Below are 57,671 nucleotides of genomic sequence, written 5' to 3'. Positions count from 1 at the left end.
GGGTCGGCCGGGTCGTACGGCGTGTAGAAGTACGACCAGTCGGCCGTGGCCAGGATGCGGTCGATGCGGGCGCGTAGCGTCGGTGCCGCGTCGGCGGCTGTCCGCAGGCCCGTCACCAGCCACGCGTTGTCCACCGAGGACAGGAACGGGCGCACCGGGGCCCCGGTTCCGGGCCACTCCGTCAGTACCGAACCGTCGTGTGCGTCATACCAGTTGAGCCAGAAGCCGTGGTGGCGCTCCAGCTTCTCCACTGCTGTGACCGTGCGCGTCAGGGCCCGGAGCATCGCTCCTTCGCCGATCACACCCAGGCCTGCCGCCGCCACCGTCGACCACAGGCCGCAGCCGATGTTGGTGGGGGAGGTCTGGGGGGACTGGGCGGGAGCTCCCGCGCCCCTGAGGTCGATCTTGTCGGTGACCAGGCCGAAGTCGGTCGTCATCGCCTCGATCGAGCGGTACGTGTCGTCGAACCAGTGCTTCAGAAGGCGGGGGTCTGCCGGGGCCGCCGCTGTTGCGGGGGCGGTCACGGCTCCGAGCGACAGGGCCGCGGCCCCGGTCCCTGCGGCGGTGAGAAACGTGCGACGGTCCATCGGTCCGGCTCCTGGTGGCAGAAGGGGGAAGAGGGGAACAGTGCTCGTGCGTGCGGCTCGGGAGCCGGCGGTCGTCAGGTTCCGCCGGCTCCCGGACCGGAGGGAGCCGTCAGGTGGCTCCCCGTATCGAGGCGCGCGAACGCGCGCGGGTGAATCAGGCCTGCGCGCGCGGGAGTTCGCGGGTGCGGCCCAGCGATCCCAGCCACTTCGCCGAGTCGCGCGGGGTGCGCTCGAAGGTCTCCCAGTCGATCGCGATCAGGCCGAACGTGGCCTTGTAGGTGCCCCACTCGTAGTTGTCGAGCGCGCTCCACGCCAGGTAGCCCCGGATGTCGAGGCCGTCCTGAAGCGCCGAGGCGACCTCGTTCAGCGCGCCCGTGTAGTAGTCGACGCGGCGGCTGTCGTCGGCGGTCGCGATGCCGTTCTCCGTGACGATCAGCGGGACGTCCCCGACGACCTCGGCCGTGTGGCGCAGCGCCTCGCCGACCGCGCCCGGGTAGTACTCCCACGTCGTCAGCGTCCGCTCGACGTCGTCGGCCGCCGGGATCGGTCCGTCGGGGCCGATCCGCGTACGGGTGTAGGACTGCACGCCGATCCAGTCGTCGCCGCGCGCCGCCTCGATGAAGACGTCCTCGCGCGGGTGGCGGTAGGCGGCGGTGACGTCCTCCGCGCCGGGGAGGGCCTGGTAGACCTGGTTGGCGATGGTCCAGCCGACCTGGATGCCCGCGTCCAGGGCCCGGACCTCCTTCACCGCCGCGTGGTGGGCGGCGATGACGGCCGCGGTCGTCTCGTCGTCGGGGGTGGGCAGGCCGGCGGGCGGGAAGCTGTTGTCGCCGCGCTTGGCCTGGCCCGCCATCACGGCGATCATGTTCGGCTCGTTGATCGTGCAGACGTGGGAGACCCCCTCGGAGATCACCGGGGCGCAGGCCGCCACGTACCGGGCGAACAGCTCGACCGCCCCCTCGGCCGTCCAGCCGCCGCGCGCCTCGAACCACTGCGGGACCGTGAAGTGGTGCAGGGTCACCATCGGGCGAAGGCCGCGCTCGATCGCGCCCTCCACCATCCGCCGGTAGTGGGCGAGCTGGGCGCGCGAGAAGCGGCCCTCGACCGGCTCGATACGGGCCCACTCGATGGAGAACCGGTAGTCGGTGAAGCCGAGCGAGGCCAGCAGGTCCATGTCCTCGGGCCAGCGGTGGTAGCTGTCGCAGGCGTCCAGGCTCGGCTCCGCGATGTGGGTGCCGGCAGCGTGCTCCTTGACCCACCAGTCGCAGTCGGTGTTGTTGCCCTCGATCTGGTGGGCGGCCGTGGACGCGCCCCAGAGGAAGCCCTCGGGGAACGGGACGGAGGCCGTCGGCCGGGCCGGGACCGGGTTCGGGGCAGGGGTGTTCGTCATCGCGACATGTCTTTCTGGTGGTGGTGTGGGGTGTGGCCGCGCTCGCTACGGAGTGGGATGCGGCCTTGGTGTGAAGTCGGCTGATCCGGGCGCTACTTCATGCCCGCCGTGGCGATGCCCTGCGTGAAGTGCCGTTGGAGCGCGATGAACACGACCAGCACCGGCAGCACGATCAGGAAGGCTCCGGCCATCAGCATCCCGTTGGAGCCGCCCGCCTTGTTGGGGTCGGTGGCGAAGGTCGCCAGGGCGACCGGAAGGGTGTACTTGTCGGGGTCGTTGGTCGCGATCAGCGGCCAGACGAAGTTGTTCCAGGAACCCAGGAACGTGAAGATCGACAGCGTCGCGAGGGCGGGCTTCACCAGCGGCATCACGATCCGCCAGAAGATGTACCACTCGCTCGCGCCGTCCATCCGGGCCGCCTCCAGCAGCTCGTCCGGGATCGACTGCATGAACTGGCGCATCAGGAAGACCCCGAAGGCCCCGGCGGCGAACGGCAGCACCAGACCCGCGTAGCTGTCGATCAGCTGGAGCTTGCTCATCAGCACGAACAGCGGCAGCAGCATCAGGTTGCCGGGCACCATCAGCGCACCGAGCACCAGCCCGAAGATCTTGTTGCGGCCGACGAAGTTCAGCTTCGCCAGGGCGTAGCCGAGCATCGAGCAGAAGACCAGGTTCGAGACGGTCACCAGGACCGCCACGATCACCGAGTTCATGAAGTACAGCGGCAGGTCCAGCTTGTCGAGCAGCTGCCGGAAGTTGGTCAGGGTCCACTCGGTGGGGATCCACACCGGCGGGCTGGCCGACAGCTCGCTCTGCGTCTTGAAGGCGGAGATCCCCATCCAGAGGAAGGGCGCCGACATGACCAGCAGGCCGAACGAGAGCAGGACGTAGATCAGGGGGCGGGCGGTGCTCCGCTTCGGACGGGACCCCTTGCCCGGGCTCTTGACCGGGGCGCCGCCCACGTTCTTGACCGGGGCGCTGCTGGTGGCGCTCATTTCGTGTTGTCCTTCAGCAGTCGGAGCTGGAGCACCGTGATGCCCATGATCACCACGAACAGGACGTACGCCATCGCGCTCGCGTAGCCCATGTGGAAGAAGTTGAACCCTTCGCGGTACATGTTCAGCGAGACCGTGAGGGTCGAGTCGGACGGGCCGCCCTGGGTCATCACGAACGGCTCCTCGAACACGTTGAGGTAGCCGATCGTCGTGATCACCGTGGCGTAGAGGACCGTCGGGCGCAGCAGCGGGATCGTGATGGACCGGAACTCGTGCCAGACGCTCGCGCCGTCCAGCTTCGCCGCCTCCCGCACCTCGGTGGGGATCGCCTGGAGGCCCGCGATGAACAGCACCATCACCGTTCCGACGTTCCGCCAGACCGCCATGACGATCAGCGACGGCATCGCCAGCGTCTCGGAGCCGAGGAAGTCCGGTGCGGGCCGGCCCACTTCGGAGAAGAGACCCGCGATGAGCCCGTCGCTCGGATCGAGCACGAACCGCCAGACCACGGCCACCGCGACGATGGTGGTGACCACCGGGGCGTAGAAGCCGACCCGGAAGAAGGTCCGCGCCCGGTCGATGCCGTTGTTCAGCAGGACGGCGACGACCAGCCCGATCCCGATCGTCAGCGGTACGCCGACGACCACGAAGTACCCCGTGTTGAAGAGGGACTTGAGGAACTTCTCGTCGCCGAAGAGCTCGACGTAGTTCTCGAACCCGATGAACTCCGCCTCCCACGGGCGCGTCACGTTGCGCAGCCCGAAGTCGGTGAAGCTCATCGCCAGCGTGGCGAGGATCGGGAACGCCATGAAGACGGCGAACAGGACGAGGAACGGGGTGGAGAACAGCCAGCCCGCCGCGTTCTGCATGCCCAGCGTCCGCTTGCGGCGGCCGCCGCCGCCCGGGGCGGGGGAGGGGGATGCGCCCGCCCCCGCCTTCGCGGGCCCTGCGGCCTTCTCGTTCGTGGTGGTCGAGGTGCTCATGGCTACTGCTTCACGAGGCCTTCGATCTCGGACTGCGCGGTCTTCAGCGCGTCCTCGGCGGAAGCCTTGCCCTGCGTCACCTTGGCGATGGCCTGGTCCACCTTGTCGGTGATCTCGGTCCAGTTGGCCAGGGAGGGCGAGGACTTGGCGGTGTCCATCTGCTGCTTGAAGGTCTGGAGGTCGGCGTCGTCGGCGAGCGTGCCGGACTCCCACGCGGAGGTGTTGGCGGGCAGGTCCTTCGTCCGCTCGTACCAGTCGGCCTGGCCCTTCGTGTCGGTCAGGTACTGGATGAACTCGGTGGCCGCCGCCTTGTGCTCGCTGTCCTTGGAGACGACGAGCGAGGAGCCGCCGGCCATCGAGGTGGAGGAGGCGTCCGCCGGGACGGGGGCGATGGCCCACTTGCCCTTGATCTGCGGCTGGCCCTCGTTGAGCAGCGTCACGTGCCAGGGGCCGCCGAAGAACATCGGGACCCGGCCGTTGCCGAAGTCCTTCACCACGTCGTAGCCGGGCTGGACGGACTTGTTGGACAGGCCCTTGTCGAAGTAACTGCCGTACTCCTTGAGCGCCTTGACCGCCTCCGGGCTGTCGATGACCGCCTCGCCCTCGGCGTTGACGATCTCGCCGCCCGCCGAGTACAGGAAGGAGTAGAAGTTCTGCACGGTGTCCAGGCCGCTGGGCTGGATGGACAGCCCCCACTTCGTACCGGCCTTCTTCTGGTACGCGCCCGCCAGGTCCTGGAGTTCCTTCCAGTTCGCCGGGGCCTTGCTCACGCCCGCCTTCTCGGCCAGGTCCGTGCGGTAGTAGAGGACCCGGGTGTCGACGTACCAGGGCACGCCGTACGCGGTGCCGTCCACCTCGCCCTGCTCCCAGCCCGCCGGGAAGAAGTCCTTCTTGTCGAAGACCTTGGTGTCCACCGGCTCCAGCACGCCCAGCTCGGCGAACTCGCCCATGTAACTGCCGCCCATCTGCGCCACGTCGGGCAGGGTGCCCGCCGCCGCTGCCGAGACGAGCTTCTGGTGGGCGACGTCCCAGCCGATCGGGGTCACCTTCACCGTGATGTTCGGGTTGGCCTTCTCGTAGACCTCGGCCACGTCCGCGAGCTTCTCGCCCTCGGCACCCATGGCCCACACGGTCAGCGTCTGCTTCTCGTCGGCCGCGACGTCGCCGCCGGAGGAGCCGCAGGCGGAGAGGGTCACGGCGAGGGCGAGCGCTATGCCGGCGGGAGCGGTTCTGGCGATGCGGGACATGGGAGGGCTCCTCCTTGAGCATTCCGGATGCTGCGCTGTGCGCTATGTATGCGCTGCCTGTAAGCGCATACATCACTCTGCGCCAGTCGTTCGTGAATCCGCAAGAGGGTGCTGGGTCACACTCGTGCAACGCGCCCGACATCTCTGCGTCTTGTCGCCCGACTTCTCGGCGTCCTGCTGTTGAACCGTTCGTTGAACCGTAAACGCGGTTTTTGTAGAACAACAGGCGATGTGACCGATTCGTCGCCCCCGGGGGCGGACGTTCCGTCGGTGGTCGGCGTCTACCCTCGCCGCATGGCCTCATCCGTCGCGCTCTCCCACGACTTCCCGTTCGACCCGGCCTACGGGTACGACGCGCCGGACGCGCTGCTCACCGTTCCCGTCCCGCCTGCTCCCGACGACTTCGACGCGTTCTGGCGCGAGCGGTACGCGCGAGCCCGTGCGGTGGACCCGCGGCCGGTCCTCGGTCCGGTGGAGGAGGAGCGCGACGGCGTCCGCGTGCACGGGGTCGCCTTCACCTCGGTGGGCGGAGTGCGGCTCGGCGGCTGGCTCGCCCTTCCCGCCGAGGGCCCCGTGCGGTACGGATTCGTCGTCGGGCACGGGTACGGCGGCCGCCGGGAACCCGGCCGGGACCTGCCGGCGCCGCTGCCCGGGGCCGCGACGATCCTGCCGTGCGTACGGGGCATGGGGGAGCGGGGGCGGGTGGCCGGCATTTCGGACGTGGCCGACGCGCATGTCCTGCACGGCATCGGCTCCCGTGCCTCGTACGTCATCGGGGACTGCGCGGCCGACCTGTGGTGCGCCGCCTCCGCGCTCACAACGCTGGTGCCGGAGCTGGCGTCGGCGGGCCTCCTGGGCGGGCCCCGCCTCGGCTACCTCGGCGAGAGCTTCGGCGGCGGGCTCGGGGCGCTCGCGCTGCCGTGGGACGACCGCTTCGGCGCGGCCCAGCTCACCGTGCCCACCTTCGGGAACCACCCGCTGCGGCTGACCCTGCCCTGCGCGGGCAGCGGCGAGGCGGTCCGGGCGCACCACCGCGGGCACCCCGAGGTCACGGAGGTCCTGCGCTACTTCGACGCGGCGACGGCGGCGACCCGGCTGACGCTGCCCACGCTGGTCGCGGCCGCGCTGTTCGACCCGTCGGTGCCGCCGCCGGGGCAGTTCGCCGTACACAACGCGCTGGCCGGTGAGCGCGAGCTCCAGGTGCTGACGGCGGGGCACTTCGCGTACCGGGGGATGGCGGCCGAGGCGGCGGAGCTGGACGCGCGGCGGACGCGGTTCTTCGGGGAGCGGCTGGGGGCGGCGGCCTGAGGTGCCGGGGCCCGGGAGGGCGGGCCGGGTGCGGCTCAGGTGCCGGGTGCCGCCCGGCGCGGGCTCAGGCCTCCGGTTCGCGGGACGTGCTCCGGGGGCCGCGCCAGTCCAGGCACAGGACGGTGGCGTCGTCCTTGGGCGGGCGGCCGTCGTAGGCGTCGGCGACCGCGGTGACGAGCGTGCGGACGACCTCACGCGGGTGCTCGGCGGCGGTCCGGAGCAGTATGTCGGGCAGATCGACCGAGGCCGATTCCCGTTCCTGCACGCCGTCGGTGTACAGCAGGAGCCGGTCTCCGGGGCGCAGGTCCAGTTCCTGGATCTCGTACGGGCCCTGGGGTGGAAAGCCGAAGGGCATGTCGACCCGCGGGGCGAGCACCCCGACCGAGCCGTCGCGCAGCCGGAGCGGCGCGGGGTGGCCCGCGTTGACGAACTGGGCGCGGCCGCCGTCCAGGGCGATGCGGAGCAACTGTCCGGTGGCGAAAGTGCTGTTCCCGTGGTCGAGGAGGGCCTGGTGCATCTGGCGGGCCTGTTCGGCGAGCTCCTCCCCGGCGCGGCGGGCGCCACGCGAGGCGTTCACCACGAGGGTGGCGATCAGCGAGGCGTTGACGTCGTGGCCCATGGCGTCGGTGACGGACAGGTGGAGGTCGTTGCTGTCGAGGCTGTAGTCGTAGGTGTCCCCGGCGATGTCCGCGGCCGGGACCAGAGCCCCGGCGAGGGCGAACTCCGCCGCGTCGCAGGAGGCGGCGGACGGGAGCAGCTGACGCTGGATCTCCGCCGCCAGGCTGACCGGCGTGGTGCGGTTCCCCCAGTGGTAGAGATCGGTGAAGCGGCGGTCGGTCACGATGATGTACGCCAGTGCGTGCGCCGCGTCCTCGATCTGTGCCAGCACCTCTTCGGTGACGGCGTCGAGGAACAGCTCCAGCACGCCGATGACGTCACCGCGGTTGGTCACCGGGGCGAGGATGCGCTGACCCCGCCCGTTCTGGTCCTCCTGCACCACCTTCTGGGAACGCAGCACCTTGTCGTAGATGCCGCTGCCCTCCAGCGGAACCCTCTCGGTCCGGCCCTCGCGGGAGGTGCCGGACATGTCGTTGACCCGCAGCAGGCGGCTGCCGACCAGGTCCACGAAGAGGAATGACACATACCGCGCACCGAACCGCGCGCGCAGATCGCGTGCCACGACATCGAGCGAGTGCACCGGCGCGGCATTCCGCGCTGCCGTCAGTACAGCGGCCAGTCCCGTTCTGTCGCTCACCACAGCCTCCTCAGCCTCCTGGGGTGGGCAGTGCTTGTGCCCGCGCAGCCCCGGATCAGCGCCCTGTGTGAGAAACGCGGCTTATATGTGCGTACAAAAGCACCCAAAGTACCCGGGTCAGCCGCAGCCGCAGCTCGCCCTCCGGGTCACCGAGACCGGCAGCTCCAGGGAGACCGGGGCGCGGCCCGGGTCGGCCAGGCGTTGGACCAGGAGCTCGACCGCCTCCTCGCCCAGCTGCCGGATCGGCTGGCGGACGGTCGTCAGGGGCGGGCGCACGATCCGGCTCAGCGGGATCCCGTCGAACCCGGTCACGGCGATGTCCTCGGGCACCCGCACCCCGCGCCGCTCCAGTGCCTGGAGTGCCCCGACCGCCATCTGGTCGTTGGCGAACAGCATCGCCTCCGGCCGCTCCACCCCCGTACCCTCCGACCGGTCCAGCAGGGCGTCCGCCGCCAGCGCGCCCTCGGCCTGCGTCATCATCCCGGCGCGCACCTCCGGCCGGGAGGGCACCGGAAGGCCCGCGTCCCGGCACGCCTCCTGGAAGCCCCGGAACCGGGCCTGGGCGTCCGGCGACTCCTCCTCGGCGCCGACGAACGCCAGGCGGCGCAGCCCGTGGTCCTCGATCAGGTGGCGGGTCAGCTCGCGCTCGCCCTCGGTGTTGGCCACCACGATGTGGTCCAGGTGGTCGATCTCGCGGGGCCCGGCGAGCATCACCACCGGCAGCCGGCGCGATATCACCTCCAGGTCCGCGGTCGGCACGGTCCTGGCCAGTACGGCGAAGCCGTCGACCCGCCCGGCGACCTTCGCCACCAGGCTCTCCGGGCCGCCGTCCAGCGAGGCCGCGATCAGCAGGGCGTAGCCGTGCCGCCGGGCCGCCCGCTCCATGCCCCGGATGATCTGGTCGGAGTAGAGCATGACGGCCTGGTCGTCGTCCGCGTCGCTCGCCGCCGCCGCGGACTCGGCGTCCGGGTCCGCGTAGTCGGGGAAGCACAGCCCGAGCACGCCCGTCGTCCGGCTGGCCAGCCCCCGGGCGCTGCCGCTCGGCACGTACCCCAGCTCGCGGGCCGCCTCCATGACCTTCTCGCGGGTCTGGGCGCGTACGGAATCGGGGTTCCGGTAGACCCGGGAGACCGTGGCAATGGAGACGCCCGACCGCTCGGCGACGTCGTACACCGTGGGGGCGCTCAATGGACCCACCGTCCGTCCGCTTCTTCTTCCGCAGCCCCGCGACCGCCGGTCGCGGGTGCGGATGTGCTGGTACCGGCCCGGTGGTCTGCGCGCCGGGCATGCGTCCACGGGGCTCGTGAAAGCGCATTCACCCTAGGTCCTGGGCCGCGCGAGGGGCAAGGTCGCCCGGGTCACGCCGGCTGCCCCTCCGGTGCTGTCGGGGCTGCCTCTCCGGTGCCGGGGCGGGCCGTGCGGGGCTCTGCGGGGCCCTGCGGGGGATGCCCGTCGGCCGGGGCGGACGGAACGTTCCTCCGGCCGGGTGAGCTTGCGGCTCCCGGCCGTCGTGTCTGCGCCCCCTCGCGCGAGGGGGCGTTTTCAGTGGGCGGAAGGAATCAGTGTGATCAACTGCAAATGCCACCACATACGCACTATCCGGTCCATTCCGGTACGGGGTGGTCCGGGCCGGCCCCGGAGGTATCAGCCATGTCCCACGTCGGCGTCCCGCGCGGGACGGTTCGAAAGCGCCGATCGCTCGCGCTCCTCACGGCGGGGGTGCTCACGATCCCCGTGCTGGCGGGGTGCAGCTCCGGCGACGAGGAGACCGCCCGGGGGGTCCCCCAGGACATCGCGCCCGCCGCCCGCGAGGCGGTCGCCGACGGTTCCACGGTGAACTGGGCGGTCGACGCGCTGCCCGCCACCTTCAACGCCTTCCAGGCGGACGCGGACAGCGCCACCACCCGGATCACCGGAGCCCTGCTCCCGACCCTCTTCCCGATGGACCGGACGGGGCAGCCGAAGCTCAACCCGGACTACCTGGAGTCCGCGAAGGTCATCGAGCGCGAGCCCAAGCAGGTCGTGCTCTACAAGCTCAACCAGCAGGCGGTGTGGAGCGACGGCCGGGAGATCGGGGCCCCCGACTTCGTCGCCCAGTGGCGGGCGCTGAGGGGCAAGGACTCCGCGTTCTGGACCGCCCGCAACGCCGGTTACGAGCGCATCGAGAAGATCGAACGGGGCGCCGACGACCTCCAGGTGCGGGTCACGTTCTCCAAGCCGTACGCCGACTGGCGCGCGCTGTTCTCGCCGCTCTACCCGAAGGAGATCACCGGGTCGCCGGACGCCTTCAACGACGGCGCGCGCACCACCCTGAAGAACACCGCCGGACCCTTCGTCCTGCGCAGCGTGAGCAAGTCCAAGGGCACCGTCACGCTGGCCCGCAACCCGCGCTGGTGGGGCGACCGGGCCAAGCTGGACACCCTCGTCTTCCGGGCGGTCGCCGCGAAGGACCGTACGCAGGCGCTCGCCGACGGCACGGTGGACGTCGCCGACATCGACGCGGCCACCGCCGACCGCATCACGCTCGCCCGCCGCGACCGGGGCAACAACGGTCAGCCCCTCAACCACGGCCCGGGCTCCGAGATCACGCCCGCCCAGGCCCTGCGCTCGTGGGCCCAGGCGCACGGTTCCGACGAGGACGCGGCGGAGATCGCGCAGGCCGCCCGGGAGAAGAACCGCAAGGCCGTCGTCGTGTACGCCGCCGAGCAGAAGGCGCTGCGCGACTTCGCCGTCCGCAAGTCCCTGGAGCCCGCCTACACCCAGCTCGCGCTGAACGGCGAGTCCGGCCCGCTCGCCGACGACCGGGTCCGCCGGGCCGTGGCCCGCGCCCTGGACCGCGAGGAGCTGGCCCGGACCGTGCTGGGGCCGCTGGGCCTCCCGGCCAAGCCCCTCGGCAGCCACCTCGCTCTCGCCGGGCAGCCCGGCTACAAGGACGGCAGCGGGGCGCTCGGCGAGCAGAACACCAAGGAGGCCCAGGCCCTGCTGGCGGACGCCGGCTGGACCCGGGGCGGCGCGGCCGAGCCGCCCAAGGACACCAAGGCGGGCAGCGAGGCGGAGAAGAAGGACGGCAAGGACGGCAAGGACGCCGGGGCCGACGCGGAGAAGAAGACCACCGACGACGCCGAGGCGGACAAGGACAGCGAAGAGGAAACCGACAAGGACAGCACCGACAAGGCCGACAAGGACAGCGCCGACAACGAGGCCGCCGCCGAGCGCAAGAAGGCCGACCAGGCCTCCGCCGACCGCGACTCCGAGGACAGCGCCGCCTCCCGCGACGAGGGCCTCTACATCGTCGGCGACGACAACAAGCCCGGCGCCCCCGCTCCCGCCACCGTGGGCAGCGCCTCCGCCGTCCACGTCCTGGCCCCCGCCCGGACCGCCGCCGTGCAGGGCACCGCCCTGCTCCGCCAGGCCGGGCTCCTCGGTGAGGACGGTGCCGTCGCCGCCACGGACAAGCAGCCCGGGGGAGCGGCCGGGGCGTACGCCCCCGTCGGCACCGCCGCCCCGGCACCCGCCGCGGCCAAGGGGCAGCTCGGCAAGGACGGCAAGACGCTGACCCTGCGCTTCGTGCTCCCCTCCGGGCCCGGCTCCCAGTCGCTGCGCAGCGTCGGCGACAAGATCGCCGTGATGCTGGAGAAGATCGGCATCGGCACGGAGATCACCAAGGTCCCCGACGAGAGCTACTTCAAGGACCACATCGCCTCCGGCGCGTACGATCTGGCCCTCTACTCCTGGCCCGCCACCGCCTACCCGGCCACCGACGGACGCCCGATCTACGCCAAGCCGGAGCCCGCCACCGACGGCTCGCTCCTCGTGGAGCAGAACTACACCCGGGTCGGCACCGACCACATCGACCAGCTCTTCGACAAGGCCGCCGCCGAGCTGGACGAGAAGGCCGCCCGGGAGCTGATGAAGCAGGCGGACGCCAGGATCTGGGCCGCGGCCGGATCGATTCCGCTCTTCCAGCGCCCGCAGCTCGTCGCGGTCGACAAGAAGCTCGCGAACGTCGGGGCGTTCGGCTTCGCCGCCCCCCGGTACCAGGACATCGGGTTCAAGAACCGGCAAGCAGCAGGTTCCCCCGCAGACCGCAAGAAGTAGCGGGTAAGTACCACACCCTCCCGCCGCCAAGCTCAGATGCACCTCAAAACCCTTGCCCGCCGGTTCGCCCGGCGGGCAGTGTGGTTTCTGCCCTGACCCGGGCCGTTCGTCGCTTCACCTCTCCTCACCTCCCCCACGTAGCTGCACCGGCTCCACTGCGGCCCGTCGCAGTGACCCTCGCATTTCGGCCACCCACTGGCCCGGCAGTTCCTTGACACCGGCTGAATATCGCCTGAATCACACGGGAAGACCGCCTCGGCGGATCGGCCCGGGAAGCCCGGCGCGCCCGGGGCCCGTACGATGGGACGAGCCGTGGCGTGCCGCCCGGCGGGCGTACGAGGACTCGAAGACCGACTGAGACGCCTGATCCCACGATCCGAGAGAAGCGCAAGCCACCCATGCCCACGCGCCACGACATCCGTAACGTAGCCATCGTCGCCCACGTCGACCACGGCAAGACCACGCTGGTCGACGCCATGCTCAAGCAGGCCGGCTCCTTCGCCGCGCACGCTGCCGAGTCGCTCGACGACCGCATGATGGACTCGAACGACCTGGAGCGTGAGAAGGGCATCACGATCCTCGCCAAGAACACGGCGGTGAAGTATCACCCCAAGGACGGCGGGGACCCGATCACGATCAACATCATCGACACCCCCGGCCACGCCGACTTCGGTGGCGAGGTCGAGCGTGGTCTGTCGATGGTGGACGCCGTCGTGCTGCTCGTCGACGCCTCCGAGGGCCCGCTGCCCCAGACCCGCTTCGTGCTGCGCAAGGCGCTGGCCGCGCGGATGCCGGTCATCCTCTGCATCAACAAGACGGACCGCCCCGACTCCCGGATCGCCGAGGTCGTCGACGAGACGTACGACCTGTTCCTGGACCTGGACGCGGACGAGGACCAGATCGAGTTCCCGATCGTCTACGCCTGCGCCCGTGACGGCGTCGCCTCGCTGACCAAGCCCGAGGACGGCACCGTCCCGCAGGACAGCGACAGCCTGGAGCCGTTCTTCAACACGATCCTGGCGCACGTGCCGGCCCCCGAGTTCGACGAGGCCGCCCCGCTCCAGGCCCACGTCACCAACCTGGACGCCGACAACTTCCTCGGCCGTATCGCGCTCTGCCGCGTCGAGCAGGGCGAGCTGCGCAAGGGCCAGACCGTCACCTGGATCAAGCGTGACGGCACCATGTCCAACGTCCGCATCACCGAGCTGCTGATGACCGAGGCGCTCACCCGCAAGCCCGCCGAGGTCGCCGGCCCCGGTGACATCTGCGCCATCGCGGGCATCCCGGACATCATGATCGGCGAGACCCTGGCCGACCCCGAGAACCCGATCGCGCTGCCGCTGATCACGGTCGACGAGCCCGCCATCTCGATGACCATCGGCACCAACACCTCGCCGCTCGTCGGCAAGGGCGGCAAGGGCCACAAGGTCACCGCCCGCCAGGTGAAGGACCGCCTGGACCGCGAGCTCATCGGTAACGTCTCGCTCCGCGTCCTGGACACCGAGCGCCCCGACGCCTGGGAGGTCCAGGGCCGCGGTGAGCTGGCGCTCGCCATCCTGGTCGAGCAGATGCGCCGCGAGGGCTTCGAGCTGACCGTCGGCAAGCCCGAGGTCGTCACCAAGCAGGTCGACGGCAAGACGTACGAGCCGATCGAGCGCATGACGATCGACTCCCCCGAGGAGCACCTCGGCGCCATCACCCAGCTCATGGCGACCCGCAAGGGCCGCATGGAGACCATGACGAACCACGGCTCCGGCTGGGTCCGCATGGAGTGGATCGTCCCGTCCCGCGGCCTCATCGGCTTCCGTACGGAGTTCCTGACCCAGACCCGCGGCACCGGCATCGCGCACTCCATCTTCGAGGGCCACGAGCCGTGGTTCGGCGAGCTGCGCACCCGCCACAACGGTTCGCTGGTCGCCGACCGCGCGGGCTCGGTCACGCCGTTCGCGATGGTCAACCTCCAGGAGCGCGGTGTCATCTTCACCGAGGCCGGCACCGAGGTGTACGAGGGCATGATCATCGGCGAGAACTCCCGCGCCGACGACATGGACGTGAACATCACCAAGGAGAAGAAGCTCACCAACATGCGTGCGGCCTCCGCGGACACCACCGAGAACGTGGTCCCGGCCCGCAAGCTGTCGCTGGAGCAGTCCCTGGAGTTCTGCCGCGAGGACGAGTGCATCGAGGTGACCCCGGAGACCGTGCGTATCCGCAAGGTCGTCCTGGACCAGCGCGAGCGCAGCCGCGCCGCCTCGCGCGCCAAGCACGGCTGACCCGGGGCCGGTTGCCGCCCTCTGAGCCTCCCCTGAGCCCTTCCGGGGGTCCGGGGGCGGCCGGAGGCATACGCTCCGTATGCGAAGGTCCGTCCGGTGCGGTTCACCCCGTCGGACGGACCGTCAGCACAGGCATTGACAGAGGGCCCGGCCCACCACGGACACTGTGGTGGGCCGGGCCCTTCGTCAATCTCTTTTCCTGACCGTGGTGTCCGGATATCGGGGGTCGCTCTCCGGAACATGTGTTAACAGTCCGTTTCGGGCGTGTCTGTCTGGGATCGCTTTGTCCGGATTTCGGGCACACGAGAGGGTCTGATGTTGTCAAACCGAGACCCTTTAAGTGTGGTTTACAGCCCGGCCGTACTCAATAGTTGGCTGCATTGAGCTCGGGTCAATGGGTCACGCACTGTGGGGAGTGCCGACTCACGAGCACACTCGGGGCACTGAACGATCACCGTCAGGGGTGTCGGTGAATCTCTCCAGTGCCCTTCTTGTAGTCAAAAGTGGACTCATGAGGAGGAAACCCATGCGCGGTGCCAAGAGCGCCAAGTGGGTCGCGGGAGCGGCCGTCATCGCCCTGGCCGCGACTGCCTGTGGCGGCGGCGACAGCAGCGACGAAGGCAAGAAGAACACGTCGGGGCAGCCCGCCGGATACGTCTCGATCGACGTCGGTGAGCCCCAGAAGCCTCTGATGCCGGCCGACACGAACGAGAGCAACGGCTCCTACGTCATCCAGTCGCTGTTCACCCAGCTGCTGGACTTCGACGACAAGGGCGAGATCGTCTACACGAACGCCGAGTCCGTCGAGACCGAGGACTCCAAGCTGTGGACCGTCAAGCTCAAGGCCGGCTGGAAGTTCCACAACGGTGAGGCCGTGACCGCGCAGTCGTACATCGACGCGTGGAACTGGTACGCCAACGTCGACAACAAGCAGCAGAACGCGTTCTGGTTCTCCGACATCAAGGGCTACGAGGACGTCCACCCCGAGAAGGGTGCGCCCAAGGCCAAGGAGATGTCCGGCCTGAAGGCCGTGGACGACACCACGTTCACGATCGAGCTGAGCGACAAGGTCCCGTACTTCAACTACAAGCTCGGTTACGCGACGTTCGCGCCGCTCCCGAAGGTCTTCTACGACGACCCGAAGGCGTTCGGCCAGAAGCCGATCGGCAACGGCCCGTACACGTTCGAGAAGTGGACCCACAAGAAGCTCATCCAGGTCAAGGCCTGGCCCGAGTACCAGGGCCCGAACAAGGCTGCCAACAAGGGCATCCAGTTCAAGAACTACTCGACCGTCGAGGCCGCGTACACCGACCTCGTCTCCGGCAACCTGGACATGATCCGCCAGGTCGGCCCGCGTGACCTGCCGAAGTACAAGACGGACCTCGGCGACGGCGCCATCGACCAGCCGTACGCGGCGATCCAGACCCTGGTCCCGGCGTTCTACTCCAAGACGTTCAAGGACATCGACCCCAAGGTCCTCCAGGGTCTGTCCATGGCGATCGACCGTGACACCATCACGAAGACCGTCCTGAACGGCACGCGCATCCCGGCGACGAGCTTCACGCCTCCGCAGGTCAAGGGCAACCAGACCCTCGACTCGGACATCCTGAAGTACAACCCGGCCAAGGCCAAGGAGCTCATCAAGGCCGGCGGCGGTGTCCCGGAGAACAAGTTCTCCATCCAGTACAACGCCGACGGTGGGCACAAGGAGTGGGTGACCGCTGTCTGCGAGTCCATCCGCAACGCCACCGGGGTCGACTGCGTGGGCGACGCCAAGCCGGACTTCCCGACCGACCTCGAAGCGCGTGACAACAACGAGGTCAAGGGTGCCTACCGCGGTGGCTGGGTGGCCGACTACCCCGTCAACGTGAACTTCCTCAAGGAGCTCTACCACTCCAAGGCGGAGTCGAACAACGGTCGTTTCAACGACAAGGAGATCGACGAGCTGATGGCGAAGGGCGACAAGGCCGACTCCCTGGAGGAGTCCGTCGCCGCCTACCAGGAGGTCGAGAAGGCCCTGGTGGAGAAGATGCCCGCCATCCCGCTCTGGTACTACGCCATCAACGGCGGCCACGGCAAGAACGTCGACAACGTCAAGGTCGACTTCCACGGTGACCTCGAACTGACCGGCGTCACTGTCAAGTAACGCCTGCGGGTCATTCCCCAACTGGCCGTCATCCGCCCACGCCGTCCATCGGCGTGGCCGGAGGCGTGGGGGTCGCCTCTGCGAAGAGGCGGCCCCCACGCCGCAGTTATCCCCACACGGAGGCACCCATGGGGCGCTATGTCGCACGACGACTGCTCCAGATGATCCCGGTCTTCATCGGGTCGACCCTCTTGGTCTTCCTGATGATGTACGCACTGCCCGGCGACCCCGTCAGAGCACTTGCCGGTGAACAGCACGTAGATGCTTCGCAGATCGCGGCACTGAAGGCCGAGTACGGTCTCGACCAGCCGATCTGGCAGCAGTATCTGAACTACCTGGGCAACCTGTTCCAGGGGGACCTCGGCACCCAGATCGGAACGCAGCGTCCGGTCGCCGAAGTCATCGCCGACGCCTACCCGATCACCGTCAGACTGGCGATCTTCGCCTTCGTCTTCACGGTCGTCGCCGGTATCTCGCTCGGCATCATCGCCGGCCTGAAGGCCGAATCGCTCCGGGACCGCGGCCTGCTCGGCCTGACGCTGGTGCTCATCTCCATGCCGTCCTTCGTGCTGGGCTTCCTCGTTCAGTACTTCTTCGCGTTCCAGCTCGGCATCGCCAAGCCCAACGTGAGTATCGAACCCGCGAGCAGCGAGCTGATCATGCCGGCCATCGTGCTGGCGTCGCTGTCACTCGCCTACGTGGCCCGCCTCACCCGTACCTCGGTCGCGGAGAACATCCGCGCCGACTACATCCGTACGGCTGTCGCCAAGGGCCTGCCGCGCCGCCGCATCGTCGGCATCCACCTGATGCGCAACTCGCTCATCCCGGTCGTCACCTTCCTCGGCACCGACATCGGCGCCCTGATGGGCGGCGCGATCGTGACCGAGGGCATCTTCAACATCAAGGGCGTCGGGTCCCTCGTCTTCGAGGCCCTGTCCAAGCGTGAGGGTGCCACGGTCGTCGGGATCGTGACGTTGCTCGTCATCGTCTACCTCGTCTGCAGCCTGCTCGTCGACCTGCTCTACGCGGTCCTGGACCCGAGGATCCGGTATGCCTGACACCACCGCACTCACCAAGAGCACCGACGCATCGGCCGCCGCGGCTCAGACGCCGTCGACGACGGACACCGGCCCCCTGCCCGGCAAGCCGCGCAGCCTCTGGTCGGACGCCTGGCACGACCTGCGCCGCAACCCGCTCTTCCTCGTCTCGATGGTGCTGATCCTGCTCCTCACCGTCATGGCGATCTTCCCGGGCCTGTTCACCAGCGCCTCGCCGCGCGACGCCAACCTGGCCGAGCACTACCTCCAGAAGCCGAACTGGGGACACTTCTTCGCCCCCGACTGGCTCGGTTACGACGTCCAGGGCCGTTCCATCTACGCGCGTCTGATCTACGGAGCCCGCGCGTCCATCATGGTCGGCGTGATCGTGACCATCGCGGTCACCGTCACCGGCCTGGTGATCGGGATGCTCGCCGGATACTTCGGCGGCTGGATCGACACGATCCTCTCCCGGATCACCGACGTCTTCTTCGGCGTTCCCTTCATCGTCGGCGCCATGGTCATCCTGACCACCTTCGAGGAGCGCTCCGTCTGGGTCGTCATCCTCTCGCTGTCCTTCCTCGGCTGGACGTCCATCGCGCGTGTCGCCCGAGGCTCGGTCATCACGATCAAGCAGGCCGACTACGTGGTCGCCGCCAAGGCGCTCGGCGCGTCCACCACCCGGATCATGGCGCGGCACATCCTGCCGAACGCCATCGCTCCGGTGATCGTGGTCGCCACCATCGCGCTCGGCGGCTACATCGCCGCCGAAGCCACCCTGTCGTTCCTCGGTATCGGCCTCGCCGAGCCGACGGTCTCCTGGGGTATCGATGTCTCCGCCGCGAAGGACCAGCTCCGCAACGTTCCGACGGTCCTGATCATCCCCTCGGTGATGGTCTCGATCACGGTGCTGTCCTTCCTGATGTTCGGCGATGCGGTCCGCAACGCCCTCGACCCCAAGATGCGCTGAGGGAGGCGTTCGTGACCACCATCGACAAGACGGCTCACGTCCCCGCACCGCGGGAGTCCGTGAGTGGCGACGGTCCACTGCTCGACGTCCGTGACCTGCACGTGGAGTTCCACACCCGCGACGGTGTGGCCAAGGCGGTCAACGGTGTGAACTACACCGTCAGCGCCGGCGAGACGCTCGCCGTGCTCGGTGAGTCCGGGTCCGGCAAGTCCGTGACCGCGCAGACCATCATGGGCATCCTCGACATGCCGCCCGGGAAGATCACGCAGGGCGAGATCCTCTTCCGCGGTCAGGACATGCTGAAGATGTCCAACGAGGAGCGCCGGAAGATCCGCGGCAGCAAGATCGCGATGATCTTCCAGGACGCGCTGTCCTCGCTGAACCCGGTCCTCACCGTCGGCTACCAGCTCGGCGAGATGTTCCGGGTGCACCAGGGCCTGTCCCGCAAGGACGCCAAGGCCAAGTCCATAGAGCTGATGGACCAGGTCAAGATCCCGGCGGCGGCGGCCCGTATCTCGGACTACCCGCACCAGTTCTCCGGCGGTATGCGCCAGCGCATCATGATCGCCATGGCGCTGGCCCTGGAGCCGGACCTGATCATCGCCGACGAGCCGACCACCGCGCTCGACGTGACGGTGCAGGCCCAGGTCATGGACCTGCTGGCCGAGCTCCAGCGCGAGTACAACATGGGTCTGATCCTGATCACCCACGACCTCGGCGTCGTCGCCGACGTCGCGGACAAGATCGCCGTGATGTACGCGGGCCGGATCGTGGAGACGGCCCCGGTCGGCGAGCTGTACAGCCGCCCGGCCCACCCGTACACCCGGGGTCTGCTCGACTCGATCCCGCGCCTGGACCAGAAGGGCCAGGAGCTCTACGCGATCAAGGGGCTGCCGCCCAACCTGACGCGTATCCCCGCGGGCTGTGCCTTCAGCCCGCGCTGCCCCAAGGCACAGGACATCTGCCGCACGGACGTCCCGCCGCTCGCCCCGGTGACCGAGCAGGACGGTCTTGAGCTGGTCGGCCGCGGCAGCGCGTGCCACTTCTGGAAGGAGACGATCCATGGCTGAGCTCAAGAAGGAGCAGGAGCCCGTGGACGCCACCCCGAACGTCTCCGGCGTGGAGAGCGTGGACGCCGCGACCGAGGCGGAGGCCGTAGCCGCCATCGACGCGCCCGTCAGCCAGGGCGAGCCGATCCTCCAGGTGCGGAACCTGGTCAAGCACTTCCCGCTGACCCAGGGCATCCTCTTCAAGAAGCAGATCGGCGCGGTCAAGGCCGTCGACGGCATCTCCTTCGACCTGTACGCCGGTGAGACCCTGGGCATCGTGGGCGAGTCCGGCTGTGGCAAGTCCACGGTCGCCAAGCTCCTGATGACCCTGGAGCGGGCGACGGCCGGCGAGGTCTTCTACAAGGGCCAGGACATCACCAAGCTGACCGGCCGGGCGCTGAAGGCGGTGCGCCGCAACATCCAGATGGTGTTCCAGGACCCGTACACCTCGCTGAACCCGCGTATGACGGTCGGCGACATCATCGGGGAGCCCTTCGACATCCACCCCGAGGTGGCCCCGAAGGGCGACCGGCGCCGCCGCGTCCAGGAGCTCCTGGACGTCGTGGGTCTGAACCCGGAGTACATCAACCGGTACCCGCACCAGTTCTCCGGCGGCCAGCGCCAGCGCATCGGCATCGCCCGCGGCCTCGCGCTCAACCCGGAGATCATCATCTGCGACGAGCCGGTCTCCGCGCTCGACGTGTCGGTGCAGGCGCAGGTCATCAACCTGATGGAGAAGCTCCAGGACGAGTTCAACCTGTCCTACGTCTTCATCGCGCACGACCTGTCGATCGTCCGGCACATCTCCGACCGGGTCGGCGTGATGTACCTCGGCAAGATGGCCGAGATCGGCACGGACACGCAGATCTACGACCACCCGACGCACCCCTACACCCAGGCGCTGCTCTCGGCGGTCCCGGTCCCCGACCCGTCGGCCCGCGAGGGACGCGAGCGGATCATCCTGACCGGTGACGTTCCGTCACCGGCGAACCCGCCGTCGGGCTGCCGCTTCCGCACCCGCTGCTGGAAGGCGGAGGACCGCTGCGCGACGGAGGAGCCCCTGCTGGCGATCCCCGAGCGCTTCGTCTCGGCCTCCACTCCGGCCGCGCACGAGTCGGCGTGCCACTTCGCCGAGGAGAAGGACGTCGTGCACGCGGCGTAACCGCTCCCGCAGGTCGAAACGACCCAGGCCCGGCCCCTTCCGAGGGGCCGGGCCTTCGTCGTCCCTGCCGCCCTCCTGCCCGTACGGGGCAATCCCGCATGCGATACGTGGCGTTATGCGGTGATATGAGGCATTGAGCTACTCGATGACTCTAGGAGGCACTTCATGCGCGGAGCCACAAAGGTCAGGTGGGCCGCATGTGCGGTGGCCGTCGCCCTGGCAGCGACGGCCTGCGGCGGCGGTGACGGCGACGGTGGCGGCAGCGGCGGCGGCGCCGACGGCATCGTCAGCTCCTCCTGGGGAGACCCGCAGAACCCGCTGGAGCCGGCCAACACCAACGAGGTCCAGGGCGGCAAGGTCCTCGACATGGTCTTCCGCGGACTCATCCGCTACGACCCGAAGACCGGTGAGGCCAAGAACATGATCGCCGAGTCCATCGACTCGACGGACTCCCAGAACTTCACGATCAAGCTCAAGGACGGCTGGACGTTCTCCAACGGCGAGAAGGTCACCGCCAACTCCTTCGTCGACGCCTGGAACTACGGCGCGGCCCTGAAGAACAACCAGAAGAACGCCTACTTCTTCCAGTACATCGAGGGCTACGACGAGGTCCACCCGGAGTCCGGGTCCGCCTCCGCCGAGACCATGTCAGGACTGAAGGTCGTCGACGACCTGACCTTCACCGCCAAGCTCACCCAGAAGTTCTCCCTGTGGCCCGACACCCTCGGCTACTCCGCCTTCGTCCCGCTGCCCAAGGCGTTCTACGACGACCACGACGCCTGGCTCTCCAAGCCCGTCGGGAACGGCCCCTACACCATCGAGTCGTACGCCAAGGGCTCCTCGATGAACCTGCGCCGGTGGGACGACTACCCGGGCGACGACAAGGCGAAGAACGGCGGCGTCGACCTCAAGGTCTTCACCGACAACAACACCGCCTACACCGACCTGACCGCGGGCAACCTCGACCTCGTCGACGACGTGCCCGCCTCCCAGCTCCGCAACGTCGAGGCCGACCTCGGCGACCGGTACATCAACACCCCCGCCGGCATCATCCAGACCCTGGCCTTCCCCTTCTACGAGGAGGAGTGGGACACCGACGACGCGCGCAAGGTCCGCCAGGGCCTCTCGATGGCGATCAACCGCCCGCAGATCACCGACCAGATCTTCCAGAAGACCCGCACCCCCGCCTCCGACTGGACCTCCCCGGTCCTCGGCGAGGAGGGCGGCTTCAAGGAAGGGCTCTGCGGCAAGGAGTGCACGTACAACAAGGACGAGGCCAAGAAGCTGATCGACGAGGGCGGCGGCATCCCCGGCGGCCAGTTGAAGATCTCGTACAACGCGGACACCGGCTCCCACAAGGAATGGGTCGACGCCGTCTGCAACAGCATCAACAACGTCATGGGCAACAACAAGGCCTGCGTCGGCGGCCCCGTCGGCACCTTCGCCGACTTCCGCGCCCAGGTCTCCACCCAGAAGCTCACCAGCGCCTGGCGCGCGGGCTGGCAGATGGACTACCCGCTGATCCAGAACTTCCTCCAGCCGCTCTACTACACCAACGCCCCCTCCAACGACGGCAAGTGGAGCAACCAGCAGTTCGACGACCTGGTCGACAAGGCCAACGCGGAGAGCGACAAGGCCAAGGCGATCACCACCTTCCAGGACGCGGAGAAGATCCTCGTCACGGAGATGCCGGTCATCCCGCTCTGGTACCAGAACGGCAGCGCCGGCTACTCGGACCGGGTGGACAACGTCGCGCTGAACCCGTTCAGCGTCCCGGTCTACGAAGAGATCACCGTCAAGTGACGCGCTGAGCGACGCGGACGGCCGGGACGCCCCGACACACCGGCGCCCGGCCGTCCGCACACTCCGTTCCGCCCGCGCACCCTCTGCCCGGTACTGCTCTCCCCGACCCCCGGAGCCCCTCATGGGACGTTATGTGATCCGGCGGCTGCTGCAGATGATCCCCGTCTTCTTCGGCACCACGCTGTTGATCTTCCTCATGGTGAACGTGATGGGCGACCCCATCGCGGGCCTCTGCGGCGACCGCCAGTGCGACCCGGCCACCGCCGCCCAGCTGCGGGCCGAGTTCGGCCTCGACAAGCCGGTCTGGCAGCAATACCTGACCTACATGGGCAACGTGTTCACCGGCGACTTCGGCACCGCGTTCAACGGGCAGAAGGTCACCGAGCTGATGGCCACCGCCTTCCCCATCACGATCCGGCTCACCATCGTCGCGGTCGTCTTCGAGGTCGTCATCGGCATCAGCCTCGGCGTCGTCACCGGTCTGCGGCGCGGCCGCCCCGTCGACACCACCGTCCTCATCCTGACGCTGATCGTCATCGCCATCCCCACCTTCGTCACCGGCCTGCTGCTCCAGCTCCTCCTGGGTGTCAAGTGGGGCATCATCAAGCCCTCCGTCTCCGCCGATCCCACCTTCGACGAACTCCTCGTCCCCGGCCTCGTCCTCGCCTCGGTCTCGCTCGCCTACGTCACCCGGCTCACCCGGACCTCGATCGCCGAGAACGCCCGCGCCGACTACGTACGCACCGCCGTCGCCAAGGGCCTGCCCCGCCGCCGGGTCGTCGTACGGCACCTGCTGCGCAACTCCCTCATCCCCGTCGTCACCTTCATCGGGACCGACGTGGGCGCGCTGATGGGCGGGGCCATCGTCACCGAGCGGATCTTCAACATCCACGGCGTCGGCTACCAGCTCTACCAGGGCATCCTGCGGCAGAACTCCCAGACCGTCGTCGGCTTCGTCACGATCCTCGTCCTCGTCTTCCTGGCCGCCAACCTGATCGTCGACCTCCTGTACGCCGTACTCGACCCGAGGATCCGCTATGCCTGAGCCGCAGACGCCGGACGAAGCGATCTCCCAGGGGGGCGCCGGGGCCCCGACGGACCTCGCCATGGAGGAGGGCACCAGCCTGGAGAAGAACCCGGGCGGCCCCGACGGCACCGGGCCCGCCGGAAAGCCGCGCAGCCTCTGGTCGGACGCCTGGCGCGACCTGCGCCGCAACCCGGTCTTCATCATCTCCTCGCTGGTCATCCTCTTCCTGGTGATCATCTCGATCTGGCCCTCGCTCATCGCGAGCGGCGACCCCCTCCAGGCCAACCTGGACGACGCCCAGAAGGGCTCCGAGCCCGGCCACCCCTTCGGCTTCGACCCGCAGGGCCGCGACGTCTACACCCGCGTCGTCTACGGCACCCGCACCTCGGTGACCGTCGGCGTCTGCGCCACCCTCGGCGTCGCGATCCTCGGCAGCGTCCTCGGCGGACTCGCGGGCTTCTTCGGCGGCTGGTGGGACGCGATCCTCTCCCGCCTCACCGACGTCTTCTTCGGCATCCCCGTGGTCCTCGGCGGCCTGGTCTTCCTCTCCGTCGTCACCAGCTCCACCGTCTGGCCCGTCGTCGGGTTTATCGTCCTGCTCGGCTGGCCCCAGATCGCCCGTATCGCCCGCGGCTCGGTCATCACCGCCAAACAGAACGACTACGTCCAGGCGGCCCGCGCCCTGGGCGCCTCCAACTCCCGCATGATGCTGCGCCACATCACCCCGAACGCCATCGCGCCCGTCATCGTCGTGGCGACCATCGCGCTCGGCACGTACATCTCGCTGGAGGCGACCCTGTCCTTCCTCGGCGTCGGCCTGAAGGACCCGGCCGTCTCCTGGGGCATCGACATCTCCGCCGCCGCCAACTACATCCGCAACGCCCCGCACATGCTGCTCTGGCCCGCCGGCGCGCTGGCGGTCACCGTGCTCGCGTTCATCATGCTCGGCGACGCGGTGCGCGACGCCCTCGACCCCAAGCTGCGCTGAGGAGCCGATTGCCATGTTGCTCGAAGTGCGCGATCTGTACGTGGAGTTCCACACCCGCGAAGGCGTCGCCAAGGCCGTCAACGGGGTCAACTACTCGGTGGCCGAGGGCGAGACGCTCGCCGTCCTCGGCGAGTCCGGCTCCGGCAAGTCCGTCACCGCCCAGGCCGTCATGGGCATCCTCGACATGCCGCCCGGGAAGATCGCCGGCGGGGAGATCCTCTTCAAGGACCAGGACCTGCTGAAGCTCAGGCCGGACGAGCGGCGGAAGATCCGGGGCCAGGAGATGGCCATGATCTTCCAGGACGCCCTGTCCTCGCTGAACCCGGTCCTCACCGTCGGCGAACAGCTCGGCGAGATGTTCGTCGTGCACCGCGGCATGTCCCGCAAGGACGCCAAGGCCAAAGCGGTCGAACTGATGGACCGGGTCCGCATCCCCGCCGCCAAGGAACGCGTCGGCCAGTATCCGCACCAGTTCTCCGGCGGGATGCGCCAGCGCATCATGATCGCCATGGCGATGGCCCTGGAACCCTCCCTGATCATCGCCGACGAGCCCACCACCGCCCTCGACGTCACCGTCCAGGCGCAGGTCATGGACCTCCTCGCGGAACTCCAGCGCGAGCTGAACATGGGCCTCATCCTGATCACCCACGACCTCGGCGTCGTCGCCGACGTCGCCGACAAGATCGCCGTGATGTACGCGGGCCGGATCGTCGAGACCGCCCCCGTCCACGAGATCTACAAGGCCCCCGCCCACCCGTACACCAAGGGCCTCCTCCAGTCGATCCCGCGCCTGGACCAGAAGGGCCGGGAGCTGTACGCGATCAAGGGCCTGCCGCCCAACCTCACCCGCATCCCGCCCGGCTGCGCCTTCAACCCCCGTTGCCCGATGGCCCAGGACGTGTGCCGCAGCGACGTGCCGCCGCTCTACGAGGTCGACGAACAGCGCCGCAGCGCCTGCCACTTCTGGAAGGAGACGCTCGATGCACGCTGACCGCGACAGGAGTGCGGGGACCGGCGAGGGCGCGGTCGGCTCCACCCTCCTCTCCAAGGCGCGCGAGGACGCCGCCGCCCCGTACACCGAGGGCGACCCGATCCTCCAGGTTCGCGACCTGGCCAAGCACTACCCGCTCACCCAGGGCATCCTCTTCAAGCGGCAGATCGGCGCGGTCCGGGCCGTCGACGGCGTCGACTTCGACCTGTACGCGGGCGAGACGCTGGGCATCGTGGGGGAGTCGGGCTGCGGCAAGTCGACCGTCGCCAAGATGCTCGTCCACCTGGAACGCCCCACCGCCGGGGCGATCCGCTACAAGGGCGAGGACATCTCCAAGCTCTCCGGGCGGGCGCTGAAGGCGGTGCGCCGCAACATCCAGATGGTGTTCCAGGACCCGTACACCTCGCTGAACCCGCGGATGACGGTCGGCGACATCATCGGGGAGCCGTACGAGATCCACCCCGAGGTCGCCCCGAAGGGCAGCCGCCGCCAGAAGGTGCAGGACCTGCTGGACGTCGTCGGGCTCAACCCGGAGTACATCAACCGCTATCCTCACCAGTTCTCCGGCGGCCAGCGCCAGCGCATCGGCATCGCGCGCGGCCTCGCCCTCAACCCGGAGATCATCGTCGCCGACGAACCGGTGTCCGCGCTCGACGTCTCCGTCCAGGCCCAGGTGGTCAACCTGCTGGACCGGCTCCAGGCGGAGTTCAACCTCAGCTTCGTCTTCATCGCGCACGACCTCTCGATCGTCCGGCACATCTCCGACCGGGTCGGCGTGATGTATCTGGGCCGGATCGTGGAGATCGGCTCCGACGCGGAGATCTACGACCACCCCACCCACCCGTACACCCAGGCGCTGCTCTCCGCCGTCCCCGTCCCCGACCCGACCGCCCGCGAGCACCGGGAACGGATCATCCTGCACGGCGACGTCCCCTCGCCCGCCAACATCCCCTCCGGCTGCCGCTTCCGCACCCGCTGCTGGAAGGCGCAGGAGCGGTGCGAGCTGGAGGTCCCGCTGCTGGCGGTCCCCGCGGAGTTCCGGCTCGTCGACACCCCGGCCCGGCACGACTCGGCCTGCCACTTCGCGGAGGAGAAGCACGTGGTGCCCACGGAGGCGGAGCTGGAGATCCCGGGGCCCGCGGAGGCGCCGGGGGACGGCGAGGCGCCGGGGGACGGGGAGGCCTCCGAGGCAGGGGAGGACGAAACACCATGAACCGGCGTCAGCATCGTTAACAAGTAAGCAACTCTGCCGTCGCCGCTCCGATATACGAACGCCCCATCCTGGACAGCGTACGGCCGTGCGGGTGCCGTGGTCCGGCCGGAGCGCCGTCCTGGCGCTCCGGCCGGTCGCCCGCCGCCACCGCCCCGCCCCGCGAACGCACTTGTTCATCCGTTCGGGGCAATGGAGTATCAGCGGGTGACACTTACACGGGGAGCAAGAATCACCGGCGCCGTTCTGTGCGCGGTGCTGGCACTGACAGCCGTCGCCTGGATCGTGCGGGACGTACGGGCCCTCGGCGGACCTGGGCCGCTCTGGGAGTACTGGGCGGGCACCGCGAGCCTCCGGGACTTCGTGCGGCCCACCACCACCTCCACCAGCCTCGTCCTGCTGCTGGCCTGTGCCGCAGCCGCTGTGGCGGCGCTCCGCTCGGCCTCCGCCGCCTCGGTCCTGATCGTCACCGGCCTCGTGACCTTCGTCCTGCGGCTGCCCGGCGTCTGGACCGTCGCCGACGCCCCGGCCCCGGACGAGCTCCGCGACCGGGCGCTGCTCACCACGTACGCCGCGCTGGTGGCGGGGCTGGCCCTGATCGTGGTGGGGGCGGCAGGCCGCCGTCCCGTGCCGCAGGGCGAGGAGCGCCCCGCCGGTCCGGGGCGGGGTGCGGGGGTGGCCGTCTTCCTGCTGCTCGGCCTTCAGGCAGTGATCTTCATCGCCTGGGAGATCCGGCAGTCGTTCGTCTTCCCGTCCGGGTTCTATCCCGAGTGGTTCATCGGCGGGGCGCCCATGAGTACTCCGCTCATCGAGGGGCCGCCCGGCTGGATCACCGTGACGCTCATTCTGATGTCCCTGGTGGCGGCCGTCGGCGCGGTCGCCGGGGCGGCCCTCGCACGACCGCTCGGCCTGATCGCGGGCGGGTTCATCCTCGCCTCCGGCGTCCTGGGCGTGGCGCGCAGCATCCACTTCGAGCTGTACGAGCGGTTCACCGACCTGGACATCGAGGGGCAGCTGACCCTGCTGAGCCAGGTCTGCTCCCTCCTCATCGGGCCCGTTGTGATCCTTCTGCTCGCCCGCAAAGGCGCCGAACGGACCTCCGGCGGCACCGCGGGCCCCTGGGGCGGTCCGAACTCCTGGGGCGGAGGCTGGGGCGCCCCGGTGCCCGGTCAGCCCGGACCGCAGGGCTACCAGCAGCCCCAGGCCCCCGGCTTCGGGCCCCCGCCCTCCTCCCCGCCGCCCCGCTGGTGAACCGGGGGCGGACGGGGAGCTGCGGGCCGCTCAGGCGCCGGACATCCCCAGCGACCGCTTGAGGAAGTCCACCTGGAGCAGGAGCAGGTTCTCCGCGACCTGCTCCTGCGGCGTCATGTGCGTCACCCCGCTCAGCGGCAGCACCTCGTGCGGCCGTCCGGCCGCCAGCAGAGCCGAGGACAGCCGCAGGGCGTGGGCGACCACCACGTTGTCGTCCGCGAGCCCGTGCACGATCATCATCGGGCGCGCCTCGGAAGCGGGCTCGGACAGCCCGTCGTCGGTGACCAGGGAGTTGGCCGCGTACACCTCCGGCTGCCGGGCCGGGTCGCCGAGGTAGCGCTCGGTGTAGTGGGTGTCGTACAGCCGCCAGTCCGTGACCGGGGCGCCCACCACGGCCGCGTGGAAGACGTCCGGGCGGCGCAGCGCCGCGAGGCCCGCCAGGTAACCGCCGTACGACCAGCCGCGGATCGCCACCCGGGACAGATCCAGCGGGAACCGCCCCGCAAGCCCCTCCAGCGCCTCGATCTGGTCGTCCAGGGTGAGGGTGAAGTCGTCCCGCACCGCCTTCTCCCAGGCCGGCGAACGGCCCGGCGCGCCCCGCCCGTCCGCCACGACCACCGCGAAGCCCTGGTCCGCGAACCACTGGGACGTCAGGTGCGGGTTGTGGGCGGCGACCACCCGGCGGCCGTGCGGACCGCCGTACGGATCCAGCAGGACCGGAAGCGGACCGTCCGACTCCTGGTAGTTCGACGGAAGCAGAACGGCGCACGGAATCCGCCGTGCGCCCCCCTCGGTAAGCGTCACGCGGGCGGCGAGCACCGGTTCCTGGGCGAAGTTCGCGATCCGGACCAGCCGCTTGCCGTCCCGCACCACCCACGCGGCGGTTCCGGGCTCCTCGGGAACGGCCGAGACCACCACCGACAGGGCGCCCGAGCGGACCGCGGAGTGCACACCCACCCCTTCGGAAATCCGCTCGATTCCCAGCTCGTTGACCCGGTACACATGGATCTGTCCGATCTCCGGCTCGACCGCGTCCTCACCGGCCACCGCCGAGATCAGGAAGTCCGAATCGCCGATGTCCAGCACCGCCTGGACGTGCAGCTGCGACCCGGTGAGCGGCCGGTCCCCGACCGCCAGCACCCGCGCACCGCCCTCGTCCGCGATCCGCACCAGCCGCCCGTCCGGCGCCCACGCGGGCACCCCGGGGAAGAGATCCAGCCACACCGGGTCCTCGTCGACATGGACGATCCGGGTCGCACCGGTCTCCGGGTCCACCGCCAGATACCGCTGACTGCGCTGGTCACGGGCCTGCACCAGCAGCAGCGGAGCGCCCGCGGACGACCAGTGCACCTGGGCCAGGTACGGGAACGCCTCCCGGTCCCAGACCACTTCGGTACGGTCCCCCTCCAGGTCCATGACGAAGAGCCGCACCTCCGCGTTCGGCGTCCCCGCCGCCGGGTAGGCGACCTCGGCCGGCCTGCGCTCGGGGTGCGCCGGGTCGGCGATGTACCAGCGCTGTACGGGGCTCTCGTCGGCCCGCGCCACCAGCAGCCGGTCCGACTCCGGCGACCACCAGAAGCCCCGGTAGCGGTGCATCTCCTCGGCCGCGATGAACTCGGCCAGACCATAGGTGACCTGGGGATCCTCCGGCTCGGCCAGCGCCCGGTCGCCCTCGCCCGTCGCATCCACCACCCGCAGCGCGCCCTTGGCCACGTACGCGATACGCCGGCCGTCGGGGGAGGGGCGGGGGTCGATCACGGGACCCGGCACCGGCAGCGCCCGCGCGGTCCCGGCCCGCAGCTCGGCGACGTACACCTTTCCGGACAGCGCGAACGCGGCCAACTCGGCCGCCGCGTCCACCGCGTAGGAGACGATCCCCGCCGAACCCTCCCGGGTCCGCTCCCGCCGGGCCCGCTCCTGCGCCGACAGCTTCTCCGCCGAGCCGCCCAGCAGGACGTCGGGATCAGCGGCGATCCGCTCCTCGCCTGACACCGGGTCGAGCACCCAGAGGCGGGTGGTCCGGTCCGTTCCGGACATGGACCGGAGGAAGATCACACGTGTCTCATCCGGTGAGACGGTGAAGGCGCGAGGTGCGCCGAGAGTGAAGCGCTGGGTCCGGGCGTGCTGGCGGGGAAAGGACAGCTTCTGCGAGGTCATGGCCCCGAACTTAGCCCGCAACTCGGCAGCGGGGCACGGTTCGTGCGCCCCTCGTGCTGCTGTGCCCCGACCAATGCGTTGGCACGGATAGTTATGATCCGTAGCGCTCGGTGGGTAGGAACCCGCTGACCGCGTGTACCCCCGTTCCGACCGTCCGAACGTACCGATGGAGGTGAACCGCCGTGGCGCTCTCGATTTCGGCGGTAGTGCTGCTGGCGATCATCGTCTTCCTGCTGATCCGGAAATCCGGACTGAAGGGAGGGCACGCGGTGGTCTGCATGCTGCTCGGGTTCTACATCGCGAGCTCGTCCATCGCACCGACCATCTCCGACCTGACGACCAACGTGGCGGGAATGATCAGCAGCATCAAGTTCTGACCCGGGCGGCCGAGGACCGGCGGCGGGCGGGCGTGGGGGCGCGGGGGCACGGGGGGCCTCCGGGCTCGTAGGGTGGTCCCCATGAAGGACCTCCCCGCCCGCCGTCTGCTGCTCGTGCACGCGCACCCCGACGACGAGTCGATCAACAACGGCGCCACCATGGCCAGGTATGCGGCCGAGGGCGCCCACGTCACCCTGGTGACGTGCACGCTCGGCGAGGAGGGCGAGGTCATCCCGCCCCCGCTCGCCCGCCTCACCGCGGACCGGGACGACGTGCTGGGCCCCCACCGGGTCGGCGAGCTGGCCGCGGCGATGCGGGAGCTCGGCATCACCGACCACCGCTTCCTCGGCGGCGCGGGCCGTTACCGGGACTCCGGGATGATGGGCGCCGAACAGAACGGCCGCCCCGGCTCCTTCTGGTCCACCCCGGTGGACGAGGCGGCCGCCCACCTCGTCGAGGTGATCCGCGAGGTCCGCCCCCAGGTCCTGGTCACCTACGACCCGGACGGCGGCTACGGCCACCCCGACCACATCCAGGCCCACCGGGTCGCGATGCGCGCCGCCGACCTGGCCGCCGACCCGGCACACGGCTCCGGGGCCCCGCACACCATCGCCAAGATCTACTGGAACCGGGTGGAGCGCGAGGTGCTGGAGGCCGCCTTCGACCGGCTGCGCACCACCGCGCCCGACGCCTTCCCCGGCATCGCCGCCGTGGCCGACGTCCCCGGCGTGACCGAAGCGGGGCAGATCACCGCGGAGATCGACGGATCGGCGTACGCCGGGGCGAAGTCGGCGGCGATGCGCGCCCACGCCACCCAGATCGCGGTGGACGGCCCCTTCTTCGCCCTCTCCAACGATCTCGGCCAGCCCCTGCTGACGACCGAGTTCTACCAACTCGTGCGCGGCGTTCGCGGCGTGGCCGGACCGGAGCGCGAGAGCGACCTGTTCGCGGGCGTCCAGGGCGTCCAGGGCGCCGACGCCACGGACACCGCCGACGCCACGGACACCGCAGGCGCCACGGACGCCGAAGGAGGCGCGGCATGAGCGGCACCCCCAAGAAGTCCCGAGGCCGCGCGGACTCCTCCCACGCGCCGCGACGGAACGCACCCCCCAGGGAGCCCGCGCCCATCGGCTTCGCCGCCCGGCCGAACCCGGCCCGGATCGCCGCCTACTTGGGCCTCGCGGTCCTCGGCGCGCTCGTCGCCCTCGCCGGAACCCTCGTCCAAGCGGCCTGGTTCCCCGGCGGGTTGATCATCGCCCTGGCCGGCTCCGCGGGCCTCTTCTACGGCGGCCGGATCCTGACCCGCACCCAGATCGGCGCGCTCGCCCCGGCGGCGGGCTGGTTCATCACGGTCTTCCTTCTGCTGAGCGGCCGGCCGGAGGGCGACTACGTCTTCGGCGACGAACTCGGCCTGGTGCTCTTCATGCTCGGCGGTACGGCCGTCGCTGTGATCTGCGCCACCACCTCCAAGGTGCCGCAATCAGCCATCCACAGCGGCCGGTCCGGTACATGAAGTGCCAAGTCCGGGTCGCCGGCGACCCCCACAGGTGTGAGGCACGGGTGGAGGTTTCACCCGGTCGCGGAGTGTCCGACGGCGGCGGCCAGTATGGTGGTGCGCGCGCCGAGCCGTCCCCTGGCCTGCGGCATGGGGGAAGTACGGGCGGCGGAGCCAATCGGGAGAACCTGCTTTGAGTCGTGAAACTGACAGTTCGTCCTCCGGGCCCCAGGGTCGCGGCGGAGCCGCGTACCCCTCGGGTACGCCGCCGTACGGATCCCGCCAGTATCCGTCGCTCCACCCGTCGCGGGACGGCTCTGACGAGAACCCGGAATCCGTGGATCCGCCCCGGCCCGAGGAACCGAAGACCGAGACGACGCTGACGACGCGCATCCGGATCAACATCCCCGGCTCGCGTCCCATCCCGCCGGTCGTGATGCGTACGCCGATGGCGGCGAGCGACATCTCCGGCGACGGCGGCTCGGACAGGGAGCGCACCGGCGCGACCCCGCGCCCCGGCACGCCGCCGACCGCACCGGGCCCCGGTGCGAGCGCCGGTGCCGGAGCCTCGGACCGATCCGGCGGCCCGAACGGCGGCGCGCCCGCGGACCGGTCACGGGACGGCGGCCCGGCCGCCGACCCGGCGCCCGCGGAGAAGCCGGCCCGGGAGAAGAGCGGCAGCGACTGGTTCGCCCCGCGCAAGGCCCCGGCCGCCGGACCGGCGGCGCCGGGCCAGGGCGGTCCGGGCACGGGTGCGGGTGCGCCCGGCGGTCCGGGTGGCCCCGGTGGTCCGAGCGCGGGCGGCCCGGGTTCGGGCGGCCTCGGCGGTCTGGCCTCCGGTGGTCCCGGTGCGGGCGGTCCCGGTGGCCCGGCCTCCGGCGGTCCCGGTGCGGGCGGTCCCGGCTCCGGCGGCCTCGGCGGTCCCGGTCCGGGTGGCCCCGGCGGCGCGCCCGACGGAGGCGCGGGCCGTTCGCGCCCCGACCTGCCGTACTTCTCGGACGCCCCGAAGCCCGGTGGCGGCGGACCGGGTGCGCCCGGCTCCGGCCCCGCCCGCAGCGCGCTCGACAGCTACGGCACCGAGCCCCCCGGCGGCGGCCCGCGTGCCACCCCCGGCCCCGGAGTGCGTACGCCCGGCCCGTCCGGCCCCACCACGGGACCGGTCACCGGCACCTCCTCGCTGACCCCGAACCTCGACGGCGTCCCGGGCCTCGGCGGCCCCGGCCCGATGGTCCCGGGCACCCCCGGCGGCGTACCGCCCCGGATGTCCGACGACACCGCGATCCTCACGCCGCAGGCCCCGGCGCCCGAGCCCGGCCCCGGCGGCCATGTCTCGGGTGACACGCTGACGAGCGGCATCCCCGTGGTGCCCAGCGAACCGCGCGCCACCTTCCCGGGCGGGCCGGGCACCCCCGGCGCCCCGGTGACGGGCCACGGAGGTCCCGGCGGACCGGGCGGACCGGGTGTTCCCACGCCGGGTCCCGCAGCCCCGCGCCCCGCGTCGCAGACCGCGCCGGCCCCCGCCGCCCCCGCGAAGAAGGGCCGCTCCAAGCTGGTCCTGCTCGGGGTCGCCGCGGTCGTCCTGCTCGGTATCGCGTACGGGGCGGGCCTCCTGCTGAACCACGCCGAGGTCCCGAAGGGCACCACAGTGCTCGGCGTCGACATCGGCGGCGGGACGAAGGAGGAGGCGGTCACCAAGCTCGAAGCCGCCCTCGGTGAGCGGGCCAAGACGCCTCTGACGCTGTCCGTGGACGGCAAGGAGGAGAAGCTCGACCCCGAGAAGGCCGGCCTCACCCTGGACAGCCAGGAGACCGTGCGCGGCGCGGCGGGCAGCGACTACAACCCCGTCTCGGTGATCGGTTCGCTGTTCGGCGGGGAGCGCCCCGCCGACCCGGTGATCCCGGTCGACGAGGAGAAGCTCGGCGTGGCGCTGACCGACCTGGCGGGCGCCTCCGGCTCTGCCAACGACGGCACGATCCGCTTCGAGCCGAACAAGGCCGTGGCGGTGCCGGGCAAGCCGGGCAAGACGCTGGACGCCGGCCAGTCCCTGATCTCGGTCCGGGACGCCTACCGCGCCCAGGTGCAGACCGGGAAGGCCAACGTGGTCGAGCTTCCCGTCACCACCAGCGAACCCACCATCACCAAGGCCGAACTGGACCGGGCGATGAAGGAGTTCGCCCAGCCCGCGATGTCCGGCCTGATCACCATCAAGGCCGGTCCCAAGCAGATCCAGTTCGGCCCGGCCCGGTCGCTGCCGCAGATCCTGTCCATGAAGCCGGTGGACGGCCGACTGGTCGACGTCTACGACAAGAAGGCGATCGACACGCTTCTCGACGGCGTCTTCGACGGCATCATGGCCGTCAAGGCCGACGGAAAGAAGCACCAGGTCGGCCCGGACGACGTGGCGCAGGCGATGAAGACCGCCCTGACCGGCACGACCCCGGCCGAGCGCACGGTCACCATCAGCCTGACCGGCGAGGGCTGAGGCCCGGCGGCAGCCGCGCCATCTCTCCATGAATGACCGGCGAAGCGGGGCCCGGCGCTCACCAGCAGCCGGACCCCGCTTCCGTTCGACTCCCTCAGCCGGAGAGGACTAAGGGAAGTTCACCACCGGGGACGGGACCGTCTCCGTGCCCGACGTCGGGGAGCCGACGTCGTTGATGACGTGCTCGTACTGGCCGTTGCCGCCGAGCGAGACCACGATCAGGCTGTGGAACTTCACACCGGGCTTCACCGGGGCCTTGAAGCCGTGCTCCTGGATGATCGTCGGGTCGACGTTGTAGTAGCAGTAGCTGCCCATGCCCCAGCCCTCGTGCTGCTCGACCGAGTCGTCGACCCGGTAGGCCGCGTAGCCCTTCGTGTCGCCGTTCTGGATCGCCTCCTGGTTCGGGGCGTCGTACGCCTTCTCGTTCTGGAAGAAGATCGTGCGGCCGCGCTCGCCGTACCACTCCACGTCGTACTTGTTGAAGTGCTCCACGAACAGCCCGGTCGCCAGGACGTCGTCACCGTTCACCCGGACCCCGTAGTCGGCCCGGTTGGTCTCCCAGCCCCAGCCCTCACCGTGGTCCGCCCGCCACACCCAGGTGTGGTCGATGATCGTGTCGTCGCTGTTGACGACGATGCTCGTGGTCGCCTTGCCGGGGCCCGCGCCACCGATCCGCACGAACACGTCCTGCAGTGACGTGGGGTTGGCGGAGTGGTCGGCCGAGGCGTTCTCGGGGCCGACCTCGATCAGCGTCTCGGAGTTCACCGGGCCCGCGTCTACCAGGAGGCCCGCGAGCTTCACGCCGTCCACGTCACCGACCTTGATCGCGGTCACCCCGTTGTCCGGGATGATCGTGGCCAGGCCGAGGCCCAGGGCCACGGTGTCCGCGCGATTGATGTTGATCGTCTCGTCGATGTGGTAGACGCCGGGCGTGAAGAGCAGGTGGAGGCCCTGCTCCACGGCCGCGTTGATCGTGGCGGCGTCCGCCCCCTCCTTCACGACGTAGAACCGGTCCAGCGGGATCGACTCGCCGGCCGGGGTGCCGTCGGCCCATGAGACGCCACGCGCGTTCTCACGCTTCTCCGGGACGAAGACCTTGTAGTCGTCCCCGTCGAGGTGGAGGAAGGGCTTCTCGCGCGAGATGGGTGTGGTCTCCAGCGTGGTGTACGGCGGCTCGGGGAAGCTGTTGGCCGGTGCGCCCTCGACGCCCGAGAACGTCATGTTCCAGACGCCGTTGACCCAGCCGCCGACCGAGCTGTCGCGGGTGTACCACTGCTGCTGCGAGTACGGGCCCACCTCGCCGTCGATCTTGGAGTCGGCGATGTAGCCGCCGCTGGCCCAGCCGTAACCGTCGGGGGCGAGGTTCAGCCCGCCCTTGACGTGCATCCGGCGGAAGGGCGCCGCCTGGGAGACCGCCCAGCGGTTGGTGCCGGAGACCGGGTTGAGCGTCAGGTTCTCCGCCGAACGCCAGAAGTTCTGCGTCGCGTTGCCGTCGAACCAGCCCGCGTCGACGGTCACATCACCGTTGAACGTGGTGTCGTTCGGGTTGAGGCCGAGCCCCGCGATCTGGGTGTAGAAGCCGATCTGCGCGTTGATGTTGTCGTACGTGCCCGGCTTGAACATCAGCGCGTGGCGGTCGAGGCCGAACTGCGCGGACTCCTGCTTCTTGAAGATCTCGTCGACCTTGCCCTGGATATCGGGCGTCGACGGGTCGAAGACATGGACGTTCGGCCCGAGGTCGCCGCCGCCCGGCACGGCCTTGGCCTCCTCGCCGAAGGCGGTCTGGGCCGTGGGCACGGACATCAGCATCGCCACGGCGAGCGCGGCGAATCCGAGGGCCCGGGTGCGGAGGCGGGTGCGTGGGGCGGTGGGGGGAGTGGGGGGAGCATGCATGAGGTACGTCTCCTGGGTCGTGGTACATGTGCACGACGAACGGGCGAGAGAGCCTGGGGGAGGCCCTGGGAGAGCGCTCTCTCGTTACGCCGATGTTTCCCCTGTGGGCCTGTACGCGTCAAGAGGTGTGCGTCAGGAGCCTCGGAAGATGCGGCTGAATCCAACAACTGGCCCTGAATGTCGGGAAATTGGCGGTACCGGAGCTATGGGTGGCAGGCGCTGACTTCAGGAGCTGATGCCGTGCCTGGTCGTGGTGGTGGCGGTGGTCGTGGACAGGCGGACGTGCCGGGCGCGGGGGACCATGGGGCCATGAGTTCCCCCGCCCGCCCGGAGCGCCCGTCCGGCGAAGCCGATCAGATCAAGGTCTGGTTCCGGCTGGCCCCGCGCGAGGACGGGCCGCTGCCGTACGAGACGGAGGGGCTGTGGGCGACGCGGCTCGGCCCGGACACCGCGCGGGTGGACAACGTGCCCTTCCTGCGGGACGGGGTCGCGGAGGGCGAGACCGTACGGTTCCGGACGGACGGCGACGGGGTGCACTGGGCCGGCGAGCGGGTGGCGGACTCGGGCAACTGCACCGTACGGGTGCTGCCCGTGCCGGACGGTCCGCTCGGGCACGACGCGCGGGCCGTGCACGAGCGGCTCGCCGGTTTTGGGCTCACGGGCGAGGTCTTCAGCGCCGATTTTCCGCTGGTCGCCGTGACCGTGCCGGGCGGCGCGGATCTGCGCGGGGTGAAGGCGCTACTCACCCGGGGGCGCGACGAGGGCTGGTGGCACTTCGAGGTCTCGTGCGTCACGGATGCCTGGCGGGCGGCGTGACCTTACGGGCGGCGTGACCGTACGGGCGGCGTGACCGTACGGGTGTGGGGAGCGTCGGTCTGCCGGAGAGTGCCGATCTGCCGGAGAGCGCCGGTGGGTTACGCCTCCGGCTCGCCGATCGTCCGAATCACCCGGGCCGGGTTGCCGACTGCCACGACGTTCGCCGGCAGGTCCTTCGTGACGACCGCCCCCGCGCCGACCACCGTGTTCTCGCCGATGGTCACCCCGGGGCAGACGATCACCCCGCCGCCCAGCCACACGTTGTCGCCGATGGTGATCGGCTCGGCCGCCTCCCACTTGGCGCGGCGCTGCTCGGGGTCGATGGGGTGGGTCGGGGTGAGCAGCTGGACGTTCGGGCCCATCTGGACGTCCGCGCCGACGGTGATGCGGGCGACGTCCAGGAGGACCGCGCCGAAGTTGACGAACGTACGCGGACCGATGGTGGTCCGGTAGCCGTAGTCGACCCGCAGTGGCGGCCGTACCTCCACGCCCTCGCCCACCTCGCCGAGCAGCTCGGCCAGGACCGCGCGCCGGGCCTCGGGGTCGGCGGCCGACGTGGCGTTGTAGCGCTCGCTCAGCACGGCCGCGTGCAGGGCCTCCGCCGCCAGTTCGGGGTCGTCGGCGAGGTACAGCTCGCCGGCGAGCATGGCTTCCTTCTGGCTGGGCCTGGCGTTGTCGCTCATGTCGTCTCTTCCGGTGCGGGGTGTGCGGTGCGGGGTGTACGGGACGCTCGCGGTGATCCGTCCCCTTCGAGCAGTCTGCCCCCGTCGGTGTCGGCCGGCGTACGCAGCCCCGGGGCCAGCGCCAGCGTCACCGCCACCGAGAGCCCCGCGACCGCCGCCATGCCCGTCGCGGGGGAGGTCAGCTGGGCGATTCCGCCCGCCACGGCCGCGCCCACCCCCTGCATCGCGAGCATCCCCGAGGAGCTGAGCCCGAGCGCCTGGCCGCTCAGCTCCTGCGGGGTGAGGGCCAGCAGCCGTTCCTGGAGCAGCAGGCTCGCGGCGAAGCCGACACTCGCCACGACGACCACCGCCAGGGCGAGGGGCAGCCCCGGGCCCAGCGCGAAGAGCAGGTAGGGCGCGGCCAGCAGCAGCCGCAACGGAGCTCCCAGCCGGGTCCGCCACCGGGTTGTGACGAACCGCCCGACCAGCGTGTCCCCGGCGAGCATCCCCAGGGCCCCGCCGGCGAAGAGGAGCCCGGCGTGCCCGGGCGCGTACGCCACGTACAGGGACTCGCAGCCCACGACGAGCCCGTTGGGGACCCAGAGGGCGAGGAGGACGTACCTGCGCGGCGTGGACGACCAGAGTGACGCGTTCGTCCGCCAGGTCTCCCGGACCGAGGGGCGGCCGGTCGCCCTGGCCGGCCGGGCGGTCAGCCCGAGCCGGGTCACGGCCGCCGCGCCGACGTACAGGGCCGCCCCGATCAGCAGCGTGCCGCGCGCCGAGAACACGGCCACCAGTGCCCCGCCCACCGCGAATCCGCAGATCTGCATCGCGCCGCCCGCCATGTTCAGCACCGAGCGGCCGAGGAGGAACCCCTCGCGCGGCACGATCTCGTTGAGCAGCCCGTACCGCACACCTCCGCCCGGCGACGCGGCCACCCCCATCACCAGCAGAACCGCGAACGCCGCCCGCAACGGCAGCCCGGGGACGGCCTGCACACAGGCGGCCCCCGCCGACAGCAGGGCGAGAGCGGTCAGCGCGGCGCGCGGCGGCAGCCGGTCCGCCGCCGACAGCAGGGTCAGCGCCCCGGCCACCTGGGCCAGCGACGGTCCGAACATCGCCAGCGCCGACAGGAGGGGCGATCCCGTCCGCGCGTACACGAGGGTGCCCAGGGCCAGACCGGTCGCGGTCTGGGCGGCCGTCTGCACGGAGGCGGCGGCGAAGAAGGGGGTGAACTCCGGGGTCCGGAAGAGTTCGCGGTAGGTGCGCATGGGGGGAGTCTCCGGACACCGTCACCGGAGCCGTACTGTTTCGCGCGGACGCGAAAGCCTGGGGCGGGCGGGTCGCCCGGGGGTTTCCTGAACCGGGGCGGCCCGGGGCGGACAGGGGGGACAGGCCCGCCGGACAGGGCTGACAGGGAACGGGGCGGTGGTGTGCGTGGGCTGGTGGCAGGTCAGTGCGGACACGCTCGCGAGCAGCCGGTTCGTCGTCTCGCCGTTCGCGGAGACCGTCGCGAGCCTGATGCTCCTGGAGCGGGCCACCGCCGCGCACCCGGGGGAGCGCGCCTGGCTGGAGACCCATCTGCCCGCGTACCGGCGGCGGGCGGCCGACGACCCGGTCTCCGCGCTGGTGATCCGCTCCGCCCTCGCGCCCCGCTGGACCGCCGACTTCCTCACCCCCGTACCGGTCCCCGCCCCGCCCGGCCAGGCGCCGCCCTCCTTCGCCGAGGAGCTGGCGCGGGTCCGGGCCACCCCGCCCGACCGGGCGCGCGCCGATCTGGCCGTGGCGCTGGGCGGGCCGCTGCCCGCCGCGCTGGACCGGGACGATCCGGCCGAGCGCGCCGCCGATGCCGTGGAGTGGGTCTGGACGCACACCGTGCTGCCCGACTGGCCGAGACGGCGGCGGATCCTGGAGGCCGATGTGGTGGCCCGTACCGCCCAGTTGGGGCAAGCGGGCTGGGCCGGGGCCCTGAACGGCATGCGGCCCGGGGTCCGTTGGCTGGGAGACAGCCGGTTGCAGATCAACACCTACGACAACCCGCCCCGCGAACTGGACCGCGCCCAGCTGCTGTTCATCCCCGTCACCCCGGACCGGTCCTGGGTCTGCTGGGACATCCCGCACCGGTACGGGCTGGTCTACCCGTGTTCCGGCGTACTCGCCGAGGCTGCCGGACGCGTTCCCGTCCCCGCCGCCCTGGGCGCGCTGATCGGGCCCGCACGGGCGGCCGTCCTGGTGCTGCTGGCCTCACCGCTCAGCACCACGCAGCTCGTCGCGCTGACCGGCCAGGGGCTGGGTTCGGTCGGCCGCCATCTGCGGATCCTGCTGGACGCCGGGCTGGTCCGCCGCCGCCGGGCGGGCCGCTCCGTGCTCTATTTCCGTACGGAGTCGGGCGACGTCCTGGTGCACGGCGCGGGCTGAGCAGAGCCGAAAGCGCCCGGTGCACGCCCCCACGCGCCCCTGGCCTTCGCCCCTTCAGGGCGGGGCGACGAGCGGATACGCATCAGTACGTGGTGCGCTCCGCATGGTTGGCGCGCATGTACGAGTCGTGACAACGGTGACTATGGGCACCGCTCGTCGTTGTGACAACTTCTCTCTCGCCGCGAACGACGCGGACGAACCGCGAACGACGCGGACGAACCGAGCGAGGGGGCCGTGCGTGAATCCGGAGTACGCCGCGTACTGCCAGGCGGACCGCCGTTTCTACGACGCACCCCACCGTTCCCTCGGACCGGACGGAGCCGTCGACGAGGAGAGCTCGTTCTACGCCGCCGTCCGTGGCTCCGCCCCCGAGGGGTGGACCCGCTCCCGGCGCGGTGACTGGCTCTCCTACAGCCCCGACGGGCTGCGGCTGCCGGCCCAGGGCTGGAAGATCCACGTCTCGGCCGCCCTCGACAACGCGGCCTCCGTGCTCGACCGGGTCGCCGCCCACTGTCTGGAGCACCGGCTCGCCTTCAAGTGCATACCGAACGCCGGGCTGTTGGCCCTGCGGAACGCCAAGTACGCCGACCGGGCGGGCAGCGGGAAGTTCATCACCGTCTACCCGCCGTCCGAGGAAGCGTTCCCCGAGGTGTGCACCGCCCTGATGGAGCTTCTGGAGGGCGAGCACGGCCCGTACATCCTGAGTGATCTGCGGTGCGGGAACGGGCCCGTGCACACGCGGTACGGCGCGTTCGCCGCCCGCTTCTGCTCCGGTCCGGACGGACGGCCCGTGCCCGCCGTCGCCGATCCGCGGGGCCGGCTCGTCCCGGACGACCGGGGCCCCGCCTTCCGCGTCCCCTCCTGGGTGACCCCACCCGGCTTTCTGATGCCGCACATCGAAGCCCGGGCCGCCGTGGGCCTCGCCGGCCTCCCGTACGCCGTGGAGAAGGCGCTGCACTTCTCGAACGGCGGCGGGGTCTACCTCGGCCGCGACACCCGCACCGGCGAACAGGTCGTCCTCAAGGAGGCCCGGCCGTACGCCGGTCTGGCCGCCGACGGGGCGGACGCGGTGGCCCGTCTGGAGCGGGAGAGGACCGCGCTGGAACAACTGGCCGGGCTGGACTGCGCACCGGACGTCCGGGACGTGTTCGAGGTCGGCGACCACCACTTCCTGGTCCTCCAGTACATCCCCGGCACCACCCTCAACACCGTCTTCGCCCGCCGCTTCCCGCTCGCCCGGCAGCACCCGTCGCCCGAACTCCTCGCCGAACACGCCGCGTGGGCTGAGGAGTTGTACGGGCAGGTCGAGCGGGCCGTCGCGGCGGTGCACGCCAGGGGCATCGTCATCAGCGATCTCCACATGAGCAACGTGATGGTCGACGAGGAGGCCGGGCGGATCGTCCTGCTCGACTTCGAGGCGGCCTCCCCGGCCGCCGAACGCCGCCGCCAGATCGTTGCCAACCCGGCCTTCGTCGCCCCGCCCGACCGGCGCGGCACCGACATCGACCGCTACGCGCTCGCCTGTCTGCGGCTCGCCCTGTATCTGCCGCTCACCACACTGTTCGGCATCGACCGCACGAAGGCCGCCGGGCTCGCCCGGGACATCGCCCGCGCCTTCCCGGTGCCGGAGGACGCGCTGCGTCCGGCGGTCGAGGAGATCCTGCGGGACGTACGGGATGTGCGGGACGCCCGGGACACGGGCGAGGCCGCCGCCCGGACGGCTCCGGCAGCGGCCGCCGGTACGGCTTCCGCTTCTGCTCCGGGCCGCGGCCCCGGTACGGCGTCCGGCTCGGGCCCCGGCCCTGGCCCCGCTTCCGGCTCCGCCTCCACGTCCGGCCGGGATTCCGGCGAGGCTTCCGCTTCACCCGACGGCCTCCGCGACTGGCCCCGCGCCCGCGACGCGCTGGCCAAGGCCATCGCCGCCTCCTGCACACCGGAGCGCGACGACCGCTGCTTCCCCGGGGACATCGCCCAGTTCGCCACCGCCACCGGCGGCCAGTCCTTCGCGTACGGGGCCGCCGGGGTCCTCCACGCCCTCCACGAGACCGGCGCCCCGCCGTGCGCACCGGCCGAGGAGTGGCTCCTGCGGCACGCCAAGGACCCCGCGTCCGGCAGCCCCCTCGGCTTCTACGACGGGCTCACCGGCATCGCCTGGACCCTGCACCGGATCGGCCGCACCGCCGAGGCCGCCGACCTCCTCCGGATCATCCTCGACCAGCCCTTGGAGGGCCTCGCGCCCGGGCTGCACAACGGGTACGCGGGCATCGGCCTCGCCCTCGACGACCTGGCCCGCACCGCCTCCGCCACCGACGCACCGGCCCTGTCGGCCGCCGCGACCCGCTGCACGGCCCTCGCCGTCCGCGCGCTCGTCGACGGTCCGCCGTCGCCCCGCACCGGACTGCTGCACGGCGCGAGCGGCATCGCCCTGCTCCTGATCCGCCGGTACGCGACGACCGGGGACACCGCCCTGCTGGACCTGGCCGCCGGCGCACTCCGCCGCGACCTGGAACGCTGCCGGGCCGGCGACGACGGGGCGCTCCTCGTCGTCGAGGGCAAACGGCTGATGCCGTACGTCGGTTCGGGCAGCGCCGGTATCGCGGCCGTCATCGACGCCTACCTCGCCCACCGCCCCGACCCGGACCTCGAAGCGGCGGGCCGGGCCCTGCTCCCGGCCGCGCTCTCCGCCTTCTACGTCCAGCCCGGACTCTTCAGGGGCTCCGCCGGACTCCTGCTGCACCTCGCGGCCACCCCGCTCTGCGACCCGGCGGACCGGCGGCGCGCGATCGACCGCCACACCGACCTGCTGGCCGGCCACGCCCTGCCGTACGGCGGCGGACTCGCCTTCCCCGGAGAGCAGTTGATGCGCCTGTCGATGGACCTGGCCACCGGGACCGCCGGCGCTCTCCTCGCCCTGGGCGCCGCTTCCGGCCGCCCCACCGGACTTCCCTTCCTGCCCGCCGCTCCGGCGGCGGCACACCCCGGCCGCACGAGCGGCCCCACGGACCGGCCCCGCCAGGGGTCGTCGGACCGGCCCCACTCGGGGTCGTTCTAGCACCACCGCCCAAAGCACCACCAATCGTCCCCGAAAGGACACATCATGGCGCTTCTCGACCTTCAGGCGATGGACACCCCGGCCGAGGACTCCTTCGGCGAGCTCGCCACGGGCAGCCAGGTCTCGCTGCTGGTCTGTGAGTACAGCTCCCTCAGCGTGGTCCTCTGCACCCCGTGACCCGCACCGGCCGGCCCGTCGGTGCTCACCACCGACGGGCCGGCCGGCCACGTGCCCGCAGGGGCCGCCCCTGCCGACCCGAAAGGCGCCCCCGTGCCGCTGCCGCACCCGGACCCGAGCCCCGGCACGGAGTCCGGCGTCCGACGGCTCGCCCGGCAGCATCCGGCCGCCCTCACCTGGTTGTTCCTCTGCTCCACCGGCGGGGCGCTCGCCGCCCTCGCCCTGCCCGTCGCCCTCGGCCACACCGTCGACCGGCTCGTCTCCGGCGGGCCCGTGCCCTGGTCCGGGCTGCTGCTCTGCGCCGCCCTGACTTTCGCCGAGACCGGGTTCGACGCGGCGGCCGCCGTGACCGGCACAACCACCAGCGCCCGGCTCACCGCGTCCCTGCGCACCCGCACCGCCGCCCGGATCCTGGCCGCCGAGCCACGCAGGGCCCTCGCCCTGCCCACCGGTGACCTCACTGCCCGGCTCACCGCACGCACCGCCGACGCCGCGTCCGCGCCCGTCACCGCCGCCGGAGCCGTCGCGGGCGTCCTGCTCCCGCTCGGCGCGCTCGTCGGCCTCGTCCTCATCGACGTCTGGACGGCCGCCGCCCTCCTCCTGGGCGCCCCGCTCCTCGTCGTCCTGCTGCGCACGTTCACCCGGCACACCGCCGACGCCGGAGCCGACTACCAGCGCGCCCAGTCGCTCATCGCCCACCGGCTCACCGAAGCCCTGGAGGGCGCCGACACCATCCGCGCCGCCCGCACCGGCGCCCGCGAACACCGACGGGTCCTGGAACCCCTGGCCGCCCTGGCCGACCACGGCCGCCGCACCTGGACCGTGTACGGGCGGGCCGTCGGCCGCAGCGGACTCCTGCTGCCCCTGCTCATGCTGCTGGTCCTCGCGGTCGCCGGACTCCGGCTCGGCGCGGGCGCGATCGGCGTGGGCGAGCTCGTCGCCGCCTCCCGGTACGCGAGCCTCGCCGTCGGCATCGGCGCCCTCACCGGGGCACTCGGCTCCCTGGCCCGCAGCCGCGCTGCCGCCCGGAGCCTCGACCCGCTGCTCACCCTCGTCCCGCTGCCGCACCGCGGCCTGGGTCCGGTCCCCGACGCCCCCGGACACCTCGAACTCCGGGACGCCGGCGTCGAACAGGACGGCCGCCCCCTGCTGACCGGCGTCCACCTGACCGTCCCCGGCGGCACATCCCTGGCCGTCGTCGGCCGCTCCGGCTCCGGCAAGTCCCAGCTCGCCGCGGTCGCCGGGCGGCTGCTCGACCCGGACACCGGCAGCGTGCTGCTGGACGGCGTCCCGCTGGACGCCATGGAACCGGACCGGCTCCGCCGCGAGGTGGCGTACGCCTTCGCCCGCCCCGCCCTCCTCGGCACCACCGTCGAGGACACGATCGCCCACGGCCCCTGGACCGCCCCGCCCGACGCCGTACGCGAAGCGGCCCGCGCGGCCCGCGCGGACGGGTTCCTCGCCCTGCTCCCGTACGGGTACGCCACCCCGGTCGCCGACGCCCCGCTCTCCGGCGGCGAACGCCAACGCCTGGGGCTGGCCCGCGCGTTCGCCCACCCGGGCCGGCTGCTGATCCTCGACGACGCGCTGTCCAGCCTCGACACCGTGACCGAGCACCACGTCCGCCGCGCCCTCGACGCGCGGGCCGGGCGCTGCACCCGGATCATCGTCGCCCACCGGCTCTCCTCGGCCGCGCGGGCGGACCGGGTCGCCTGGCTGGAGGACGGCCGGCTCCGCGCGACGGGCCGCCACGACGAGTTGTGGCAGGACCCGGAGTACCGGGCGCTCTTCAGCACGGACACCGGCACGGCCGACGGAGGCACGGACACCGGCACGGCCGACGCGGTCGGGGGCAGTACGGGCAGCACCGCCACCGGTCCGGGCGCCACTTCCGGTCCCGAGGACGCCCCCTCCTCCCTCACCGCAGCGGAGACGCGATGAAGCGCGGCCACGACCCGGCACGACCCGTGGGCCACGACCCGGCACGCCCCGAGCGGGACACCGCCCTGCGCCGGGTCAGCCGCGAGGCCCGGCCCTTCCTGCGGGCGCGCACCGGGGCGATCCTGCGGCTGTCCGGGTGGTCCCTGCTGGAGTTCGCGCAGACCTTCCTCAGCGGATACGGGGTCGCCCGCGCCCTCGACGACGGCTTCCTCGCCGGACGTCCGGCCACCGGGCTCCTCTGGCTGGCCGTCGCCGCCGTCGCCGTGCTGCCCTCCGTGCTCGCCGCCCGCGGGGTGTTCGGCCGACTCGCCGACCTGGTGGAGCCGCTGCGCGACGGACTGGTCCGGCGTGCGGTGGCACGGGCGCTGTCGGGTGCGCTCGGCCGCTCCGGCGACGTCAGCACCCGGTCCCTCTCCCAGGTCACCCATCAGAGTGAGATCGCCCGGGACGGCTGGGCCGGACTGGTCCTGACCCTGCGGTCGTTCGTGTTCACGGCCGCCGGAGCCGTCACCGGCCTGCTGGCCCTCTCGCCCGCCCTCCTCCTCATCGTGCTGCCGCCCCTGGTCCTGGGGTCCGCCCTGTTCCTCGGCACCCTGCCGCCGATGGCCGCCCGCCAGCGCGCCTACCTCGCCGCCGACGAGGCGTACGCCGCGCACGCGGGCGACCTCGCCGCCTCCGTACGGGACATCGCCGCCGCCGGAACCGCCGAGCGGACGCTGGCCGGGTCCCGGGCCCTGGCCGAGACGCAGCTCGCCGCGTCCCGTTCGCTGGCCCGCTGGTCGGCCGTGCGGGTGGTGGCCCTCGCGGTCTGCGGCCGGTTCCCGCCGCTCCTGCTGCTCCTGGGGGCGCCGTGGCTGCTGCGGAACGGGCTCACCCCGGGCGGTCTCGTCGGCGCGCTGACCTATCTCACCCAGGCGCTCGCCCCCGCCGTCCAGGCGCTGATGACCATGCTGGGCACGGCGGGCGGCCGCCTCGTCGTGGTCCTGGACCGTTTCACGGACGCCCCGCCCCCGCCCGCCGACGAACCGGCCCCGGCCGCCTCCGCCGACTCCCCGCCACCCCCTCGGCACCCCGCCCGGCACACCCCGGTCGCCGAACTCCACGAGGTCACCTTCGCGTACGGGCCCCGCGCCCACCCCGTCCTGGACCGGCTCTCCCTGACGGTCGGGGCGGGCGAGCACCTCGCGGTCGTCGGCCCGAGCGGCAGCGGCAAGTCGACCCTGGCCGCCGTCCTCGCCGGGACCGAGCGGCCCACCGGGGGAGCGGTGCGGTGGCGGGGGCGCCCGGCGCGGCCGGCCGACGCCACGTCCGTGCGCGTCCTGCTGCCCCAGCACGCCTATGTGTTCAGCGGCACGCTGCGGGACAACCTCCGCTACCTCCGGCCCGACGCCCGTGACCGGGAGATCGCGGCCATGGCGGACGCGGTCGGCCTGGACGCGCTGCTCTCCCGGCTCGGCTCCCTCGACGCGGCCGTCGAGCCGGACCGGCTCTCCCAGGGCGAACGGCAGCTCGTCGCCCTCGGCCGCGCCTATCTCGCCGCCCCGCCGCTGCTGATCCTCGACGAGGCCACCAGCCGGCTCGACCCGGCCGCCGAGACCCGAGCCGAGCTGGCGTTCGCCGCCCTGCCGGGCGCGCTGATCGTCGTCGCCCACCGGCTCGGCTCGGCCCGTCGCGCCGACCGGACCCTGGTGATGGACGGCCCGCGCACCCGCTGCGGAACCCCCGGCGAACTCCTGCGTAGCAGTGCCCTCTACCGCGACCTGTCCGGCCTCTGGGAGCCGGAAGAACCGGCAGGGCCGGAAGGACCGGAAGCGCGGCGTGGCGAGGAGCACGGAATCATCAGATCCACCCCGCCTCCTTCGCCCGTCTGATCGCGTCCAGCCGATTCCGCGCCCCGGACTTCCGGATGGCGGCGGCCAGATAATTGCGGACCGTCCCCGGTGTCAGGTGCAGTCGCGCGGCCATCCCCGCCACGTTGTCACCCTCCTCGGCCATCGAGAGCACACTCAATTCCCTCGGCGATAACGGCATGTCGGCCACCTGGAGAAGACTGAAGGCCAGCGATTCGTCGATATGCCGTCCCCCGTCCGCCAGTTTGTGCATCACCTCGGACAGGTCGTCCACCGGGCGGTACTTGTCGATGTAGCCGAGCGCCCCCGCCTCGTAAGCACGCCGCAGGCCGCGCGGCTGATCGCTGCGGGTGAGCACGGCGAGGGGATACGTTCCTCCATGCGGTGCGGTGACCGTCTTCAGCTCGTCGAGTACGTCGCGTGCGCCCGGACAGTCGAGGTCGGTGAGCAGCACATCGGGGCCGGTGACGTTCAACGCGGCGCGTATCGCGCCGCGTTCGGCGGTGCGGACCTCTATTCCCCGCCCCGTGCCGAGGAGCGATGCCAGCGATGCGCGCCACAACGGCACGGTGTGGACCAGCAGCACGGTTGTCATCAATCTGCCCTCAGCTCTTCTCTTCCGGCCGCCCAACGCGGAATGCGATGGGTCGTGCGCGCCCCGTGACGGGTTTCCAGTTGAGCGCATGGGCATTCGTGTACGCCGACGAACGGGCCGAATAACGTCACTGTTGGGCGCGGCAGGGGGCGTTCGGATGCAAAACGGGAGCGCACATCGCTGACGGACCCATCCGTCTCGCCACGGCCGCGGTGCTTGCACGAGTGAGGCCAGGCGGATTTCGGCGGATGCGCAGATCCATGGATCCGCCGATCTGCGGATCTCCTTACCGGAGCGCCGGGTTCAGTTCAGCAGGGCGCGCGCCGCATGAGCCTTGCGCCGGATGTTCTCGGCCGTCGTTGGCTCGATCTCGGCGAGGATCTCCGCATACTCCTCCATCTCCGCCGCCCCGCGCAGGAATTCACCGCGCTGGACCAGGAGCTGGGCGCGCTCGTAGCGGAGCCTGGCCGGATGCGAGGGCAGGAGCAGCGACAGCTCCACCGCCCACAGGGCCACATCCGTGCGCTCGGGCCGGGCCGCCGCCCAGGCCCGGATGTTGTTCAGGATCCGCAGGACGATCTCCAGCGGACGGGCGGGCACCATCATCGACGGCTCCAGCGCCGCCCCGGTCGCCCCCGTGACCAGCAGCTCCGCGTCCTGGCCGGTCAGCGGCGCGCCCCCGGCGAACGGGTCGGCCAGCACCGGGTGTTCCCGGTCGCCGAAGCCGACCACGAAGTGCCCGGGCAGCGCCACCCCGTACACCGGGGCGCCCGCCCTCCGCGCGACCTCGATCCAGACGACCGACAGCAGGATCGGCAGGCCCCGGCGGCGGCGCAGCACCTGCTGGAGGAGCGAGGAGTCCAGCCGCTGGTAGTCGGCCGACGAGCCGCCGAATCCGCACCGCTCACCCAGCAGTTCGGCCAGCGCCGAGGCCCAGCCGGCGGGGGAGCGGGAGCCGTGGGGCAGCAGTCCCGCCAGCCGGTCCAGCTCGATCTGCGCGGCGTCGATGCCGTACGGGTCGGGGACGGGCTCCCCCGGCGTCACCGGGACGACCTCGGCCGGGCCGACCGGTCCGGCCTCCGCGCCCAGCAGCAGGCACAGGAGGGCGAGGTCCGGCCGCTCGGACCGGGCCTCCTCGGCGAACTGCCGCCGCCGCTCGGCCGCCCCGGAATCCAGCCCGCTCATGTCCGACCCACGCCCCTGCTCGTCCTGTTCCCGCCCCGGTCCCGGCCCCGCTCCCCGAGGCCCGCCGCGCGGCCCTCCGCGGCGATCACGCCGAGCGGTAGTGGTGGTACCGGTGGTGGCCCGCGAAGCCCATGCCGTCGTACAGCGCCCGCGCCCCCTCATTGTCCTCCTCGACCTGGAGCCAGGCCGCCGAAGCGCCCTCGTCCAGCGCCCGGCGGGCCAGCGCGGTCATCACCGTCGTGGCCAGCCCGCGCCGCCGCTGCTCCGGCGCGACCTCCACGGCCATGAACCCGGCCCACCGGCCGTCCACGACACACCGGCCGATCGCGTCCGGTGCCTCGCCACTCCCCGGCACCGTGGCGAACCAGACCGAAGGGCCGCTGCCCAGCACCCGCAGCACATGCGGGCCGGGCGTGGAGAAGCGCTGGTAGCGGGCGAGCCAGGCCGCGTCCGGCTCCCGGGTCAGCCGGACCGCGGACACCTCGGCCTCCCGGTCACCGACCGGCGCCAGCGCGGCGATCCGTACCTCCGCCGACACCTCGCGCCGCCAGCCGTGCCCCTCCAGCTCCGCGCACAACAGCTCCTGCGTGCCCTCGGCCCCGGTCGCCGTCTGGACGTACGCGGGCAGGCCCCGCTCCTCGTACCAGCGGCGGACGCGCCCGAGCGCCTCGCCGAGCGGCAGACCCGGATCGCCGAGCGGAAGCACGGAGTTGGCGCGCCGGGTGAAGCCCCCGGCCGCGCGCAGCCGCCAGTCGCCCAGCGCCTCGCTCTCCACCGGCTGCCAGGCCCGCGCGGTGACGGCCGCCATCTCATCGAAAGAGGCGGCGGGGCCCCGCCGCCGGGCCGGGGCGGCGGGCACGACCTTGCCCGCGACCAGGGACGATTCCACGATGTGGACGGTTTCCCCGCTCTTTCGTGTGATCGACACCACACCGTCGTTCCATGATGTGAGCACGCCGACCGCATCGGTGAACTCCTCACCCGTGCCACCGCTGTTCGTCCGGCGCCGCACAGACACACGTTTGCCCACGTCAGCGGGTGTGATGCGGACTTCCAGCCGTCCGCCGATGGTGAATTCCACAGCTCTGTCCGCCCCTCCTGTTCGGATCGTGCCCGAGAACGGAGATACTAGGGGCGGGCATCGACGACGCCGCGCTCCCGCGCGAGAGCCAACGCCCTACCGAGGAGGAACGACAGCGTGACCTACGTCATCGCGCAGCCTTGTGTCGACGTGAAGGACAAGGCCTGCATCGAAGAGTGCCCCGTCGACTGCATCTACGAGGGCCAGCGGTCCTTGTACATCCACCCGGACGAGTGCGTCGACTGTGGAGCCTGTGAGCCGGTGTGCCCGGTCGAGGCCATCTTCTACGAGGACGACACTCCGGAGGAGTGGAAGGACTACTACAAGGCGAACGTCGAGTTCTTCGACGACCTCGGCTCGCCGGGCGGTGCTTCCAAGCTCGGTCTCATCGAGCGCGACCACGCGTTCGTCGCCGGACTGCCGCCGCAGAACCAGTAAGCGGCGGCACCACGCGCGCAGCCCGGTCCCGTACGGCTCGTCCCCGTGCGGGACCGAGCCGTTTCCCGTGCCGCCGTATCCGACCCCCCCCGAGAAAGCAGAGCCCCGTGTCCGCAGTCTCCTCCCGCCTCCCCGTCTTCCCCTGGGACAAGCTCGCGCCCTACAAGTCGACGGCCCAGGCCCACCCGGACGGCATCGTGGACCTGTCCGTCGGCACTCCGGTCGACCCGGTCCCCGAGCTGATCCAGCGGGCGCTGGTCGCCGCGGCGGACAGCCCCGGCTATCCGACGGTGTGGGGCACCGAGGCCCTGCGGGACGCGCTCACCGGCTGGGTGGAGCGCCGCCTCGGCGCGGTCGGCGTCACTCACGCCAACGTGCTGCCGGTCGTCGGCTCCAAGGAGCTGGTGGCCTGGCTGCCGACGCAGCTCGGGCTCGGCGCGGGCGACAAGGTCGCCTATCCCCGGCTCGCCTACCCGACGTACGAGGTCGGTGCCCGGCTCTGCGGCGCGGAGCCCGTCGTCTACGACGACCCGACCGAGCTGGACCCGGCGGGGCTGAAGCTGCTCTGGCTCAACTCGCCGTCCAACCCCACCGGCAAGGTGCTGTCCAAGGACGAGCTGACCCGGATCGTCGCCTGGGCGCGCGAGCACGGCGTCCTCGTCTTCAGCGACGAGTGCTACCTGGAGCTGGGCTGGGACGCCGAACCGGTCTCGGTGCTCCACCCGGACGTCTGCGGCGGCCACTACGACGGCATCGTGGCGGTCCACTCGCTCTCCAAGCGCTCCAACCTGGCCGGATACCGGGCCGCGTTCATCGCGGGCGACGCGGCCGTCCTCGGTGAGCTGCTGCTGATCCGCAAGCACGGCGGGATGATGACGGCCGCCCCCGTCCAGGCCGCCACCGTCGCCGCCCTCGGCGACGACGTGCACGTCTCCGAGCAGCGCGCCCGGTACGCGGACCGGCGCCTCGCCTTGCGCGCGGCCCTGGAGGCGCACGGCTTCCGGATCGAGCACAGCGAGGCGAGCCTCTACCTGTGGGCGACCCGCGACGAGCCGTGCTGGGACACCGTGGCGTACCTCGCGGAGCGGGGCATCCTGGTCGCGCCCGGCGACTTCTACGGCCCGGCGGGCGCGAGCTTCGTCCGGGTGGCGTTCACCGCGACGGACGAGCGGGTGGCGGCGGCGGTCAAGCGCCTGTCCTGACCCGGATGCGCGGGAGGGCCTGGATACGCGGGAGGGCCTGGACACGCGGGGCCCGGATACGCGGGAGGGCCTGAGGAGTGCGCACTCCTCAGGCCCTCCGGCATGTGCGTGGGGGATCAGCCGATCGGCAGGCCGTTCAGCGGCAGGGCGTCGGTGGGCAGGCCGCCCTTGCCGAGGCTGTCGGTGGGCAGCCCGTCGCCGAGGCCGTCGGTCGGCAGACCGCCACCGGCGGCCTCGGCCACCCCGCCGACGGCCTGGCCCGCGTTGCCGGCGGCCTGGCCCGCGGCCTCCTGGGCGGCCGGGACGGCGACCTTGGCGGACTTGCCGACGGTCTCGCCCGCCGCCGGGAGCGCGGTCCCGACAAGCCGGCCACCGGTCTCACCGGCGGCCTGCGTGCCCTGCCGGGCGGCGCTGTCCAGGGCGTCGCCGGCGTTCGCGCCGTCCAGTGCGGTCAGACCGCCCAGGTTCGGGGTCTGCGGGAGCTCTGCGGCGCTCGCGGCACCGGCCGCACCGACCACGGGGGTCGCGCCAGCGGCGATCAGCAGCGCGGCACGAGCGATCCGACGGGTCAGGGGGAGGGACATGATGCTCCTTCAGCGGGTTGTGCACGAATTTGTTTGTCCGGTGATCGGACGCACTGACAACCGCTTCGGGGGAGGGGAAGGTTGCGGCGGGCAAAGGTAAAGACTGAGTAATGCGTCCGATTATCCGCAGCGGAAGAACCCGGGCAAACAATCCATACCGCCGGGACCCGATGAACCGTCACTTCCCTTGCCGGACAAGGGAATCAGGGCAGGGTGGCACGGCTGCGAGGAAGAGGGCGAAACGCGTCCGGGGTCGTGGCCCCCCATGGCCCGTACGAGTGACGGGGCGTACTACTGACCGACCTGGATCCTGACCGCGGTCGTGCCCGTTTCCTTCCCCTTCGCGCGTTCCGTCCGCCAGCCCGTACCGGCGTCCCAGACCCGGTCCGCATAGCTCACGCGCTCGATCCGCAGCGCCTCGGACTGCGCCACGGCCCAGTGCGCCAGCTCCCAGCCGCGCCGCGGCGAGGCCTTGTCCTCGGCCCGCGCCGAGGTCGCCGGTACGGGCACCGAGACGGTCGAGGCGGCGGACGCGCCCGCGGCCTTCGCGGCGGGCAGCACGCCCTTGCCGAAGGCCCGCACCAGCTCGGCCCGCACCCGCCCGGCATCCCCCGGGCCCTCGGCCGTGGCCGTCGACGGGGTGCAGCTCAGCGAGGCCGGCCTGCGCCCGGTCAGCGCGGCCGCGAGCAGTGCGGCGTCCGGCTCGTGCTTCGCGTACGCCTGCGGGAACCCGCTGCGCTGCACGCGCTGCGCGGCCACGGTCAGCGGCAGGCGCGAATAGCCCGGAACCTCGGCCAGGCCCTCGTAGAACTTCCCGGCCGAGTAGACCGGATCCATGATCTGCTCCACGGTGCCCCAGCCCTGCGAGGGCCGCTGCTGGAACAGGCCCACCGAGTCCCGGTCCCCGTAGTCGATGTTGCGGAGCGTGGACTCCTGGAGCGCGGTCGCCAGTGCGATCGTCACCGCCCGCTCGGGCATGCCCCGGGTGGTGCCCACCGCGGAGATCGTCGCCGCGTTGACGGCCTGGGCCAGGCTCATCTCGTACCGCTGGGTCTCGCCCTCGTCCCCGTCCTTCGCCTCCACCACACAGCGCGGCGGGTTCTTCGAACCCGAGGAGTCGTACTGCACGGCCAGATAACCGCCCAGCGCCGCGAGCACGGCGAAGGCGGCCCCGTAGCGGAAGAGGCGTCGTCGGCGAGGGCTGGCTGTCCTGGACACGGGCCCACCGTACTGGAGGCCCCGGGCGGGACCGATACCCCTGTCGCTTAGGGTCGGGCCCATGGCCGACAGCACACCTGACCTCGCCCTGGACCTCAGCCTGGACGGACCGGCGCTCACCGCCCGGCTCGTCGACTTCCCCTCGGTCAGCGGGGAGGAGAAGGCCCTCGCCGACGCGATCGAATCGGCCCTGCGCGCCCTGCCGCACCTCACCGTCGACCGCCACGGCAACAACGTCGTCGCCCGGACGAACCTGGGCCGCGCCGAGCGCGTCGTCCTCGCCGGGCACATCGACACCGTGCCGATCGCCGGCAACGTCCCCTCCCGCCTCGACGAGAACGGGATCCTCTGGGGCTGCGGGACCTCCGACATGAAGTCCGGCGTCGCCGTCCAGCTCCGGATCGCCGCGACGGTCCCCGAGCCCAACCGCGACCTGACCTTCATCTTCTACGACAACGAAGAGGTCGCCGCCCACCTCAACGGCCTCGGCCACATCGCCGACGCGCACCCCGACTGGCTCGCCGGAGACTTCGCCGTCCTGCTGGAGCCCTCCGACGGCGAGGTCGAGGGCGGCTGCCAGGGCACGCTCCGGGTCCACCTGCGGACGACGGGCGAGCGGGCCCACTCGGCCCGCAGCTGGATGGGGTCCAACGCGATCCACGCCGCCGCCCCGATCCTGGCCGCCCTCGCCGCGTACGAGCCCCGCCGCCCCGTCATCGACGGCCTGGAGTACCACGAGGGCCTCAACGCGGTCGGCATCGAGGGCGGCGTCGCCACCAACGTCATCCCGGACGCCTGCACCGTCGTCGTCAACTACCGCTACGCCCCCGACCGCACCGAGGAGGAGGCGATCGCCCATGTCCGCGAGGTCTTCGCCGACTGCGGAGTGACCGAGATCGTCATCGACGACCACTCCGGCGCCGCGATGCCCGGCCTCTCCCACCCCGCCGCCCAGGCCTTCATGACCGCCGTCGGCGGCACGGCCCGGCCCAAGTTCGGCTGGACCGACGTCTCCCGCTTCGGCGCGCTCGGCGTCCCCGCGGTGAACTACGGACCCGGCGACCCGATGTACGCCCACAAGCGCGACGAGCACGTGGCGGTCGAGAAGATCACCCACTGCGAGGACCGCCTCCGCTCCTGGCTGACCGGCTGACGCACGGCATTCCCCCGTACGTAACCTCCGCCGATCTACGCTGGCCGCACGCAGCACGACACGTACGACCCAGCACGAAGCAGGTCGGTGGAGGGAGCGGAACATGGGCAACGCCGAGGACGCACGGATCCCCGAGGGCGCGGAGGTTCCCGAGGGAGCGGTCAGCCCGGGGGAACAGTGGCTGGGCCCGGTCCTGCGCCGCAGGGAGCAGGTCCAGCCCGGCACGACCGATCAGCGGCTGCTGGACTCCGAGGGCGACTCCGAGTGGGTGCACACCGACCCCTGGCGGGTGATGCGCATCCAGTCGGAGTTCGTCGAGGGCTTCGGGGCGCTCGCCGAACTGCCGAGCGCGATCAGCGTCTTCGGCTCGGCCCGCACCCCCGCCGGATCGCCGGAGTACGAGGCCGGGGTGGCGATCGGCAAGGCCCTGGTCGACGCGGGCTTCGCGGTGATCACCGGCGGCGGCCCGGGCGCGATGGAGGCGGCCAACAAGGGCGCCCGGGAGGCCAAGGGCGTCTCGGTCGGCCTCGGTATCGAGCTGCCCTTCGAATCGGGCCTCAACCCGCACGTCGACATCGGCGTCAACTTCCGCTACTTCTTCGTCCGCAAGACGATGTTCGTGAAGTACGCCCAGGGCTTCGTGGTCCTGCCCGGCGGCCTCGGCACCCTGGACGAACTCTTCGAGGCCCTCACCCTCGTCCAGACCGGCAAGGTCACCCGCTTCCCGATCGTCCTGTTCGGCACGGCGTACTGGGGCGGCCTGATCGACTGGCTCCGCGACACGGTGGTGGCCCAGGGCAAGGCCTCGGAGAAGGACCTGTTGCTGTTCCACGTAACGGACGACGTGGAGGAAGCGGTGATGCTGGTGACGAAGGAGGTCGGGCGCTGACTGTTTCGGCTTTCGGCCCGCCCGGCGTTTGAGGGCATCTTTGCCCGGCACATTCCGGGCCGGCCCGGCGAAATCAAGCCCGTCCGGCGATTGAGGACATCTTTCAGCCCCTCCGGCGCTTGAGGAGCGGGGCCCAGGGGCAGCGCCCCGGGCCCCGCCCGCCGGGCAGGCCACCACGCAGGCGGCGAAGAACTACGCCAGCCCCCGCCGGGCCACGGCCGGTGCCCGATGCCCGGCAATGGACGCCACCATGTCCAGAACCTGCCGCGTCTCCGCCACCTCGTGCACCCGATACACCCGCGCCCCCAGCCACGCCGAAACCGCCGTCGTGGCCAGCGTCCCGATGACCCGCTCCTTCACCGGACGGTCCAGCGTCTCCCCGACGAAGTCCTTGTTGGACAGGGACACCAGCACCGGCCACCCCGTATCCGCCATCTCCTCCAGCCGGCGCGTCGCCTCCAGGGAATGCCGGGTGTTCTTCCCGAAGTCGTGACCCGGATCGATCATGATCCCGTCGGCCCGCACCCCCAGCTCCACCGCCCGCTCCGCGAGCCCCACCGTCACGCGCAGGATGTCCGCCATGACGTCGTCGTACGCGATCCGGTGCGGCCGCGTCCGCGGCTCCGCGCCGCCCGCGTGCGTGCACACGAGCCCCGCCCCGTACCGCGCGGCGACCTCCGCCAGCTTCGGGTCCACCCCGCCCCACGCGTCGTTCAGCACATCCGCCCCGGCCTCGCAGACCGCCTCACCCACGTCGTGCCGCCAGGTGTCCACGCTGATCACGACGTCCGGATGGCGGCGGCGGACCTCGGCGACGAACCCGACCGTGCGGCGCGCCTCCTCCTCGGCGGTCACCTCCTCGCCGGGGCCCGCCTTCACCCCGCCGATGTCGATGATTGCCGCGCCCTCGGCCACCGCCTGCTCGACCCGGGCGAGCGCCGGCTCGTCCCGGAACGTGGCGCCCTGGTCGTAGAAGGAGTCCGGGGTCCGGTTCACGATCGCCATGATCACCGGCTCGTGGGGACCGAATTCCCGCCGCCCCAGCCTGAGTGCACCGCTGCGCATCCCGTCTTTCCTCCTCAGATAACCGCCTACGACCCGGCTGCCGACCCTACGGCCTTTCGTGGCCCGGCCCCGACCTGTCGGTGCCGCATGGCACGATCGGAGCCGGACGAGGTTTCCGCCCCCGGGGAGATGCGCGTGTTCTGGTTCTTGCTGCTCACGATGGTCGTGGTCGTCACCGCGGTCACCCTCGCGGTGGTCGGCGGTGGTGGGAGCGCGGTGCTCCAGGACGTACCGCCCGAGCGGTTCACCGACCCGTTGCCCGCGGCCCGCCCGGTCGGCCGGGCGGACATCGAGGCGCTGCGCCTGCCGATGGCGCTGCGGGGCTACCGGATGGTGGACGTCGACGAGGCGCTGTCCCGGCTCGGCGCGGAGCTGGCCGAGCGCGACGCCCGGATCGCGGAGCTGGAATCCACCCTGGCCGGGGACCGGGCGGCCGCGGTGACGACGGGCACCGACCTGTTCAAGCGGCCCGGCGACCGGCCCGCGCCGGAACCGGCCGACCGCGCCGACGGCCCGGACCGTACCGATGGCCCGGACCGCACCGAGGAGGACAGCCGATGAGCGCCGCCCTGCCCGCCGCCGACGGCGGACTGCGCTGCCCCTGGGGCCTGTCCGCCGAGGACTACCTCGCCTACCACGACACCGAGTGGGGCCGGACGGTCCACGGGGACGACGCCCTGTTCGAACGGCTCTGCCTGGAGGCCTTCCAGTCCGGGCTCTCCTGGATCACGATCCTGCGCCGCCGCGAGACCTTCCGTACCGCCTTCGAGGGATTCCGGATCGAGGCGGTCGCGAAGTTCACCGACGCCGACCGGGAACGGCTCCTGGCCGACCCGGGGATCATCCGCAACAAGGCCAAGGTCGACGCGACCCTCGCCAACGCGAAGGTGCTCGCCGGCTGGCGGGCCGGGGAACTGGACGAGCTGATCTGGTCCTACGCCCCCGACCCGGCCGGCCGGCCCGCCCCGCGCACGCTGTCGGACGTCCCGGCCATCACGCCGGAGTCCACCGCGCTCGCCAAGGCGCTGAAGAAACGCTCGATCCGCTTCGTCGGACCCACCACCGCCTACGCGCTGATGCAGGCCTGCGGACTGGTCGACGACCACCTCGCGGACTGCGTGGCGCGCGGCGGCGGCAGCACACCGGGCTGAGCCGCTGCTACTTCCCGAG

General features: G+C 71.5%; 48 protein-coding genes (2 of these 48 cut by a window edge). 30 read left to right on the top strand and 18 right to left on the bottom strand.

The features are described from left to right. The 5 genes from IE140_RS02230 to IE140_RS02210 form a co-directional block, all read right to left on the bottom strand. Positions 1 to 587, bottom strand: the beginning of a protein-coding gene (locus IE140_RS02230) for a glucoamylase family protein (protein ID WP_150195890.1). It extends 874 nt beyond the left edge of the window; 587 of the gene's 1,461 nt are visible here — the first part of the coding sequence; the start codon lies at positions 585 to 587; its stop codon lies off the left edge, out of view. A gap of 154 nt (positions 588 to 741) precedes the next feature. Further along, positions 742 to 1,977, bottom strand: a complete 1,236-nt coding sequence (locus IE140_RS02225) for a glycoside hydrolase family 1 protein (protein WP_109179982.1) — start codon at positions 1,975 to 1,977, stop codon at positions 742 to 744. Between the two features lie 92 nt (positions 1,978 to 2,069). Beyond that, the gene (locus tag IE140_RS02220; protein ID WP_229826667.1) at positions 2,070 to 2,972 is read right to left on the bottom strand and encodes a carbohydrate ABC transporter permease; all 903 of its coding nucleotides are present in this window, start codon (positions 2,970 to 2,972) and stop codon (positions 2,070 to 2,072) included. Beyond that, positions 2,969 to 3,955 (bottom strand): carbohydrate ABC transporter permease, encoded by a 987-nt coding sequence (locus IE140_RS02215; protein WP_150195892.1) that lies wholly within the window; start codon positions 3,953 to 3,955, stop codon positions 2,969 to 2,971. Before IE140_RS02215 ends, IE140_RS02220 begins: the two co-directional genes overlap by 4 nt. Before the next feature lie 2 nt (positions 3,956 to 3,957). Continuing rightward, complete coding sequence (locus IE140_RS02210; protein WP_150195894.1) at positions 3,958 to 5,202, bottom strand: sugar ABC transporter substrate-binding protein; 1,245 nt, start codon at positions 5,200 to 5,202, stop codon at positions 3,958 to 3,960. A gap of 294 nt (positions 5,203 to 5,496) precedes the next feature. On the opposite strand from IE140_RS02210, the gene IE140_RS02205 reads away from it, so the two are divergent. After that, on the top strand, positions 5,497 to 6,510 hold the full coding sequence (locus tag IE140_RS02205; RefSeq protein WP_189460015.1) for an acetylxylan esterase: 1,014 nt from the start codon (positions 5,497 to 5,499) through the stop codon (positions 6,508 to 6,510). A gap of 64 nt (positions 6,511 to 6,574) precedes the next feature. Here IE140_RS02205 and IE140_RS02200 read toward each other — a convergent pair whose 3' ends face one another. Continuing rightward, positions 6,575 to 7,768 carry a PP2C family protein-serine/threonine phosphatase gene (locus tag IE140_RS02200; RefSeq protein ID WP_150196908.1) on the bottom strand — a complete coding sequence of 398 codons (1,194 nt, stop codon included), beginning with the start codon at positions 7,766 to 7,768 and terminating at the stop codon, positions 6,575 to 6,577. 114 nt (positions 7,769 to 7,882) lie between these two features. Further along, on the bottom strand, positions 7,883 to 8,953 hold the full coding sequence (locus IE140_RS02195; protein ID WP_010072037.1) for a LacI family DNA-binding transcriptional regulator: 1,071 nt from the start codon (positions 8,951 to 8,953) through the stop codon (positions 7,883 to 7,885). A gap of 462 nt (positions 8,954 to 9,415) precedes the next feature. On the opposite strand from IE140_RS02195, the gene IE140_RS02190 reads away from it, so the two are divergent. The 13 genes from IE140_RS02190 (at position 9,416) to IE140_RS02130 (ending at position 27,770) form a co-directional block, all read left to right on the top strand. Continuing rightward, the gene (locus tag IE140_RS02190) at positions 9,416 to 11,863 is read left to right on the top strand and encodes an ABC transporter family substrate-binding protein (RefSeq protein ID WP_150196909.1); all 2,448 of its coding nucleotides are present in this window, start codon (positions 9,416 to 9,418) and stop codon (positions 11,861 to 11,863) included. A 398-nt stretch (positions 11,864 to 12,261) separates the two neighbouring features. Next, positions 12,262 to 14,136 carry a translational GTPase TypA gene (gene typA, locus IE140_RS02185; RefSeq protein ID WP_093813030.1) on the top strand — a complete coding sequence of 625 codons (1,875 nt, stop codon included), beginning with the start codon at positions 12,262 to 12,264 and terminating at the stop codon, positions 14,134 to 14,136. 526 nt (positions 14,137 to 14,662) lie between these two features. Next, on the top strand, positions 14,663 to 16,282 hold the full coding sequence (locus IE140_RS02180) for a peptide ABC transporter substrate-binding protein (RefSeq protein ID WP_093442437.1): 1,620 nt from the start codon (positions 14,663 to 14,665) through the stop codon (positions 16,280 to 16,282). A gap of 128 nt (positions 16,283 to 16,410) precedes the next feature. After that, positions 16,411 to 17,340, top strand: coding sequence for an ABC transporter permease (locus IE140_RS02175; RefSeq protein WP_150196910.1), 930 nt, complete (start codon positions 16,411 to 16,413; stop codon positions 17,338 to 17,340). Further along, positions 17,333 to 18,289: an ABC transporter permease gene (locus IE140_RS02170; protein ID WP_093442432.1), complete on the top strand. Its 957-nt coding sequence runs from the start codon at positions 17,333 to 17,335 to the stop codon at positions 18,287 to 18,289. Before IE140_RS02175 ends, IE140_RS02170 begins: the two co-directional genes overlap by 8 nt. An 11-nt stretch (positions 18,290 to 18,300) precedes the next feature. Beyond that, positions 18,301 to 19,359, top strand: coding sequence for an ABC transporter ATP-binding protein (locus IE140_RS02165; RefSeq protein ID WP_093442429.1), 1,059 nt, complete (start codon positions 18,301 to 18,303; stop codon positions 19,357 to 19,359). Beyond that, positions 19,352 to 20,500, top strand: a complete 1,149-nt coding sequence (locus IE140_RS02160; protein WP_093442427.1) for an ABC transporter ATP-binding protein — start codon at positions 19,352 to 19,354, stop codon at positions 20,498 to 20,500. Before IE140_RS02165 ends, IE140_RS02160 begins: the two co-directional genes overlap by 8 nt. 165 nt (positions 20,501 to 20,665) lie before the next feature. Further along, positions 20,666 to 22,303, top strand: a complete 1,638-nt coding sequence (locus tag IE140_RS02155) for a peptide ABC transporter substrate-binding protein (protein ID WP_093442424.1) — start codon at positions 20,666 to 20,668, stop codon at positions 22,301 to 22,303. A gap of 121 nt (positions 22,304 to 22,424) precedes the next feature. Continuing rightward, positions 22,425 to 23,348 (top strand): ABC transporter permease, encoded by a 924-nt coding sequence (locus IE140_RS02150; RefSeq protein ID WP_006127343.1) that lies wholly within the window; start codon positions 22,425 to 22,427, stop codon positions 23,346 to 23,348. Next, complete coding sequence (locus tag IE140_RS02145) at positions 23,341 to 24,318, top strand: ABC transporter permease (protein WP_100563751.1); 978 nt, start codon at positions 23,341 to 23,343, stop codon at positions 24,316 to 24,318. Before IE140_RS02150 ends, IE140_RS02145 begins: the two co-directional genes overlap by 8 nt. 13 nt (positions 24,319 to 24,331) lie before the next feature. Beyond that, positions 24,332 to 25,309 carry an ABC transporter ATP-binding protein gene (locus IE140_RS02140; RefSeq protein WP_032763378.1) on the top strand — a complete coding sequence of 326 codons (978 nt, stop codon included), beginning with the start codon at positions 24,332 to 24,334 and terminating at the stop codon, positions 25,307 to 25,309. Continuing rightward, the gene (locus tag IE140_RS02135) at positions 25,299 to 26,522 is read left to right on the top strand and encodes an ABC transporter ATP-binding protein (RefSeq protein WP_189460013.1); all 1,224 of its coding nucleotides are present in this window, start codon (positions 25,299 to 25,301) and stop codon (positions 26,520 to 26,522) included. The genes IE140_RS02140 and IE140_RS02135 overlap by 11 nt, the downstream gene beginning before the upstream one ends. 204 nt (positions 26,523 to 26,726) lie before the next feature. After that, a complete protein-coding gene (locus IE140_RS02130; protein ID WP_308438326.1) occupies positions 26,727 to 27,770 on the top strand; it encodes a hypothetical protein in 1,044 nt (347 codons plus the stop codon). Positions 27,771 to 27,800: 30 nt separating this feature from the next. Here the strand turns inward: IE140_RS02130 and IE140_RS02125 are convergent, their stop codons facing one another. Then, positions 27,801 to 29,927: a S9 family peptidase gene (locus tag IE140_RS02125; protein ID WP_150198686.1), complete on the bottom strand. Its 2,127-nt coding sequence runs from the start codon at positions 29,925 to 29,927 to the stop codon at positions 27,801 to 27,803. A gap of 182 nt (positions 29,928 to 30,109) precedes the next feature. Between IE140_RS02125 and IE140_RS02120 the strand changes: the two genes are divergently transcribed. The 4 genes from IE140_RS02120 (at position 30,110) to IE140_RS02105 (ending at position 34,282) form a co-directional block, all read left to right on the top strand. After that, on the top strand, positions 30,110 to 30,304 hold the full coding sequence (locus tag IE140_RS02120; protein WP_010063247.1) for a hypothetical protein: 195 nt from the start codon (positions 30,110 to 30,112) through the stop codon (positions 30,302 to 30,304). 81 nt (positions 30,305 to 30,385) lie between these two features. Then, positions 30,386 to 31,348, top strand: a complete 963-nt coding sequence (gene mshB, locus IE140_RS02115; protein ID WP_150198668.1) for an N-acetyl-1-D-myo-inositol-2-amino-2-deoxy-alpha-D-glucopyranoside deacetylase — start codon at positions 30,386 to 30,388, stop codon at positions 31,346 to 31,348. Beyond that, entirely contained in the window at positions 31,345 to 31,818 is a 474-nt protein-coding gene (locus IE140_RS02110; RefSeq protein ID WP_032780674.1) for a DUF6113 family protein, read from the top strand. Before mshB ends, IE140_RS02110 begins: the two co-directional genes overlap by 4 nt. Positions 31,819 to 31,993: 175 nt before the next feature. Then, positions 31,994 to 34,282: a hypothetical protein gene (locus IE140_RS02105; RefSeq protein ID WP_189460011.1), complete on the top strand. Its 2,289-nt coding sequence runs from the start codon at positions 31,994 to 31,996 to the stop codon at positions 34,280 to 34,282. Positions 34,283 to 34,390: 108 nt separating this feature from the next. Here the strand turns inward: IE140_RS02105 and IE140_RS02100 are convergent, their stop codons facing one another. Beyond that, entirely contained in the window at positions 34,391 to 36,175 is a 1,785-nt protein-coding gene (locus tag IE140_RS02100) for a pectate lyase-like domain-containing protein (protein ID WP_189460009.1), read from the bottom strand. Positions 36,176 to 36,484: 309 nt separating this feature from the next. On the opposite strand from IE140_RS02100, the gene IE140_RS02095 reads away from it, so the two are divergent. After that, the gene (locus IE140_RS02095) at positions 36,485 to 36,991 is read left to right on the top strand and encodes a DUF4265 domain-containing protein (RefSeq protein ID WP_150198646.1); all 507 of its coding nucleotides are present in this window, start codon (positions 36,485 to 36,487) and stop codon (positions 36,989 to 36,991) included. A gap of 98 nt (positions 36,992 to 37,089) precedes the next feature. On the opposite strand, the gene IE140_RS02090 is transcribed toward IE140_RS02095, so the two are convergent. Then, positions 37,090 to 37,674: a sugar O-acetyltransferase gene (locus IE140_RS02090; RefSeq protein WP_093444506.1), complete on the bottom strand. Its 585-nt coding sequence runs from the start codon at positions 37,672 to 37,674 to the stop codon at positions 37,090 to 37,092. Beyond that, the gene (locus IE140_RS02085; protein WP_150198649.1) at positions 37,671 to 38,924 is read right to left on the bottom strand and encodes an MFS transporter; all 1,254 of its coding nucleotides are present in this window, start codon (positions 38,922 to 38,924) and stop codon (positions 37,671 to 37,673) included. The genes IE140_RS02090 and IE140_RS02085 overlap by 4 nt, the downstream gene beginning before the upstream one ends. A gap of 166 nt (positions 38,925 to 39,090) precedes the next feature. On the opposite strand from IE140_RS02085, the gene IE140_RS02080 reads away from it, so the two are divergent. The 5 genes from IE140_RS02080 to IE140_RS02060 all read left to right on the top strand — a co-directional run bounded on the left by IE140_RS02080 (position 39,091) and on the right by IE140_RS02060 (position 47,112). Continuing rightward, positions 39,091 to 40,071: an ArsR/SmtB family transcription factor gene (locus IE140_RS02080; RefSeq protein ID WP_109181593.1), complete on the top strand. Its 981-nt coding sequence runs from the start codon at positions 39,091 to 39,093 to the stop codon at positions 40,069 to 40,071. A 238-nt stretch (positions 40,072 to 40,309) separates the two neighbouring features. Next, positions 40,310 to 43,123, top strand: coding sequence for a class III lanthionine synthetase LanKC (gene lanKC / locus IE140_RS02075; protein WP_150196526.1), 2,814 nt, complete (start codon positions 40,310 to 40,312; stop codon positions 43,121 to 43,123). Between the two features lie 45 nt (positions 43,124 to 43,168). Next, positions 43,169 to 43,300, top strand: coding sequence for a SapB/AmfS family lanthipeptide (locus IE140_RS02070; RefSeq protein WP_003966507.1), 132 nt, complete (start codon positions 43,169 to 43,171; stop codon positions 43,298 to 43,300). A gap of 93 nt (positions 43,301 to 43,393) precedes the next feature. After that, the gene (locus tag IE140_RS02065) at positions 43,394 to 45,241 is read left to right on the top strand and encodes an ABC transporter ATP-binding protein (RefSeq protein ID WP_229826666.1); all 1,848 of its coding nucleotides are present in this window, start codon (positions 43,394 to 43,396) and stop codon (positions 45,239 to 45,241) included. Next, complete coding sequence (locus IE140_RS02060) at positions 45,238 to 47,112, top strand: ATP-binding cassette domain-containing protein (protein ID WP_150196527.1); 1,875 nt, start codon at positions 45,238 to 45,240, stop codon at positions 47,110 to 47,112. The genes IE140_RS02065 and IE140_RS02060 overlap by 4 nt, the downstream gene beginning before the upstream one ends. Here the strand turns inward: IE140_RS02060 and IE140_RS02055 are convergent. The 3 genes from IE140_RS02055 to IE140_RS02045 all read right to left on the bottom strand — a co-directional run bounded on the left by IE140_RS02055 (position 47,081) and on the right by IE140_RS02045 (position 49,952). Continuing rightward, positions 47,081 to 47,686, bottom strand: a complete 606-nt coding sequence (locus tag IE140_RS02055; RefSeq protein WP_032778705.1) for a response regulator transcription factor — start codon at positions 47,684 to 47,686, stop codon at positions 47,081 to 47,083. The two genes, IE140_RS02060 and IE140_RS02055, sit on opposite strands and share 32 nt — an antisense overlap. 303 nt (positions 47,687 to 47,989) lie before the next feature. Then, complete coding sequence (locus IE140_RS02050) at positions 47,990 to 48,871, bottom strand: transglutaminase-like and tetratricopeptide repeat-containing protein (RefSeq protein WP_032763356.1); 882 nt, start codon at positions 48,869 to 48,871, stop codon at positions 47,990 to 47,992. Between the two features lie 85 nt (positions 48,872 to 48,956). Then, positions 48,957 to 49,952 carry a GNAT family N-acetyltransferase gene (locus IE140_RS02045; RefSeq protein WP_150196528.1) on the bottom strand — a complete coding sequence of 332 codons (996 nt, stop codon included), beginning with the start codon at positions 49,950 to 49,952 and terminating at the stop codon, positions 48,957 to 48,959. Positions 49,953 to 50,069: 117 nt separating this feature from the next. Here IE140_RS02045 and fdxA point away from each other — a divergent pair, with 117 nt between their 5' ends. Next, positions 50,070 to 50,390 carry a ferredoxin gene (gene fdxA, locus IE140_RS02040; RefSeq protein ID WP_003966501.1) on the top strand — a complete coding sequence of 107 codons (321 nt, stop codon included), beginning with the start codon at positions 50,070 to 50,072 and terminating at the stop codon, positions 50,388 to 50,390. A gap of 107 nt (positions 50,391 to 50,497) precedes the next feature. After that, positions 50,498 to 51,592, top strand: coding sequence for a bifunctional succinyldiaminopimelate transaminase/glutamate-prephenate aminotransferase (locus IE140_RS02035; protein ID WP_030716868.1), 1,095 nt, complete (start codon positions 50,498 to 50,500; stop codon positions 51,590 to 51,592). Positions 51,593 to 51,708: 116 nt separating this feature from the next. Here IE140_RS02035 and IE140_RS02030 read toward each other — a convergent pair whose 3' ends face one another. Together IE140_RS02030 and IE140_RS02025 are read right to left on the bottom strand one after the other, a co-directional pair. Then, positions 51,709 to 52,176 (bottom strand): ATP-binding protein, encoded by a 468-nt coding sequence (locus IE140_RS02030; RefSeq protein WP_150196529.1) that lies wholly within the window; start codon positions 52,174 to 52,176, stop codon positions 51,709 to 51,711. A gap of 291 nt (positions 52,177 to 52,467) precedes the next feature. Continuing rightward, on the bottom strand, positions 52,468 to 53,394 hold the full coding sequence (locus tag IE140_RS02025) for a hypothetical protein (protein ID WP_225682793.1): 927 nt from the start codon (positions 53,392 to 53,394) through the stop codon (positions 52,468 to 52,470). Between the two features lie 61 nt (positions 53,395 to 53,455). Between IE140_RS02025 and dapE the strand changes: the two genes are divergently transcribed. Both dapE and IE140_RS02015 read left to right on the top strand, forming a co-directional pair. Beyond that, on the top strand, positions 53,456 to 54,547 hold the full coding sequence (dapE, locus tag IE140_RS02020) for a succinyl-diaminopimelate desuccinylase (protein WP_150196530.1): 1,092 nt from the start codon (positions 53,456 to 53,458) through the stop codon (positions 54,545 to 54,547). Positions 54,548 to 54,650: 103 nt separating this feature from the next. Beyond that, a complete protein-coding gene (locus tag IE140_RS02015; RefSeq protein WP_010061632.1) occupies positions 54,651 to 55,436 on the top strand; it encodes an LOG family protein in 786 nt (261 codons plus the stop codon). 192 nt (positions 55,437 to 55,628) lie between these two features. On the opposite strand, the gene folP is transcribed toward IE140_RS02015, so the two are convergent. Continuing rightward, positions 55,629 to 56,501, bottom strand: a complete 873-nt coding sequence (gene folP / locus IE140_RS02010; protein WP_093444498.1) for a dihydropteroate synthase — start codon at positions 56,499 to 56,501, stop codon at positions 55,629 to 55,631. A 129-nt stretch (positions 56,502 to 56,630) separates the two neighbouring features. On the opposite strand from folP, the gene IE140_RS02005 reads away from it, so the two are divergent. Both IE140_RS02005 and IE140_RS02000 read left to right on the top strand, forming a co-directional pair. Continuing rightward, positions 56,631 to 57,062, top strand: a complete 432-nt coding sequence (locus tag IE140_RS02005; RefSeq protein ID WP_189460146.1) for an acyl-ACP--UDP-N-acetylglucosamine O-acyltransferase family protein — start codon at positions 56,631 to 56,633, stop codon at positions 57,060 to 57,062. After that, a complete protein-coding gene (locus tag IE140_RS02000) occupies positions 57,059 to 57,652 on the top strand; it encodes a DNA-3-methyladenine glycosylase I (RefSeq protein WP_093444497.1) in 594 nt (197 codons plus the stop codon). Before IE140_RS02005 ends, IE140_RS02000 begins: the two co-directional genes overlap by 4 nt. 7 nt (positions 57,653 to 57,659) lie before the next feature. Here the strand turns inward: IE140_RS02000 and chcB are convergent, their stop codons facing one another. Continuing rightward, a protein-coding gene (gene chcB / locus IE140_RS01995) for a 2-cyclohexenylcarbonyl CoA isomerase (RefSeq protein ID WP_093444496.1) crosses the window boundary here: on the bottom strand, positions 57,660 to 57,671 show its end. It continues 801 nt past the right edge of the window; 12 of the gene's 813 nt are visible here — the last part of the coding sequence; its start codon lies beyond the right edge, outside the window; the stop codon is at positions 57,660 to 57,662.

It is taken from the genome of Streptomyces parvus (assembly GCF_014648875.1).
In the GTDB taxonomy this organism is placed as follows: domain Bacteria; phylum Actinomycetota; class Actinomycetes; order Streptomycetales; family Streptomycetaceae; genus Streptomyces; species Streptomyces parvus.
The sequence above is the reverse complement of the archived record's forward strand: the minus strand, read 5'-3'. Positions and strand labels throughout refer to the sequence as shown.

Bases quoted from the DNA above. Each gene is read 5' to 3' on its own strand.
- dapE (WP_150196530.1), top strand. From the start codon at position 53,456: ATGGCCGACAGCACACCTGACCTCGCCCTGGACCTCAGCCTGGACGGA.
- IE140_RS02140 (WP_032763378.1), top strand. From the start codon at position 24,332: ATGTTGCTCGAAGTGCGCGATCTGTACGTGGAGTTCCACACCCGCGAA.
- IE140_RS02070 (WP_003966507.1), top strand. From the start codon at position 43,169: ATGGCGCTTCTCGACCTTCAGGCGATGGACACCCCGGCCGAGGACTCC.
- IE140_RS02000 (WP_093444497.1), top strand. From the start codon at position 57,059: ATGAGCGCCGCCCTGCCCGCCGCCGACGGCGGACTGCGCTGCCCCTGG.
- IE140_RS02030 (WP_150196529.1), bottom strand. From the start codon at position 52,176: ATGTCCCTCCCCCTGACCCGTCGGATCGCTCGTGCCGCGCTGCTGATC.
- IE140_RS02205 (WP_189460015.1), top strand. From the start codon at position 5,497: ATGGCCTCATCCGTCGCGCTCTCCCACGACTTCCCGTTCGACCCGGCC.
- IE140_RS02190 (WP_150196909.1), top strand. From the start codon at position 9,416: ATGTCCCACGTCGGCGTCCCGCGCGGGACGGTTCGAAAGCGCCGATCG.
- IE140_RS02125 (WP_150198686.1), bottom strand. From the start codon at position 29,927: ATGACCTCGCAGAAGCTGTCCTTTCCCCGCCAGCACGCCCGGACCCAG.
- IE140_RS02180 (WP_093442437.1), top strand. From the start codon at position 14,663: ATGCGCGGTGCCAAGAGCGCCAAGTGGGTCGCGGGAGCGGCCGTCATC.
- IE140_RS02110 (WP_032780674.1), top strand. From the start codon at position 31,345: ATGAGCGGCACCCCCAAGAAGTCCCGAGGCCGCGCGGACTCCTCCCAC.
- IE140_RS02225 (WP_109179982.1), bottom strand. From the start codon at position 1,977: ATGACGAACACCCCTGCCCCGAACCCGGTCCCGGCCCGGCCGACGGCC.
- IE140_RS02215 (WP_150195892.1), bottom strand. From the start codon at position 3,955: ATGAGCACCTCGACCACCACGAACGAGAAGGCCGCAGGGCCCGCGAAG.
- IE140_RS02210 (WP_150195894.1), bottom strand. From the start codon at position 5,202: ATGTCCCGCATCGCCAGAACCGCTCCCGCCGGCATAGCGCTCGCCCTC.
- folP (WP_093444498.1), bottom strand. From the start codon at position 56,501: ATGCGCAGCGGTGCACTCAGGCTGGGGCGGCGGGAATTCGGTCCCCAC.
- IE140_RS02005 (WP_189460146.1), top strand. From the start codon at position 56,631: ATGCGCGTGTTCTGGTTCTTGCTGCTCACGATGGTCGTGGTCGTCACC.
- IE140_RS02095 (WP_150198646.1), top strand. From the start codon at position 36,485: ATGAGTTCCCCCGCCCGCCCGGAGCGCCCGTCCGGCGAAGCCGATCAG.
- IE140_RS02160 (WP_093442427.1), top strand. From the start codon at position 19,352: ATGGCTGAGCTCAAGAAGGAGCAGGAGCCCGTGGACGCCACCCCGAAC.
- mshB (WP_150198668.1), top strand. From the start codon at position 30,386: ATGAAGGACCTCCCCGCCCGCCGTCTGCTGCTCGTGCACGCGCACCCC.
- IE140_RS02135 (WP_189460013.1), top strand. From the start codon at position 25,299: ATGCACGCTGACCGCGACAGGAGTGCGGGGACCGGCGAGGGCGCGGTC.
- IE140_RS02055 (WP_032778705.1), bottom strand. From the start codon at position 47,686: ATGACAACCGTGCTGCTGGTCCACACCGTGCCGTTGTGGCGCGCATCG.
- IE140_RS02170 (WP_093442432.1), top strand. From the start codon at position 17,333: ATGCCTGACACCACCGCACTCACCAAGAGCACCGACGCATCGGCCGCC.
- IE140_RS02050 (WP_032763356.1), bottom strand. From the start codon at position 48,871: ATGAGCGGGCTGGATTCCGGGGCGGCCGAGCGGCGGCGGCAGTTCGCC.
- IE140_RS02155 (WP_093442424.1), top strand. From the start codon at position 20,666: ATGCGCGGAGCCACAAAGGTCAGGTGGGCCGCATGTGCGGTGGCCGTC.
- typA (WP_093813030.1), top strand. From the start codon at position 12,262: ATGCCCACGCGCCACGACATCCGTAACGTAGCCATCGTCGCCCACGTC.
- IE140_RS02015 (WP_010061632.1), top strand. From the start codon at position 54,651: ATGGGCAACGCCGAGGACGCACGGATCCCCGAGGGCGCGGAGGTTCCC.
- IE140_RS02100 (WP_189460009.1), bottom strand. From the start codon at position 36,175: ATGCATGCTCCCCCCACTCCCCCCACCGCCCCACGCACCCGCCTCCGC.
- IE140_RS02145 (WP_100563751.1), top strand. From the start codon at position 23,341: ATGCCTGAGCCGCAGACGCCGGACGAAGCGATCTCCCAGGGGGGCGCC.
- IE140_RS02085 (WP_150198649.1), bottom strand. From the start codon at position 38,924: ATGCGCACCTACCGCGAACTCTTCCGGACCCCGGAGTTCACCCCCTTC.
- IE140_RS02220 (WP_229826667.1), bottom strand. From the start codon at position 2,972: ATGAGCGCCACCAGCAGCGCCCCGGTCAAGAACGTGGGCGGCGCCCCG.
- IE140_RS02090 (WP_093444506.1), bottom strand. From the start codon at position 37,674: ATGAGCGACAACGCCAGGCCCAGCCAGAAGGAAGCCATGCTCGCCGGC.
- IE140_RS02150 (WP_006127343.1), top strand. From the start codon at position 22,425: ATGGGACGTTATGTGATCCGGCGGCTGCTGCAGATGATCCCCGTCTTC.
- IE140_RS02175 (WP_150196910.1), top strand. From the start codon at position 16,411: ATGGGGCGCTATGTCGCACGACGACTGCTCCAGATGATCCCGGTCTTC.
- IE140_RS02060 (WP_150196527.1), top strand. From the start codon at position 45,238: ATGAAGCGCGGCCACGACCCGGCACGACCCGTGGGCCACGACCCGGCA.